The 53,085-nt window shown below is 66.4% G+C and carries 65 protein-coding genes (2 of these 65 running past the window's edge); 32 read left to right on the top strand and 33 right to left on the bottom strand.

The genetic code is table 11. The features are described from left to right. From ACWPM1_RS12675 to ACWPM1_RS12660, 4 genes are all read left to right on the top strand, one after another. On the top strand, positions 1 to 1,414 hold the 3' portion of the coding sequence (locus tag ACWPM1_RS12675; protein ID WP_455695319.1) for a lipopolysaccharide biosynthesis protein. It extends 80 nt beyond the left edge of the window; 1,414 of the gene's 1,494 nt are visible here — the last part of the coding sequence; its start codon lies beyond the left edge, outside the window; it ends in the stop codon at positions 1,412 to 1,414. 54 nt (positions 1,415 to 1,468) lie between these two features. Next, the gene (locus ACWPM1_RS12670; RefSeq protein WP_455695272.1) at positions 1,469 to 2,440 is read left to right on the top strand and encodes a retropepsin-like aspartic protease; all 972 of its coding nucleotides are present in this window, start codon (positions 1,469 to 1,471) and stop codon (positions 2,438 to 2,440) included. Positions 2,441 to 2,481: 41 nt separating this feature from the next. Beyond that, positions 2,482 to 4,302 carry an ABCB family ABC transporter ATP-binding protein/permease gene (locus tag ACWPM1_RS12665; protein ID WP_455695271.1) on the top strand — a complete coding sequence of 607 codons (1,821 nt, stop codon included), beginning with the start codon at positions 2,482 to 2,484 and terminating at the stop codon, positions 4,300 to 4,302. 85 nt (positions 4,303 to 4,387) lie between these two features. After that, positions 4,388 to 6,331: a prolyl oligopeptidase family serine peptidase gene (locus ACWPM1_RS12660; protein ID WP_455695270.1), complete on the top strand. Its 1,944-nt coding sequence runs from the start codon at positions 4,388 to 4,390 to the stop codon at positions 6,329 to 6,331. 19 nt (positions 6,332 to 6,350) lie between these two features. Here ACWPM1_RS12660 and ACWPM1_RS12655 read toward each other — a convergent pair whose 3' ends face one another. The 5 genes from ACWPM1_RS12655 to ACWPM1_RS12635 all read right to left on the bottom strand — a co-directional run bounded on the left by ACWPM1_RS12655 (position 6,351) and on the right by ACWPM1_RS12635 (position 10,300). Continuing rightward, positions 6,351 to 6,749 carry a GFA family protein gene (locus ACWPM1_RS12655; RefSeq protein WP_455695269.1) on the bottom strand — a complete coding sequence of 133 codons (399 nt, stop codon included), beginning with the start codon at positions 6,747 to 6,749 and terminating at the stop codon, positions 6,351 to 6,353. 63 nt (positions 6,750 to 6,812) lie between these two features. Then, a complete protein-coding gene (hslU, locus tag ACWPM1_RS12650) occupies positions 6,813 to 8,123 on the bottom strand; it encodes an ATP-dependent protease ATPase subunit HslU (protein WP_455695268.1) in 1,311 nt (436 codons plus the stop codon). Positions 8,124 to 8,153: 30 nt separating this feature from the next. Beyond that, positions 8,154 to 9,188: an acyltransferase family protein gene (locus ACWPM1_RS12645; RefSeq protein ID WP_455695267.1), complete on the bottom strand. Its 1,035-nt coding sequence runs from the start codon at positions 9,186 to 9,188 to the stop codon at positions 8,154 to 8,156. A gap of 44 nt (positions 9,189 to 9,232) precedes the next feature. Then, positions 9,233 to 9,793, bottom strand: a complete 561-nt coding sequence (gene hslV, locus ACWPM1_RS12640; RefSeq protein ID WP_455695266.1) for an ATP-dependent protease subunit HslV — start codon at positions 9,791 to 9,793, stop codon at positions 9,233 to 9,235. A 36-nt stretch (positions 9,794 to 9,829) separates the two neighbouring features. Next, the gene (locus tag ACWPM1_RS12635) at positions 9,830 to 10,300 is read right to left on the bottom strand and encodes an outer membrane protein assembly factor BamE (protein ID WP_455695265.1); all 471 of its coding nucleotides are present in this window, start codon (positions 10,298 to 10,300) and stop codon (positions 9,830 to 9,832) included. A gap of 136 nt (positions 10,301 to 10,436) precedes the next feature. Here ACWPM1_RS12635 and ACWPM1_RS12630 point away from each other — a divergent pair, with 136 nt between their 5' ends. Together ACWPM1_RS12630 and ACWPM1_RS12625 are read left to right on the top strand one after the other, a co-directional pair. Then, complete coding sequence (locus ACWPM1_RS12630) at positions 10,437 to 10,952, top strand: ubiquinol-cytochrome C chaperone family protein (protein ID WP_455695264.1); 516 nt, start codon at positions 10,437 to 10,439, stop codon at positions 10,950 to 10,952. Beyond that, positions 10,949 to 11,467, top strand: coding sequence for a YceD family protein (locus tag ACWPM1_RS12625; protein ID WP_455695263.1), 519 nt, complete (start codon positions 10,949 to 10,951; stop codon positions 11,465 to 11,467). Before ACWPM1_RS12630 ends, ACWPM1_RS12625 begins: the two co-directional genes overlap by 4 nt. 11 nt (positions 11,468 to 11,478) lie before the next feature. Here ACWPM1_RS12625 and ssb read toward each other — a convergent pair whose 3' ends face one another. The 5 genes from ssb to ACWPM1_RS12600 all read right to left on the bottom strand — a co-directional run bounded on the left by ssb (position 11,479) and on the right by ACWPM1_RS12600 (position 15,506). Then, positions 11,479 to 11,994, bottom strand: a complete 516-nt coding sequence (gene ssb, locus ACWPM1_RS12620; protein ID WP_455695262.1) for a single-stranded DNA-binding protein — start codon at positions 11,992 to 11,994, stop codon at positions 11,479 to 11,481. 87 nt (positions 11,995 to 12,081) lie between these two features. Next, on the bottom strand, positions 12,082 to 13,932 hold the full coding sequence (feoB, locus tag ACWPM1_RS12615) for a ferrous iron transporter B (RefSeq protein WP_455695261.1): 1,851 nt from the start codon (positions 13,930 to 13,932) through the stop codon (positions 12,082 to 12,084). After that, positions 13,929 to 14,168: a FeoA family protein gene (locus tag ACWPM1_RS12610; protein ID WP_455695260.1), complete on the bottom strand. Its 240-nt coding sequence runs from the start codon at positions 14,166 to 14,168 to the stop codon at positions 13,929 to 13,931. Before ACWPM1_RS12610 ends, feoB begins: the two co-directional genes overlap by 4 nt. A 52-nt stretch (positions 14,169 to 14,220) precedes the next feature. Further along, a complete protein-coding gene (locus ACWPM1_RS12605; RefSeq protein ID WP_455695259.1) occupies positions 14,221 to 14,883 on the bottom strand; it encodes a COQ9 family protein in 663 nt (220 codons plus the stop codon). Between the two features lie 2 nt (positions 14,884 to 14,885). Continuing rightward, the gene (locus ACWPM1_RS12600) at positions 14,886 to 15,506 is read right to left on the bottom strand and encodes an ankyrin repeat domain-containing protein (protein ID WP_455695258.1); all 621 of its coding nucleotides are present in this window, start codon (positions 15,504 to 15,506) and stop codon (positions 14,886 to 14,888) included. 73 nt (positions 15,507 to 15,579) lie between these two features. Here ACWPM1_RS12600 and ACWPM1_RS12595 point away from each other — a divergent pair, with 73 nt between their 5' ends. From ACWPM1_RS12595 to ACWPM1_RS12570, 6 genes are read left to right on the top strand one after another with little or no spacing between them, the layout of a single operon-like run. Next, entirely contained in the window at positions 15,580 to 16,179 is a 600-nt protein-coding gene (locus ACWPM1_RS12595) for an SCO family protein (protein WP_455695257.1), read from the top strand. Next, positions 16,167 to 16,625 (top strand): YcgN family cysteine cluster protein, encoded by a 459-nt coding sequence (locus tag ACWPM1_RS12590; RefSeq protein ID WP_455695256.1) that lies wholly within the window; start codon positions 16,167 to 16,169, stop codon positions 16,623 to 16,625. The genes ACWPM1_RS12595 and ACWPM1_RS12590 overlap by 13 nt, the downstream gene beginning before the upstream one ends. Next, a complete protein-coding gene (locus ACWPM1_RS12585) occupies positions 16,622 to 17,344 on the top strand; it encodes a M48 family metallopeptidase (RefSeq protein WP_455695255.1) in 723 nt (240 codons plus the stop codon). Before ACWPM1_RS12590 ends, ACWPM1_RS12585 begins: the two co-directional genes overlap by 4 nt. Positions 17,345 to 17,376: 32 nt before the next feature. Continuing rightward, a complete protein-coding gene (locus ACWPM1_RS12580; RefSeq protein WP_455695254.1) occupies positions 17,377 to 17,937 on the top strand; it encodes a hypothetical protein in 561 nt (186 codons plus the stop codon). Further along, the gene (ribD, locus tag ACWPM1_RS12575; RefSeq protein ID WP_455695253.1) at positions 17,927 to 18,889 is read left to right on the top strand and encodes a bifunctional diaminohydroxyphosphoribosylaminopyrimidine deaminase/5-amino-6-(5-phosphoribosylamino)uracil reductase RibD; all 963 of its coding nucleotides are present in this window, start codon (positions 17,927 to 17,929) and stop codon (positions 18,887 to 18,889) included. Before ACWPM1_RS12580 ends, ribD begins: the two co-directional genes overlap by 11 nt. 12 nt (positions 18,890 to 18,901) lie before the next feature. Next, positions 18,902 to 19,519: a riboflavin synthase gene (locus ACWPM1_RS12570; protein ID WP_455695252.1), complete on the top strand. Its 618-nt coding sequence runs from the start codon at positions 18,902 to 18,904 to the stop codon at positions 19,517 to 19,519. Here ACWPM1_RS12570 and dut read toward each other — a convergent pair. Further along, positions 19,516 to 19,977 carry a dUTP diphosphatase gene (gene dut, locus ACWPM1_RS12565; RefSeq protein ID WP_455695251.1) on the bottom strand — a complete coding sequence of 154 codons (462 nt, stop codon included), beginning with the start codon at positions 19,975 to 19,977 and terminating at the stop codon, positions 19,516 to 19,518. The two genes, ACWPM1_RS12570 and dut, sit on opposite strands and share 4 nt — an antisense overlap. Beyond that, positions 19,970 to 21,583 (bottom strand): bifunctional phosphopantothenoylcysteine decarboxylase/phosphopantothenate synthase, encoded by a 1,614-nt coding sequence (locus ACWPM1_RS12560; RefSeq protein ID WP_455695250.1) that lies wholly within the window; start codon positions 21,581 to 21,583, stop codon positions 19,970 to 19,972. Before ACWPM1_RS12560 ends, dut begins: the two co-directional genes overlap by 8 nt. A 140-nt stretch (positions 21,584 to 21,723) precedes the next feature. On the opposite strand from ACWPM1_RS12560, the gene ACWPM1_RS12555 reads away from it, so the two are divergent. Beyond that, positions 21,724 to 22,107: a DUF4345 family protein gene (locus ACWPM1_RS12555; RefSeq protein WP_455695249.1), complete on the top strand. Its 384-nt coding sequence runs from the start codon at positions 21,724 to 21,726 to the stop codon at positions 22,105 to 22,107. Here the strand turns inward: ACWPM1_RS12555 and ubiB are convergent. Both ubiB and ACWPM1_RS12545 read right to left on the bottom strand, forming a co-directional pair. Next, positions 22,104 to 23,654, bottom strand: a complete 1,551-nt coding sequence (gene ubiB, locus ACWPM1_RS12550; RefSeq protein WP_455695248.1) for a 2-polyprenylphenol 6-hydroxylase — start codon at positions 23,652 to 23,654, stop codon at positions 22,104 to 22,106. The two genes, ACWPM1_RS12555 and ubiB, sit on opposite strands and share 4 nt — an antisense overlap. Before the next feature lies 1 nt (position 23,655). Beyond that, positions 23,656 to 24,387 carry a class I SAM-dependent methyltransferase gene (locus ACWPM1_RS12545; protein WP_455695247.1) on the bottom strand — a complete coding sequence of 244 codons (732 nt, stop codon included), beginning with the start codon at positions 24,385 to 24,387 and terminating at the stop codon, positions 23,656 to 23,658. A 57-nt stretch (positions 24,388 to 24,444) separates the two neighbouring features. Here ACWPM1_RS12545 and mutM point away from each other — a divergent pair, with 57 nt between their 5' ends. From mutM to ACWPM1_RS12520, 5 genes are all read left to right on the top strand, one after another. Further along, entirely contained in the window at positions 24,445 to 25,260 is an 816-nt protein-coding gene (gene mutM / locus ACWPM1_RS12540) for a bifunctional DNA-formamidopyrimidine glycosylase/DNA-(apurinic or apyrimidinic site) lyase (RefSeq protein WP_455695246.1), read from the top strand. Positions 25,261 to 25,385: 125 nt separating this feature from the next. Beyond that, positions 25,386 to 25,646 (top strand): 30S ribosomal protein S20, encoded by a 261-nt coding sequence (rpsT, locus tag ACWPM1_RS12535; RefSeq protein ID WP_455695245.1) that lies wholly within the window; start codon positions 25,386 to 25,388, stop codon positions 25,644 to 25,646. 430 nt (positions 25,647 to 26,076) lie between these two features. Continuing rightward, entirely contained in the window at positions 26,077 to 27,543 is a 1,467-nt protein-coding gene (gene dnaA / locus ACWPM1_RS12530) for a chromosomal replication initiator protein DnaA (RefSeq protein ID WP_455695244.1), read from the top strand. Between the two features lie 134 nt (positions 27,544 to 27,677). Next, positions 27,678 to 28,454, top strand: coding sequence for a HesA/MoeB/ThiF family protein (locus ACWPM1_RS12525; protein WP_455695243.1), 777 nt, complete (start codon positions 27,678 to 27,680; stop codon positions 28,452 to 28,454). A gap of 102 nt (positions 28,455 to 28,556) precedes the next feature. Continuing rightward, positions 28,557 to 28,703 carry a hypothetical protein gene (locus ACWPM1_RS12520; RefSeq protein ID WP_455695242.1) on the top strand — a complete coding sequence of 49 codons (147 nt, stop codon included), beginning with the start codon at positions 28,557 to 28,559 and terminating at the stop codon, positions 28,701 to 28,703. Here ACWPM1_RS12520 and ACWPM1_RS12515 read toward each other — a convergent pair. After that, positions 28,700 to 29,404: an NAD-dependent deacylase gene (locus ACWPM1_RS12515; RefSeq protein WP_455695241.1), complete on the bottom strand. Its 705-nt coding sequence runs from the start codon at positions 29,402 to 29,404 to the stop codon at positions 28,700 to 28,702. The two genes, ACWPM1_RS12520 and ACWPM1_RS12515, sit on opposite strands and share 4 nt — an antisense overlap. A 35-nt stretch (positions 29,405 to 29,439) precedes the next feature. On the opposite strand from ACWPM1_RS12515, the gene dapB reads away from it, so the two are divergent. Then, the gene (dapB, locus tag ACWPM1_RS12510; RefSeq protein WP_455695240.1) at positions 29,440 to 30,168 is read left to right on the top strand and encodes a 4-hydroxy-tetrahydrodipicolinate reductase; all 729 of its coding nucleotides are present in this window, start codon (positions 29,440 to 29,442) and stop codon (positions 30,166 to 30,168) included. Beyond that, on the top strand, positions 30,165 to 30,815 hold the full coding sequence (gene nth, locus ACWPM1_RS12505; RefSeq protein ID WP_455695239.1) for an endonuclease III: 651 nt from the start codon (positions 30,165 to 30,167) through the stop codon (positions 30,813 to 30,815). The genes dapB and nth overlap by 4 nt, the downstream gene beginning before the upstream one ends. A 3-nt stretch (positions 30,816 to 30,818) precedes the next feature. Here the strand turns inward: nth and ACWPM1_RS12500 are convergent, their stop codons facing one another. Both ACWPM1_RS12500 and dapE read right to left on the bottom strand, forming a co-directional pair. Further along, the gene (locus tag ACWPM1_RS12500) at positions 30,819 to 32,144 is read right to left on the bottom strand and encodes a dicarboxylate/amino acid:cation symporter (protein WP_455695238.1); all 1,326 of its coding nucleotides are present in this window, start codon (positions 32,142 to 32,144) and stop codon (positions 30,819 to 30,821) included. 60 nt (positions 32,145 to 32,204) lie between these two features. Beyond that, complete coding sequence (gene dapE / locus ACWPM1_RS12495) at positions 32,205 to 33,353, bottom strand: succinyl-diaminopimelate desuccinylase (protein ID WP_455695237.1); 1,149 nt, start codon at positions 33,351 to 33,353, stop codon at positions 32,205 to 32,207. A gap of 23 nt (positions 33,354 to 33,376) precedes the next feature. Between dapE and ACWPM1_RS12490 the strand changes: the two genes are divergently transcribed. Then, positions 33,377 to 33,826, top strand: coding sequence for a cupin domain-containing protein (locus tag ACWPM1_RS12490; RefSeq protein WP_455695236.1), 450 nt, complete (start codon positions 33,377 to 33,379; stop codon positions 33,824 to 33,826). 2 nt (positions 33,827 to 33,828) lie between these two features. On the opposite strand, the gene ACWPM1_RS12485 is transcribed toward ACWPM1_RS12490, so the two are convergent. Then, positions 33,829 to 34,497 carry a glutathione S-transferase family protein gene (locus tag ACWPM1_RS12485; RefSeq protein WP_455695235.1) on the bottom strand — a complete coding sequence of 223 codons (669 nt, stop codon included), beginning with the start codon at positions 34,495 to 34,497 and terminating at the stop codon, positions 33,829 to 33,831. 231 nt (positions 34,498 to 34,728) lie between these two features. Between ACWPM1_RS12485 and ACWPM1_RS12480 the strand changes: the two genes are divergently transcribed. The 3 genes from ACWPM1_RS12480 (at position 34,729) to ACWPM1_RS12470 (ending at position 35,971) form a co-directional block, all read left to right on the top strand. Continuing rightward, positions 34,729 to 35,148: a VOC family protein gene (locus ACWPM1_RS12480; RefSeq protein WP_455695234.1), complete on the top strand. Its 420-nt coding sequence runs from the start codon at positions 34,729 to 34,731 to the stop codon at positions 35,146 to 35,148. Positions 35,149 to 35,255: 107 nt separating this feature from the next. After that, a complete protein-coding gene (locus ACWPM1_RS12475) occupies positions 35,256 to 35,639 on the top strand; it encodes a PilZ domain-containing protein (protein ID WP_455695233.1) in 384 nt (127 codons plus the stop codon). 71 nt (positions 35,640 to 35,710) lie between these two features. Next, on the top strand, positions 35,711 to 35,971 hold the full coding sequence (locus ACWPM1_RS12470) for a hypothetical protein (protein ID WP_455695232.1): 261 nt from the start codon (positions 35,711 to 35,713) through the stop codon (positions 35,969 to 35,971). Here the strand turns inward: ACWPM1_RS12470 and ACWPM1_RS12465 are convergent. The 7 genes from ACWPM1_RS12465 to rpmH all read right to left on the bottom strand — a co-directional run bounded on the left by ACWPM1_RS12465 (position 35,968) and on the right by rpmH (position 40,433). Beyond that, positions 35,968 to 36,210, bottom strand: a complete 243-nt coding sequence (locus ACWPM1_RS12465; RefSeq protein WP_455695231.1) for a glutaredoxin domain-containing protein — start codon at positions 36,208 to 36,210, stop codon at positions 35,968 to 35,970. The genes ACWPM1_RS12470 and ACWPM1_RS12465 overlap by 4 nt on opposite strands. Positions 36,211 to 36,369: 159 nt before the next feature. Next, the gene (locus ACWPM1_RS12460; protein WP_455695230.1) at positions 36,370 to 36,939 is read right to left on the bottom strand and encodes a hypothetical protein; all 570 of its coding nucleotides are present in this window, start codon (positions 36,937 to 36,939) and stop codon (positions 36,370 to 36,372) included. A gap of 87 nt (positions 36,940 to 37,026) precedes the next feature. Beyond that, positions 37,027 to 37,674: a ribosome biogenesis GTP-binding protein YihA/YsxC gene (yihA, locus tag ACWPM1_RS12455; RefSeq protein WP_455695229.1), complete on the bottom strand. Its 648-nt coding sequence runs from the start codon at positions 37,672 to 37,674 to the stop codon at positions 37,027 to 37,029. 85 nt (positions 37,675 to 37,759) lie between these two features. After that, positions 37,760 to 39,541: a membrane protein insertase YidC gene (yidC, locus tag ACWPM1_RS12450; RefSeq protein WP_455695228.1), complete on the bottom strand. Its 1,782-nt coding sequence runs from the start codon at positions 39,539 to 39,541 to the stop codon at positions 37,760 to 37,762. Between the two features lie 25 nt (positions 39,542 to 39,566). Beyond that, a complete protein-coding gene (yidD, locus tag ACWPM1_RS12445) occupies positions 39,567 to 39,776 on the bottom strand; it encodes a membrane protein insertion efficiency factor YidD (RefSeq protein WP_455695227.1) in 210 nt (69 codons plus the stop codon). Then, positions 39,773 to 40,135, bottom strand: coding sequence for a ribonuclease P protein component (rnpA, locus tag ACWPM1_RS12440; protein ID WP_455695226.1), 363 nt, complete (start codon positions 40,133 to 40,135; stop codon positions 39,773 to 39,775). The genes yidD and rnpA overlap by 4 nt, the downstream gene beginning before the upstream one ends. A 163-nt stretch (positions 40,136 to 40,298) precedes the next feature. Beyond that, on the bottom strand, positions 40,299 to 40,433 hold the full coding sequence (gene rpmH / locus ACWPM1_RS12435) for a 50S ribosomal protein L34 (RefSeq protein WP_455695225.1): 135 nt from the start codon (positions 40,431 to 40,433) through the stop codon (positions 40,299 to 40,301). A 207-nt stretch (positions 40,434 to 40,640) separates the two neighbouring features. Here rpmH and ACWPM1_RS12430 point away from each other — a divergent pair, with 207 nt between their 5' ends. Further along, positions 40,641 to 42,149 (top strand): YifB family Mg chelatase-like AAA ATPase, encoded by a 1,509-nt coding sequence (locus tag ACWPM1_RS12430; protein WP_455695224.1) that lies wholly within the window; start codon positions 40,641 to 40,643, stop codon positions 42,147 to 42,149. A gap of 118 nt (positions 42,150 to 42,267) precedes the next feature. Then, complete coding sequence (locus ACWPM1_RS12425) at positions 42,268 to 43,038, top strand: hypothetical protein (RefSeq protein WP_455695223.1); 771 nt, start codon at positions 42,268 to 42,270, stop codon at positions 43,036 to 43,038. Between the two features lie 300 nt (positions 43,039 to 43,338). On the opposite strand, the gene ACWPM1_RS12420 is transcribed toward ACWPM1_RS12425, so the two are convergent. Then, positions 43,339 to 43,890, bottom strand: a complete 552-nt coding sequence (locus tag ACWPM1_RS12420) for a winged helix-turn-helix transcriptional regulator (RefSeq protein WP_455695222.1) — start codon at positions 43,888 to 43,890, stop codon at positions 43,339 to 43,341. Between the two features lie 162 nt (positions 43,891 to 44,052). On the opposite strand from ACWPM1_RS12420, the gene ACWPM1_RS12415 reads away from it, so the two are divergent. Next, a complete protein-coding gene (locus ACWPM1_RS12415) occupies positions 44,053 to 44,397 on the top strand; it encodes a CC_3452 family protein (protein WP_455695221.1) in 345 nt (114 codons plus the stop codon). Between the two features lie 161 nt (positions 44,398 to 44,558). On the opposite strand, the gene ykgO is transcribed toward ACWPM1_RS12415, so the two are convergent. Further along, positions 44,559 to 44,684, bottom strand: coding sequence for a type B 50S ribosomal protein L36 (ykgO, locus tag ACWPM1_RS12410; RefSeq protein WP_003046794.1), 126 nt, complete (start codon positions 44,682 to 44,684; stop codon positions 44,559 to 44,561). A gap of 68 nt (positions 44,685 to 44,752) precedes the next feature. Further along, complete coding sequence (gene galE, locus ACWPM1_RS12405; protein ID WP_455695318.1) at positions 44,753 to 45,820, bottom strand: UDP-glucose 4-epimerase GalE; 1,068 nt, start codon at positions 45,818 to 45,820, stop codon at positions 44,753 to 44,755. Between the two features lie 131 nt (positions 45,821 to 45,951). Here galE and ACWPM1_RS12400 point away from each other — a divergent pair, with 131 nt between their 5' ends. Together ACWPM1_RS12400 and ACWPM1_RS12395 are read left to right on the top strand one after the other, a co-directional pair. Next, complete coding sequence (locus tag ACWPM1_RS12400; RefSeq protein ID WP_455695220.1) at positions 45,952 to 46,566, top strand: DUF4136 domain-containing protein; 615 nt, start codon at positions 45,952 to 45,954, stop codon at positions 46,564 to 46,566. Continuing rightward, positions 46,563 to 47,720 carry a M14 family metallopeptidase gene (locus ACWPM1_RS12395; protein ID WP_455695219.1) on the top strand — a complete coding sequence of 386 codons (1,158 nt, stop codon included), beginning with the start codon at positions 46,563 to 46,565 and terminating at the stop codon, positions 47,718 to 47,720. The genes ACWPM1_RS12400 and ACWPM1_RS12395 overlap by 4 nt, the downstream gene beginning before the upstream one ends. A 7-nt stretch (positions 47,721 to 47,727) precedes the next feature. Here ACWPM1_RS12395 and ACWPM1_RS12390 read toward each other — a convergent pair whose 3' ends face one another. The 4 genes from ACWPM1_RS12390 to ACWPM1_RS12375 all read right to left on the bottom strand — a co-directional run bounded on the left by ACWPM1_RS12390 (position 47,728) and on the right by ACWPM1_RS12375 (position 49,602). Continuing rightward, on the bottom strand, positions 47,728 to 47,901 hold the full coding sequence (locus ACWPM1_RS12390) for a hypothetical protein (RefSeq protein WP_455695218.1): 174 nt from the start codon (positions 47,899 to 47,901) through the stop codon (positions 47,728 to 47,730). A 72-nt stretch (positions 47,902 to 47,973) separates the two neighbouring features. After that, positions 47,974 to 48,378, bottom strand: coding sequence for a cytidine deaminase (locus tag ACWPM1_RS12385; protein ID WP_455695217.1), 405 nt, complete (start codon positions 48,376 to 48,378; stop codon positions 47,974 to 47,976). A 23-nt stretch (positions 48,379 to 48,401) separates the two neighbouring features. Further along, entirely contained in the window at positions 48,402 to 49,100 is a 699-nt protein-coding gene (locus tag ACWPM1_RS12380) for a glycoside hydrolase family 25 protein (protein ID WP_455695216.1), read from the bottom strand. A 19-nt stretch (positions 49,101 to 49,119) separates the two neighbouring features. Continuing rightward, positions 49,120 to 49,602, bottom strand: coding sequence for a UPF0262 family protein (locus tag ACWPM1_RS12375; RefSeq protein ID WP_455695215.1), 483 nt, complete (start codon positions 49,600 to 49,602; stop codon positions 49,120 to 49,122). Between the two features lie 117 nt (positions 49,603 to 49,719). Here ACWPM1_RS12375 and ACWPM1_RS12370 point away from each other — a divergent pair, with 117 nt between their 5' ends. Next, complete coding sequence (locus tag ACWPM1_RS12370) at positions 49,720 to 51,234, top strand: replicative DNA helicase (RefSeq protein ID WP_455695214.1); 1,515 nt, start codon at positions 49,720 to 49,722, stop codon at positions 51,232 to 51,234. Here the strand turns inward: ACWPM1_RS12370 and ACWPM1_RS12365 are convergent. After that, complete coding sequence (locus ACWPM1_RS12365) at positions 51,231 to 52,382, bottom strand: phospholipase D-like domain-containing protein (RefSeq protein WP_455695213.1); 1,152 nt, start codon at positions 52,380 to 52,382, stop codon at positions 51,231 to 51,233. The genes ACWPM1_RS12370 and ACWPM1_RS12365 overlap by 4 nt on opposite strands. Positions 52,383 to 52,474: 92 nt before the next feature. On the opposite strand from ACWPM1_RS12365, the gene rpoZ reads away from it, so the two are divergent. Both rpoZ and ACWPM1_RS12355 read left to right on the top strand, forming a co-directional pair. Next, a complete protein-coding gene (gene rpoZ, locus ACWPM1_RS12360; protein WP_455695212.1) occupies positions 52,475 to 52,819 on the top strand; it encodes a DNA-directed RNA polymerase subunit omega in 345 nt (114 codons plus the stop codon). Positions 52,820 to 52,906: 87 nt separating this feature from the next. Further along, a protein-coding gene (locus ACWPM1_RS12355) for a DUF3667 domain-containing protein (protein ID WP_455695211.1) crosses the window boundary here: on the top strand, positions 52,907 to 53,085 show its 5' portion. The gene runs 889 nt beyond the window's last position; 179 of the gene's 1,068 nt are visible here — the first part of the coding sequence; it begins with the start codon at positions 52,907 to 52,909; the stop codon falls past the right edge of the window.

Genomic DNA, 53,085 nt, shown 5'->3' with positions numbered 1-53,085 from the left:
CTGGCGCTGGGGTACTCAGGCGCTGGCGCAAGTCATCACGTGGACCTCGACGATCGTGGTCGTCCGCCTGCTGGAGCCAAGCGATTACGGCCTCTATGCCATGACGCAGGCGGTGGTTACCGCGCTCGCCTTCCTCAACGGCCAAGGGTTCGCGACCTCGCTGGTCCAGGCCGATCGACTCGACGACCGGCGGATCGGGCAGGTGTTCGGTCTGCTCCTCCTGCTCAACGGCTTGCTAGCGGCCGCACAGTTCAGCCTGGCTCCCTTCGCGGCCCGCTATTACGGAGAGCCGCTGGTTGCCGACATGTTGCGGGTCCAGGCGCTGCTGTTCCTGACGATCCCCTTCTCGGCGCTGCCGCAGGAGCTGCTCGCGCGCCGGATCGAGTTTCGCAAGCAAGGGCTCGTCAACCTCGTCACGGCGTTGGTCGGCGCCTCCACCGCGCTCCTGCTTGCATGGCGCGGGTTCGGAGTCTGGGCCCTGGTCTACGCACCCATCGCCATGTTTGGCACCCGGGCGATCGGGCTGACGCTGGCCGCGCGCGTGCTGGTGAAGCCCGTCTTCGACTTCCGCGGCGCCGGCGACCTGGCCGCTTTCGGCGGCGCGCTCACCTTGTGTCAGCTCCTGTGGATCGTGCAGAGCCAGAGCGACATCGTCATCGCCGGCCGGAGTTTCGACACCCACGACCTCGGTCTCTATTCGGAGGCGCTCTTTCTCACGCTGATTGTCACAGCGCGGTTCCTCCCGCCGGTGAACGAGGTCGCGTTCCCCGCTTATGCCGAACTCTACAAGAGCGGCCGTCCGCTCGGCCCGCTGTTCCTCAAGGTGCAGCGGATGGTCGCGCTCGTCGTCGGCCCGGTCTACGTCGGGCTCGCGTTGGTCTCAGGACCTGCGGTACTTACGCTGTTCGGCGAGAAGTGGGCCGCGATGGGCCCGATCGTCGCGGGGCTCGCCTTGGCGATGCCCGCCTTCGCGCTCCAGATCGTCTGTAGCCCGGCAACCAACGGCATGGGGCGCCCGCGGACCTACATGATGTCGAACGGTGCGGGCGCGGTACTCTTTCCCCTGCTGTTCGTCGCATGCGTCGGCGCCGGCCCGGCCGGGCTGGTGGCGGCGTGGTGGATTGGAGCGCCGACCCTGCTAGCGCTGACCTACTTTCTTACGTTGCCGCAGATCGGCGTCCGTTGGCGCGAGCTCGTCGAGGCGCTCGCGCCCGCGGCGGTGGCAACAACCGCGATGGCGGCCGCCGTGCTGGCGGTGCGCGCGATGCTGCCACCCCTGCCCCCGCCTGCGGAGGTCGCGATCCTCGCCGGCACCGGGCTCGCCAGTTACGCCGGCGCCCTCCTGCTGTTCGCGAGGGAGATGCTGCGGGAGATCTACGCCTTCGTGGTGAGGCGCGAAATCGCCCCGGCCTGACCGTTGTTCTAACCGGTCGCAGCGTGTTACTCTCCACCCCTGAGGAGTCTCGCCATGGCCAAGCAGGCCGCAATCGGGGTCGCCGCCGTTCTTCTGATAGCTGCCGGGCAGCCGAGCGAGCTGGATCCGGCTTTTACGCTGGCCGAGCCGGGCGCGCTCAGCGCGATGACGGGCGAGGTGGTTGTCAGCGAGGCGGACCGCTACAGCCGGATGACCATCCCGGTGACGATCGAGGGCCAGGGCCCTTTCCGTTTCATGATCGACACCGGATCGCAGGCCACCGCGGTCAGCCGGACGCTGCGCGACCGGCTCAATTTGCCGACCATGGGCCAGGCGACCGTGGTGGGAATGGCCTCGCGCAAGCAGGTCGACCTCGTCCGCCTCGACGGTCTGGAGTTTGCCTCGCGGGTGTTCGACGCGCTGCAGGCCCCGCTCCTCGAAGCGCAGCACATGGGGGCCGATGGCATCCTCGGCCTCGATAGCTTGCAGGACCTGCGGGTAATGATCGACTTTCGCCGCCAGACGATCTCGGTCGACGACGCGCAGGCGTTGGGCGGCAACCGCGGATATGAGATCGTGGTCCGCGCCCGTAACAAGCGCGGCCGACTGATCATAACCGATGCCGAGGTCAATGGCGTGAGGACGGCCGTCGTGCTCGACACCGGCTCGCAAGGCTCACTGGGCAATCTGGCGCTCCAGCAGAAGTTGCGGACACGCAAGGGTAACGAAGTCACCGCGACCGACGTGACCGGCTCCACCATCACCGGACGCCTCGACGGGGGCCGCACGTTGCGGATGGGCGGGCGCGGCGGCTCCGGCTCGTTGCAGCTCGAAGGGCTATCGATGATCTATTCCGACGCTCCCGCCTTCGCCGCGCTGGACCTGGCGGACAAGCCCGCGATGGTGCTGGGGATCGAAGACCTGCGCATGTTCGACCGGGTGGCGATCGACTTCGCGGAACGGACCGTGCTCTTCGACCTTCCCCGCGGTACCCGCCCGCCGGCCTGGGACGGCATGCGGATGTAGCGCCATTGCCTAACCTGCCGGTGCCGCCCACATGGACGCGGATGCCGCCGCAGGACGATCCCGAAACGCCGCTGGCCGACTACGACGGCTGGGCGACACTCAAGCGCTTCTTCGCTTACCTCTGGCCGGCCGGCCGGCCGGACCTGCGCGCGCGCATAGTCGGCGCGATGATCCTCGTCCTGCTGGCGAAAGGGGTGGCGTTGGCGACCCCGCTGGCGATGAAGAACCTCGTCGACACGATGGCCGCGACCGGCGATCCGCTGATGTGGGTCGCGCTTAGCTTCGTCATCGCGTTCGTGGCCGCGCGCCTACTCGGCACCCTGTTCGACAACGTGCGCAACATCGTGTTCGAGCGGGTCGGGCAGGAAGCGACCCAGAACCTCGCGGAAGACACCTTCGCCCGGCTGCACCAGCTATCGCTGCGCTTCCACCTCGGGCGCCGAACCGGCGAGGTGACCAAAACCATCGAGCGCGGGACCAAGAGCATCGACTCGATGCTCTATTTCATCCTCTTCAACATCGCGCCGACCATCCTCGAACTGATCGCGGTGGCGATCATTTTCTACACCCTGTTCGGGGGCGAACTGGTGGTCGCCACCGCCATCACGGTTGCCGTCTACATCGCCGCGACCCGCTGGATCACCGAATGGCGCACCGAGCTCCGGCGGCGCATGAACGACCTCGACGGCACCGCTCTTGCCCGCGCGGTGGATTCGCTGCTCAACTACGAGACGGTGAAGTTCTTCGGCGCGGAGGCGCGCGAGCGCGAGCGCTACGGCCGGGCCGCCAAAGCCTATGCCGAAGCGGCCATCAAGTCAGAAAACTCGCTCGGGCTGCTCAATATCACCCAGGCGGTGATCATGAACGCGCTGATGCTGTTCGCGCTGGGCTTCACCGTCTGGAAGTGGAGCAAGGGCGAGCTCTCCGTGGGCGATCTCGTGGCGGTGCAGACCTACCTCACCCAACTGTTCCGGCCACTCGACATGCTCGGGATGGTCTATCGCACCATCCGCCAGGGCCTGATCGACATGGCGGCGATGTTCAAGCTGATCGACACACCCGTGGAGGTAGCCGACGCACCCGGCGCCCCCGCGTTGGTCGTGCGGCGGCCAGTGGTCGCGTTCGAGAACGTGGTGTTCGGCTACGAACCCGACCGCACCATCCTTCACGGCCTGTCATTCGAAGTACCGGCCGGCGGCCACTACGCGATCGTCGGCCCCTCGGGCGCAGGCAAGAGCACGATCGCGCGGCTCTTGTTCCGCTTCTACGACCCATGGTCCGGGCGGGTGACGATCGACGGGCAGGACATCGCCCAGGTGACCCAGGAGTCCTTGCGCGCGTCGATCGGGATCGTCCCACAAGACAGCGTGCTGTTCAACGATACGATCGGCTACAACATCGCCTACGGACGCGACGGTGCAACGCATGATGATATCGATCGAGCGGTTCAAGGGGCCGCAATCAAGCGCTTCATTGACATGCTACCGCAGGGTTTCGAGACCGAGGTGGGCGAACGCGGGCTCAAGTTATCGGGCGGGGAGAAGCAGCGCGTCGCGATCGCCCGTACCTTGGTGAAGGACCCGCCGATCCTCCTTCTCGACGAGGCCACCAGCGCGCTCGACAGTCGAACCGAGGAAGAAATCCTCGCGACGCTGCACCATGTCAGCGCCAACCGTACCAGCCTGTCGATCGCGCACCGCCTGTCGACCGTCGCCGATGCGGACCGCATCCTGGTCCTCGAGCACGGCAGGCTCGCCGAGAGCGGCCGCCATTCGGAGCTCCTGCGCAAGGGCGGGCTCTACGCGGAAATGTGGGCGCGGCAGCAGGCCGAGCGGGAGGAACTTGGCGAAGCGGCGGAGTAGGCGATTGTCTCCCGCATAGCGCTACGCTAGCGCTAGGTCATTGGAACCGCTCGATAAGAGCGGCGATACCTTGGGGAAGATTGTCATGAAGAGGGTTAACTTATTCGCCGCCGCCTTGCTGGCCGGGTCCGCCCCCATCCCCGCTCTCGCGCAAGCAGCGCCCGTGGAACCCGCGGTGCCGGTTCCTCCGGCCATTACTGCCGAAGGAGTGCCATCGCTACCCTTATCGCTCGTCGACCGCGTACGCCCACACCTCGAGTCGCGCGCGGCGAGCTTTTCCGGCTGGGACCCCAAGACGCGCGCGGTGCTTATCAACACGCGTTTCGCGAATACGTCGCAAATCCACCGCGTCGAAACCCCCATGGGGGCACGGACCCAGATGAGCTTCGAGGCCGAGCCTGTGGGCGGTAGCTATGCACCAGCGCGCGGGGACGTGCTGGTGGCTTCCAAGGATCGAGGAGGCGGTGAGTATTATCAGCTCTACACGTTGGCGAATGGCCGCCTGGCTCTCCTCACCGACGGCAAGAGCCGCAACAACTTTGGCGCCTGGAGCAGCGACGGGTCGCTCGTCGGCTTCTCGTCCTCGCGTCGCAACGGGGCCGACACCGACCTTTACGTCATGGACCCGCGCGACCCGTCGTCATCGCGCATGGTCGTGGAGGTGAAGGGAGGCGGCTGGCAGATCGCCGGTTTCTCGCGCGACAATCGCACGGCTTACGTCTTCAACGGGCAGTCGGTCCAGAACACCGACGCCTACCGGCTCGACCTCGCAACCGGAAAGCTGGCGCCGATCGGCAAAACGGCCGCCGAGATCGCTTATGGCGGGCTGGAGGTTGCGCCCGACGGCACGCTTTGGGTTATCAGCGACGAAGGCTCGGACTTCGCTCGGCTGGGAAAGCTCGATCCTGTAACCGGCCGGTTCGCCGCGGTGTCGAACGAGAAGTGGGATGTCGACAGCTTCGACCTGAGCGAAGATGGCCGCACGATCGTCTATATCGTCAACGAAGCCGGGGCGCACCGGATGCGCATCCTGGATGTGGGCTCTGGATCGATCAGACCGGTGGATGCACTGCCCGCCAGTGTGATCGGCGGGCTCGAAATCGCGCCGTGGGGGGAGATCGGATTCTCGCTGAGTTCGGCCACCAGCCCAAGCGACGTGTGGTCGCTCGATCCCACAACCATGGAACTCACCCGCTGGACTCGCAGCGAAACCGGGGGGCTCGATCCCGCGGCCAACGTCACACCGTCGATCGTGAAGGCCAAGAGCTTCGACGGGCTTGAGGTTTCGGGACTGCTCTACCTCCCCGATCCGGCCAAGTTCCCGGGTAGGCGCCCGTTGATTTTCGACGTGCACGGCGGGCCCGAAGGACAAAGCACCGCGGGCTTCCGAGGGCGTGCCAACTACTACCCCAATGAGCTCGGCATCGGCCTGTTCTATCCCAATGTCCGGGGCTCAACCGGTTATGGCAAGCGCTTCGTCAGCCTCGACAACGGCCCGTTCAAGCGCGAGGACTCGGTCAAGGACATGGCCGCCCTGCTCGACATCATTCGCACCAATCCAGCGGTCGATGCCGAGCGCGTCGGGCTGACAGGCGGATCGTACGGCGGCTACATGTGCTACGCGGCGGCCGTCCAGCTCAAGGACAAGCTCCGTGCTACGCAGTGCACGGTCGCGATAAGCAATTTCGTGAGCTTCCTCGAAAACACAAATCCCTACCGTCGCGACCTCCGACGGGTCGAGTACGGCGACGAACGCAATCCCGCGCAGCGCGCGAAGCTCACCGCCATCTCGCCGCTCACCCGCGTGAACGAGATGGAGAAGCCGATGTTCGTCATCACCGGGGCGAACGATCCACGCGTGCCCAAGTCCGAAGCGGACCAGATGGTGGCCGCGATCCGGGCCAATGGTGGCGAGGCATGGCACGTCGTCGCCGCCGACGAGGGGCACGGCTTCGCGAAGAAGGCGAATTCCGACTACGCATTCCTCGCGCAGTTGGCATTCTGGGAAAAGTACCTGCTGGGACGCTGAAGCCCGCGGGGCAGTGTTCTCATTGACCGGGGTAGCGCTCGAACCGGGGCAGTCCGTCCAGCGTTTCTTCCCACGGGAGGCTGTCAGCCGTCTGGATGTGCGCCTGTGGCGGCCATGCCTCGGCCTCGTCGAACGTGACGGATTGCACGTCAACGATGCCGGGCAGCATCTGCTCGTTGTAGTAAAACAGGCCGGTGCCGCACTTGGGACAGAAGTGACGCTCGCCATGCTCGGACGAGCGATAGATCGCCGGCGTACCGCGTTCGAGCGTCAGCGCCGCCATGTCGAACGCGACCCACGGCACCATCAGGGCGCCCGAGGATCGCCGGCAATCCGCGCAATGACAAACTGCGTGGTGATGCATATCCCCGTCGAGAACATAGCGCACGTCCCCGCAGTGACATCCTCCGCTCGGCATCGTCATACCCCCCTCGGCAAGTAAGGTCAGCCTAGCGGGGGCCCAACCGGGAGCAAGCGAAGACTAGAGGATATACTTGGAAAGGTCGGCGTCGCCTGCCAGGCCCTCGAGCCGCGCGCGCACGTAGGCGGCGTCGATGGTGACGGTCTCGCCCTTCCGGTCTTCGGCTTCGAAACTCAGCTCCTCGAGCAGCTTTTCCATCACCGTCTGCAAGCGGCGGGCACCGATGTTCTCGACGCTCTCGTTCACCTGCGCGGCAATGCGTGCGACTTCGGCGATCGCATCGTTGCCGAGTTCGAGCGTCACGTCCTCGGTGCCGAGGAGCGCCTTGTACTGGGTGACCAGGTTGGCGCGCGTTTCGCTGAGGATGCGAACGAAATCCGCCTCGCTCAGCGCGGTAAGCTCCACGCGGATCGGAAGCCGGCCCTGGAGCTCGGGGAGCATGTCGGATGGCTTGGCTACATGAAAAGCGCCCGAGGCAATGAATAGCACGTGATCCGTCTTCATCGGTCCGTATTTCGTGGAGACGGTCGTGCCCTCGATCAGCGGCAACAGGTCGCGCTGGACCCCTTCTCTGCTCACCGAACCGCCGCGCACGTCGCTGACCGCGATCTTGTCGATCTCATCGAGAAAGACGATGCCGTTGGTCTCCGCATTCGCGAGCGCTACGCGGGCCACGTCGTCCTGGTCCATGCGCTTCTCGGCTTCCTCGTCGACCAGCTTGTCCCACGCATCGGGGACTTTGAGCTTGCGCCGTTTCAGGGGCGACTTGCCCATCGCCTTTTGCATCATGTCGGACAGGTTGATCATCCCGACGTTGCCGCCCATCCCGCCGAGATCGAAGGGCATCGCCGGCGCTTCCTCGATCTCGATCTCGACCTCGATGTCGTTCATTGCGTTCTGAGTGATGCGCTGCTTGAAGCTCTCGCGGGTGGCCTCGCTGGCGTTTTCGCCGACGAGCGCCTTGAGCAGGCGGTCCATCGCCGCCTTGCTCGCCGCCTCGCGCACAGCCTCGCGGCGGCGGTCCTTTTCGAGCCGGATCGCCTCCTCCACGAGATCGCGAGCGATCTGTTCGACATCGCGGCCGACGTAGCCCACTTCGGTGAACTTGGTCGCTTCGACCTTCACGAACGGCGCTTCGGCCAGCTTTGCCAGCCGGCGGCTGATCTCGGTCTTACCGCAGCCGGTCGGCCCGATCATCAGTATGTTCTTCGGCGTTACCTCGTCGCGCAGCTCGGGCGAAAGGCGCTGGCGGCGCCAGCGATTGCGCAGCGCCACCGCGACTGCTCGCTTGGCGTCTTGCTGTCCGATGATGTGCTCGTCGAGGGCAGCGACGATGGCTTTGGGGGTTAGCGCTTCGATGGATCCCGTCATGCCCGGCATGTGGGGCGCGCCGGGCCCGGTTCAAGCCGGACGCGGGTTCAACAAGTGTGCAATGAAGCGCTCGATCCAACGGCGGAACACCCACGATAATAGTAGAACGAGCGGTATCGCTGTCACAATATAGCCGATCGAGCCGCCGGGGTGCGGCAACCAGACGTTGAAGACCTGAATCCAGGCGTGCGCGAAGGGAATGTGCAGCAGGTAGAGCGCGTAGCTGATGTCGCCCAGCCAATGGGACGGCCGAATGAGGCGCCCGGGTATCGGCCCCCCGGCGATGGCGACGGAGAACAGGAACCCTGGGAGGCCCGCGCCGGCGAGCCAGTCCCATCCGAGCGTTTCGGACGGCACTCCGGGCCCCAGCACTAGCAAGGCCGTCCCGCCGAGGCCGGCGAGGACCCGCAGCCAAGCCGGGACGGCAAGGCCGGCGTCGAGGAACAGGCCGGCGCCCAATCCAGCCACGAACAACAGCACGATCGGGCGGGCGAACGCGGCGGCCAGGTATGTCTCGGGGGGCCAGATCGCCGCACTTGCCACCGCCGCTACCAGGATCGCCGAGGTATAGCCGATCGCCTTGGCCCGGCCAGCGAACACGAAGGCTCCGAATATCGCGTAGAAGACGAGCTCGTAGAACAGCGTCCACCCCGGCCACAGGAAGGGCAGGAAGGGCACTTGCCGCGAACCCTCGGCGGGAATGAAAAGCAGGGAGCGGGCGACGTGGCCTCCATCGACCGGCAGCGCCAGCCAAAGGGCGATCACCGCGAACACCAGAGTCGCGATCCAGTAAGGCGGAAAGACGCGGATCGCGCGGCGCTGCCAGAACACGATCGTGCCGCGCGGGCTGCCGAACAGCCGGCGCGACGAGATCACCATCACCGCGCCGGAGACGACGAAGAACGAAGCGACGGCGGTCTGGGAAACCGTTATCGACCAGGGCGGCGCGCCGGCGCGGCTGTCGACGTAACTGGCGAAGCCGAACCACAGGTGCACACTCGCCACCGCCAGGGCGGCCAGGCCGCGCAGCAGCTGGATCGAGGGTATTTTGCTGTCGGCCTCCACGCGAGACGGGCGCTAGGTCAGCGCCGCCCGGTTGGCAAACCGGGCTAGACGGTTTCCAGCGTCACACGGTCGTTGGTGAACACGCACACCTCGGCCGCGACCTGCATGGCGCGCCGCGCGATCTTTTCGGGATCGTCCTCGTAATCGGCGAGCGCGCGGGCGGCCGCCAGCGCGTAGTTGCCGCCCGAACCGATGGCGGCGATCCCGCCTTCCGGCTCGAGTACGTCCCCATTGCCGGTGAGCACCAGCAGCACGTCCTTGTCGGCGACGATCATCAACGCCTCGAGGTTGCGCAGATACTTGTCGGTCCGCCAGTCCTTCGCCAGCTCCACCGCGGAGCGCATCAGCTGGTTGGAATGTTGCTCCAGCTTCTTTTCGAGCCGCTCGAACAGCGTGAAGGCATCGGCAGTGGCCCCAGCGAACCCGGCGACCACGGTTCCGTCCTTGCCGATTCGGCGCACCTTGCGCGCGTTCGGCTTCATCACCGTATTGCCCATTGAGACCTGGCCATCGCCCGCGACGACGGTCCTGTCTCCGCGCTTGACACCGATGATCGTGGTGCCGTGCCACGGGGTCAGCCCGTGCGAATTCCTGCTCTCGTCCATGCCCGCCGATATGGGGCGTTGGAGGGGCGCTTCAAGCTAGCCGTTCGGGCCGCCCGGCTGAGCGGCACCCGGCGCGCCGACCGCCCCGATATTGCCGAACAGGTCTTCGAAGAAGCTGCGCTCGCGGCCCAAGGTCGGGGTCTCGTCGCCGTCCGGCGAGATATAGACCACTTTGTCGAGCCCGCTGCGCTCGACCGAGGCGACGTTGCCGGCGGCGTCGAACTTCACCGCCAGCACTGAGTGCTCTGCGATGCGGGGGCGACCGAAGGGCACCCGCTCGGTGATGCTGGAAACATAGTACCAGGTCGGATCGCCGAATTCGCTCTGGAAGCTGGGCTGGCCGAGGGTCGCCTGGACCGACTGCTTGTTATCCACTCCCGCGGCGATCGACTGCGTAAGCGTGGGATCGGCGATAAAGCCGCGGCTTTCCCGGATCGACGAGCAACCGCCGGCAGCCAGCGCCGCCGCGGCCAGCACGCTCGCGCCCATGAACCGGAGTGCCGTCATCGAATTCCCTCTTCGTATCGTCTTGGCGCCAAGGCCTCGCTCGCGCCTTAGGCAAGCGCGCGCCCGCTGGCAATCGCGTGGCGCCTGCTGTGCGCGCCCGCTTGAATTGCCGCTGAATGCACGCGACATGGCGGCGATGAGCTTTCTCCAGCGTCTGTTCGCCCCCAAACCCGATCCGCGCGACGAGTTGCGCCCCCTGTGGAGCGCGGTTGTCGCCGAGGCGCGGCGCCCGGACTGGTACGCCGATGGCGGCGTGGCCGACACGGTGCCCGGCCGCTTCGACATGGTGAGCGCGGTTCTCGCCGTGGTGCTGCTCTGGATGGAGGGCCGCGAGGCACTCGCCGCGCCTTCGGTGTACCTGACCGAACTGTTCGTGCACGACATGGACGGCCAGCTCCGAGAGTTCGGCATCGGCGACGTTGTCGTAGGAAAGCACGTCGGCAAGCTGGTCGGAGCCATGGGCGGGCGGATCGACGCCTACCGCGCTGGGCTGGTCGGAGACGACGCTGCCTTGGTCGACGCGGTCTCGCGAAACGTCACTTTTGGCGAAGGCGGGAAGCCCGAATTGGTGGCCTCGGAGCTCCGGGCGCTCGCAGCGCGTCTTTACCGAACGGAGGACAGGGCCTTGCTCACCGGGGACATCGCGCCGTGAACGAACCCGAGTTCAGCCGGGTGGTGCGCGCGCGTCCGCAACCGCCCGAGCATCTTTCGATATCAGCCGAAGAAAGCGAGCGCACAGGCCTTGCCGCGCGCTTCGGGGTGGTCGCGATCGATGCGCTCGAAGCCGAACTGCGCTTCGAACCGAGTGGCGACGCGGTGGTGGCCAAGGGGCGGCTGACCGCCGACCTCGTCCAGAATTGCGCGGTCTCTCGGGAGGATTTTCCCACGCGGGTCGATGAGTCGCTCGACCTGCGGTTCGTGCCCGCCGGGTCGATCGAGACCACGGAAGAGGAGATCGAGCTCGCTTCCGACGAACCCGACGTCATCGAGTTTGAGGGCGACAGCTTCGATCTCGGCGAAGCGGTGGCGCAGAGCCTGGGCCTGGCTATCGATCCATACGCCGAAGGGCCCGCCGCCGATGAAGCCCGGCGCCGGGCGGGCATCGTCGACGACGCGGCGCCCCGTGGTCCGCTGGGGGAAGCTCTGGCGAAACTGACGAAAAGCTGACCCTAAGCCGGTCAGAACGGGATATCGTCGTCCAGGTCGTCGTAGTTCGAGGCGCCGGCCGGAGCGCCGCCGCCCTGGTTCCAGCCGCCACCCTGCGCGCCCGCCGAGGTACCGCCCGAACCGCGGTTCCAGTCGCCGCCGCCGCCGCCGCCGCGCTGGCCCCCGCCGGCGCCGGGTGCACCGTCGAGCATGGTCATCACGGAACCGGGGCCCTGCAGCACGATCTCGGTCGAGTAGCGGTCGTTGCCCGACTGGTCCTGCCACTTGCGTGTCTGCAGCTTGCCTTCGATGTAGACCTTGCTGCCCTTGCGCAGGTACTGTTCCGCCACGCCGACGAGCCCTTCACTGAAGATCGCGACGGTGTGCCACTCGGTCTTTTCCTTGCGCTCGCCGCTCTGGCGGTCCTTCCAGGTTTCCGAGGTGGCGATGCGCAAGTTGCACACCTTGCCGCCGTTCTGGAAGCTGCGCACCTCGGGATCGGCCCCCAGGTTACCGATGATCATTACTTTGTTGAGTGACCCGGCCATGGAATCGGTTTCCTCTCTTGATTGGAGAGGCGCTTAACCAAGCAGGGCGCGAGTGGCAAACCCGGCGGGAAAAGTTGTCGCCATGGTCTAAAGACCGAGTGCGACAGCGCTCCAGTAAGTCAGGCCGGCGAAGATATAGGCGAGCGCGAACAGGTAGCCGAGCATGAACAGCGGCCATTTCCATCCATTGGTCTCCCGCCGGGTGACGGCGATGGTCGACAGGCACTGCGGCGCGAACACGAACCAGGCGAGAAACGCGAGCGCTGTCGGCAGGCTCCAACGGCTCGAAAGCTGACTCGCGAGCCCTTCCGCCGCAGCCTCCTCGTCGGGCGCATCGACGGCGTAGGTCGTGGCCAGGCTGGCGACTGCCACCTCGCGCGCGGCCATCGCCGGGATGAGCGCGAGGGCGATTTCGCGGTTGAAGCCGATTGGCTCCACCACGACGGCAAGGCCCTTGCTGATCTGCCCTGCGGCCGAAGCCTCGACCTGGCTCTCGCCAGGTTCGGCTTGCGGGAAAGTCAGCAGCAGCCACAGGACGATCGTGACCGTGAAGATGATCGTGCCGGCGCGGCGCAGGAAGACCCAAACGCGCTGCCAGAGCCCGATCAGGAGGTCCTTTGGATGGGGCATCTGGTAGCGCGGGAGTTCCATGATGAAGCCGCTCGCCCCGCCCTTCGCCACCGAATGCCGCAGCACCAGCGCGGCCGCCATCGCGCCGACGATGCCCGCAACGTAAAGCCCGAACAGGACCAGCCCCTGTAAGCCGATGCCCGGCCCGACCGTAGTCGCCGGAATGAACGCGGCGATGATCACCGCATAAACGGGCAGCCGCGCCGAGCAGGTCATCAGCGGCGCGATCAGGATAGTGGTCAGCCGGTCCTTCGGATCGGCGATGCTACGGGTCGCCATGATCCCAGGGATCGCGCAGGCGAAGCTCGACAACAGCGGGATGAAGCTGCGGCCCGAGAGGCCGACGCCCTGCATCATCCGGTCCATCAGGTAGGCGGCGCGCGCCATGTAGCCGCTCGCCTCCATCGCCAGGATGAAGGCGAACAGGATGACGATCTGGGGCAGGAACACCACGACGGAGCCGACCCCGGCGATGACGCCCTCGGTCAAGAGGTCGCGCAGGAAGCCGCGCGGCATGTTGTCGCTGATGGCCGTCGACATCATTCCGGCCAGCCCTTCGAGCGCATCGGCGAACGGGGTTGCCCAAGCGAACACCGCCTGGAACACCACGAACAGCAGCGCGAACAGGATCACCGGGCCGAGCCACGGGTGGAGCAATACCCGGTCGAGCCCGGCGTGCAGCCGGTGCTGCCGGGTCTCCGAGAGAATGGCGCCGCGCGCGATGTTGGCCGCGGCAAGGCGCCGCTCGGGCAATGTCAGATGCGCCCGCGATTGCCCAAGGTCATTCCGCGCTCTCGGTTGCGCCGCCTCGATGGCCGCGGAGAGTTCGCTCAGCCCGCGCCGCCGCACCGCGACGGTTGGGATCACCGGAACGCCGAGCTCGCGCGAGAGCGCTTCCGGGTCGAGGATCAGGCCGTCCCTTTCGGCGAGGTCCACCATGTTGAGCGCCACCACCGTCGGGCGGCCGAGCGCGATCACTTCCTGTGCGAAGACCAGGTGCTGCTCGAGGTTGGCCGCGTCGAGCACGACGATCAGCACCTGCGGGGTCGCCTCGCCGACAAACTCGCCGTGGACGACCTTGCGGGTCACCTCCTCATCGGGGCTCGAAGGATCGAACGAATAAGCGCCCGGCAGGTCGATGAGCTCGATCGGCGCGCCGCTCGGCAAGGTCAGCCGGCCTGCTTTCCGCTCGACCGTGACGCCGGGGTAATTGGCGATCTTCTGCCGTGCGCCCGTGAGGGCGTTGAACAGCGCGCTCTTGCCGGCGTTGGGATTGCCGACGAGCGCCGCGATATAAGGGGCGTTCACAGCGGTTCGATCTCCATCGCCGCCGCGTGGACCCGTCGCACCGCCACGGTCATCCGGCCGATCGTAACCGCCAGCGGATCGCGCCCGCCGAACACGCCACGATGCGCGATGCTGACCTTGGCGCCCGCGTCGAGCCCAAGTGCGCGCAGGCGGGTGCCGTCCTCGAGCACCAACCGGTCCCAGTCGACGGACAGGATCCGGGCACTTTCCCCTTGCTGGAGACTCTCGAGCGTCATCGCGATGGGATAGGAGAGCGCTGCGCTTCTTGCAACTGATTATCAATAACCGTCAGCGAGACGGATAGCGAAGGCGCCCCAGGAAGCGGGACACGCTGAAACGTTCGGCGTCGGGCCGCAAGATTTGCGCCTTTGCCTTCTCGAACTGCATCACGTTCTCGATCCGGCGATCGAGGAACGCGTGCGCGTCGGCCTTTCCCTCGCTCTCATCGTCGACGTAGACCGCCAGGGTCGCGGCGTAGAGCGAAGCGAGGATCGCGCGCTTGGTGTAGTGATTGTAGTCCGTTGCCGTGTCACCCGCAGCGCGCCACATCCTGTCCGCGCTGGCCCAACCCAGCCTGGCGGTGCGGGCGAGATTCTGCGGCATCGCCATGATGGCGAGCGCGCGGCGCAGCGCTTCGTCGCGCCCCGCAATGGCGAACAAGCGGGCCTGGACCAGCGCGGTGATCCGCTCGCGCACCTTCATTACCGCCAGCGCTTCGCGCGAGAGAGCTTGCTCCATCGCGGCGTCTATCGAGGCGATCCAGGCCGCGATCATGTCCATGGCGCCGCCCGGGAAGGCCAATCGCGCGACGTCCGCGTCGACGCCTTCGAGCCGGCTGGCCGATACCAGCGCGTCGTCGCTCCAGCCGTCGAACACCGCGGCGTCGGCAATCGCCGGCGCAAGCGCGAGCCGCAATTCGTCGAGAGTGAGGTCGGCGGCCGCGATCGCCACGGTCAGGCGCCGGGCCCGTAACTGCCCTTGGCTTCGCCGGAGACCTTGCGGTCCTCTTCGGCTCGTTCGAGTTCCGCCAGAACGCCCGAGGAGGGGCCCATCAAGGTCGCGTAGTCGCGCGCCGAGCGGCCGGAGTTGTCCGTCCGGTCCGCATTCGCGCCGGCCTTCAACAGCAGCCGAATGATAGCCGTGTCGCGGCGATGGACCGCGGAGATAAGCGGCGTTTCGCCCGAGGAATTGGGCACGTCGAGCCGGGCCCCTGCCTTGACCAGACGCTCCACCCCTTCGACGAACCCAAGGCTGGCAGCGATGGTGAGCGGCGTGGCCCCGTTGCGGTCCGCTGCATTTGGGTTGGCACCGCGGTCGAGTAGGAACTTGGTCCACAAGTCGTCGCGCCGCTGAACGACGATGTGCAGCGCGGTCTCGTTGGTCGTGCGATCGCGCGCGTGGACGACGGTCGTGCCGGGCTCGTTGAGGAACTTGGTCGCCTCCGTCCCGTCGCGGTCGCGCACGGCCTTGAGGAACTGGTAGCCTTCCGAAAATTGCGCCATGGCGGGCGCGGCAAGGCAGCCCATGACCAAAGCCAGCACCAGGCCGGTTTTGCGGATAACGCCCCCTCGCATCTTTCTCGACCTCCGTACGAACCCTATCTTGGTGCGCGATGCCACGCCCTTGCTCCCCGCCGGTTAGCAGACCATGAACCGCCGCGCCATGCTCAGACTAGCCGCCCTGCCCGCTCTGCTCGCTCTCGCGGCATGCGGATTCCAGTCCGCTCCGGAGGAGACGCCGCCGCTCGCGGGCGCCTCGATCGGCGGCGATTTCACGCTGGTCGACCAGGCTGACAAACCGCGCAAATGGGCGGATTTCCGAGGCAAGTACGCCACGGTGTACTTCGGCTACACCTATTGCCCCGACGTATGCCCGACGGACATGCAGCGCACCGCGCAGGGCCTGCGCCAGTTCGCAGAGGCCGAACCCGAGCTTGCGGCCAAGGTGCAGCAGATATTCATCAGCGTCGACCCGACGCGCGATACGCCCGAGGTCATCGGCGAGTTCGCCTCGGCCTTCGGCAAGGACATTGTCGCCCTGACCGGCACGCCAGAGCAGGTCGAGGCCGCCGCCAAGACATTCAAGGTGTTTCACTCGAAGGGCAACGTCGAGGACAACGGCGCCTATCTCGTCGACCACTCTAACGTGACGTATCTCTTCGACCCTCAGGGCAAGCCGCTGGCGACGCTGCCGGCGGACCAGGGTGCTGGCGCGGTGGCGCAGGAACTGGCCAAGTGGGTGCGCTGAGGGACCGGTTCTGGGAACTTCCCATCGGCGACCTCACGCGCGACGAGTGGGAGGCGCTGTGCGACGGCTGCGGTCGCTGCTGCCTGCACAAGCTCGAAGACGAGGACACTGGCGAAATCGCCCACACCAACGTGGCCTGCAAGCTGCTGGACTGCGGGACGGCGCGTTGCCGCGACTACCGTCATCGCAAGGCCTTCGTTCCCGATTGCCTGCGGCTGACCCCCCGCCTGGTCGACCAGGTGACCTGGCTGCCAGACAGCTGCGCCTACCGCCTCCGTGCATCGGGTAGACCGCTCCCCGAGTGGCACTACCTGGAAAGCGGAGATCGCTCGGCCGTGCACCGGCGGGGTCCCGGCGTGGCGGGCCGGGTCGTTAGCGAGATCGACGCAGGTCCGCTGGAGCACCACATCGTCGACTGGGTCGAGGACGAAGAGGCTCCCGCATGATCGACTGGCTACGGCGAGAGATGCTGGCGCCCGAAGTCGAACTCGCTGGCCGTGCCGTTCCCGTCGCGATCCGGCGAAACGCGCGCGCCCGGCGGCTGACCTTGCGACTGGCGCCCGACGGCAGCGAAGTGAGGGTGACGTTGCCGAAATGGTGCGCGACGCGCGAGGCGCTCGCCTTCGTCCATGCACGCAAGGACTGGCTGGCCGAGCAACTCGATAAGGTGCCGCTCGCATCGCCCCCTGCGGTTGGCGGCACGCTGCTGTATCGCGGGATCGAGCTTTCGATCGATTGGCGCGAGACAGGCCGCCGGGCGCCCGCAATCGTCGAGGGCGCACTGACGGTGGGCGGGCCGCAGCACAACCTCGCTCCGCGGCTGCGCAGATGGCTCGAACGAGAGGCGCTGCGGCTTATGACGGACGACGTTTTGGATTTTGCCGCGCGCGCTGGAATCGCCTCGCCGCAACTCCGGCTTACGCGCGCGCAACGGCGCTGGGGAAGCTGCTCGACCAGCGGAACGGTGCGAATAAATTGGCGCCTGGTGCAGGCCCCCGATCTGGTCCGCCGTTCGGTGGTGGCGCACGAGATTGCGCACTGCCTGCACTTCGATCATAGCCCCGCCTTCCACGCCGCGCTCGCAAGCATCTTCGACGGCGAAATCGGCGCGGCGGACAAGTGGCTGAAGGCCCACGGCCGAAGCCTTTACGCCGCATTCGGCTAGCGCAGGACCCCGCGCCGCCCTATCTGTCCGGCATGCGCCGCCTGCAACGCCTCAATCCGGGTCCCGGACTCGCCGATTTCTGGACCGAGTTCAGACGCCCCAACCCCTATCGCTGGCCGATCCTGGCCGCGTCGGCGGTGTTGACCGGATCACTGTTGTTCCTGCTCACTGACCATGCGGTGAGCCTCAACTGGCTGGTCGGCGCGGTCCTCGCGCTGATCGGCGGCGTGGCTCTCGCCGCGATGCTCGCGAGCCGGGTGCGTATCAACTTGTGGGTCCTGCTCGCCTCGGCCGTGATCCCGGCGGCGATCTTTTGGCAATTCGGACAAGAGCGCTGGCGCATCCCGCCGGCGCCGCCGCAGGTCACCTACATTTCCACCTTCGACGAAGGCCGCAGCGACTCCGAGATCATGGAATCCAATCGCGCCAACCAGGCGGCCCAGAACCGCCTGCGCGCCGAGCAACGCCAGCGCGAGGAAGAAGCAAAGGACGCCTATCGCGCCCTCGGCCGCGCTTCGGGCCTCGACGTGGAAGCGATGGAGCGGCAAATCGCGCTCGAAGAGGCGCAAGCGGAAGACCGGGTTGCCGACTGACGCCGACTGGCTGGCAGTCACTGCACGTCTGGCGCAGCGCGGACGTCCATTGAGCCGCCCGAACCCGGCGGTTGGATGCGTCGTGGTGAAGGATAACCGGGTGGTAGGCCGCGGTTGGACGCGCGCCGGTGGGCGCCCCCACGCCGAGGCCACCGCTCTCCAGGAAGCGGGCACAGCCGCCCGCGGTGCGAACATCTACGTCTCGCTCGAACCTTGCGCGCACGTATCGGAGCGAGGGCCGGCGTGCGCCGATCTGCTCGCCGAAGCGCGACCGGCCCGGGTCATCGTGGGTGTCGAGGACCCCGACCCGCGAACAGCGGGCCTCGGCATTGCCCGCTTGCGCGATGTCGGTATCGATGCCGAATTGCTGCCGTCACCCGCGGCCGAGGACAGCCTGGCTGGATATCTCGCGCGGCACCGGCTCGGACGCCCCCACATCACGCTCAAACTGGCGATGTCGCTCGATGGCTGCATCGCCCTTGCCGATGGAAGCAGCCGTTGGATCACGGGGAGCGAGGCCCGTGCACACGTCCATGCGCGCCGGGCACAGGCCGATGCCATTCTCGTCGGCGGCGGGACGTGGCGCGCGGATGCGCCGGCGCTCGACGTTCGCCTACCCGGTCTCGAAGGCCGCGCACCTGAACGATGGGTGCTCACCCGCGCTTCGCTCGACAATGTGCGCACTCTCACGGGCCCTGCCGAGGTCGCTCGGATGAAGGACGTATCCTACATGTACGTCGAAGGAGGCGCACAGACTGCTGCTGCCTTCCTCGCCGCCGACCTCGTCGATAGGCTGGAGATATACCGGGCCCCTATCGTCCTGGGTGACGGGCTCCGGGCTGTTGGCTCGCTCGGAATCGGCGAACTTGCCGGGGTGCATGGCTGCTGGGTGGTGTCGGAAGAGGCGTATCTTGGCAGCGACCACTTCGCCGCCTATCGCCGCACCCGATAGGGAGTTTCGCGAATGTTTACCGGCATCGTCACCGCGATCGGCACTATAGACAGCGTCGAGCAACGCGGCGACCTGCACGTGCGCATCGCCTGCCAGTGGGACCCGGCGAGGATCGCGATCGGCGCTTCGATTGCATGTGCCGGGGTCTGTCTGACGGTCGTCGAGCGCGGCGGGGAGGAAGGCGCCTCTTGGTTCGCGGTCGACGTATCCGCTGAAACGGTCAGCCGAACCGCCAAGGGTATGTGGACCGAGGGCTCCCGCATCAATCTGGAACCGTCGCTAAGGGTGGGCGACGAACTGGGCGGGCATATCGTCTCGGGGCATGTCGATGCCGTTGGCCGGGTTGCCGATTGGGAGCCGGAAGGCGACTCGATGCGGGTGGTGATCGTCGCTCCGAAAGAGCTGGCGCCTTTCATCGCCACGAAAGGCTCAATTACCGTCGATGGCGTGTCGCTCACCGTCAACTCGGTGAAGGACTACCCCGACGGCAGCGTCCATTTTGGGCTGAACATCATTCCTCACACGGCGGAAGTGACGACCCTCGGCGAACTGGCCCAGGGTTCCGAGGTCAACCTCGAAATCGATACCGTCGCCCGCTATCTTCAGCGGCTGGAGACGCTTCGCGCCTAGCTCAACCGCGCATGCCCGCCGGTCGAGCCGAACCCGGCCACTCCGCGGGTAGTTTCGCTGAGCTCAGGGACTTCCTCCCAAGAGGCCAGTACGACAGGCGCCAGCACCAGCTGGGCCACCCGGTCCCCGCGCGCGATCGCGAAAGGCTCGGCGCCGTGGTTGATGAGAATGACTTTGAGCTCGCCGCGATAGTCGGAGTCGATAGTGCCGGGCGTGTTGGGCACGCTGATGCCGTGCTTGAGGGCAAGACCCGAGCGGGGGCGGACCTGAATTTCGTATCCCGCCGGGATCGCCAGCGCGAGACCTGTCGCGACTGCATGGCGCCCACCCGGCGCGATCGTGACATCTTCCGCTGACACGACATCCATCCCGGCCGCGCCCTCCGTAGCGTAAGCGGGAAGCGCGAGGCCGTCGCCATGCGGCAGGCGTTTGACCTGCACGCCGACAGCTTCACTCATCGCGCGGATCGACCTTGTCGAGCGCCACTGCCATCCGCTCGACCAGCTCCATTGCTACCTGCTCCTTCGGCATCTCCGGAAGGTCCTCGATCCCGTCGCCCGTGACTATATGGACGGCGTTGGCATCGCCACCCATCACTTCGCCCGAAACGTCGTTCGCCACGATCCAGTCGGCTGCCTTGCGCTTGCGCTTGATCTTTGCGTTCTCGACGACGTCCTCGGTTTCCGCGGCGAAGCCGATGAGCAGCTTGGGGCGCTGTTTGCCGGATGCAACTTGGGCGAGGATGTCGGGATTTTCGGTGAGCAGTAGCGCCGGGGGAGCCGAGCCGCGCTTCTTCATTTTCTCGGCCGCGTAGTCCTTGCTGCGCCAGTCGGCGACCGCCGCAACCATTACCGCGGCGTCGGCCGGCAGCGCCTTCTTCACCGCATCCGCCATCTCGCGAGCGGATTCGACGTCGATCCGGTCGACTCCGTGCGGAGTGGGCAACTGGACCGGGCCGGCGACTAACGTGACCCGCGCGCCAAGCCGGGCGGCGGCCGCGGCAATCGCGAAGCCCTGCTTCCCGCTCGAGCGGTTGGCGATGTAGCGCACTGGATCGATCGGTTCGAGTGTAGGGCCGGCCGTTACCAATACATGGCGGCCGAAAAGGGGGCGATGTTCGGGATCGACGTCGAATTCCGGCTGATACGCAAGAGGATCGGCCGCCAACGCCTCGGGCAGTTGCTCACCCGCCCCAGTAATGACGGTGTGGTTGAGCGCGTCAGGATCGGTTGGCGGCGCGGCCTTGGCGGCGCCCTTCTTGGCCATGATGGGCGCGGAGAGATCGGGCTCGGGGAGCACTTCCTCGGGCTCGAGGTCGGCCACGTCCGGTTCGAGCGATGGCTCTTCCGCTTCGGCTTCGTGCCGCGGCGTCTTGCGTGGGATGAGCGAGGACAGCAGGCTGCCGAGCCGCCCACCGCTCTCCACTTCGGCTTCCGGCTCCAGCGCCTCCATCAGGTCGCCGCCCTCGCAATCCGCTGCGATGCCGAAGCGCGCGGCGATCTCGGCCCACACGATCTCGGGGTCGGGCAACCGGCCCGGGCCGAATTCGCCGCAGGCCATCGGTCCTTCGTCGGGCTCCATCACCTCGACCCCGGCTTCGCGGAGCCAGGCGACATTGCGGCGCGTGGCATCGTGCAGCCACATCTTCACGTTCATCGCCGGCACAGCCATCACCGGCTTGTCGGTCGCGAGAATGAGGGTCGTGGCAAGGTCGTCGGCGATCCCCGCCGCCATCTTCGCGAGCAGATCCGCGGTCGCCGGGCAGACGACGACCAGATCGGCTTGGCGCGACAGCTGGATGTGCCCCATCTCGACTTCATCCTTGAGGTCGAAGAGGTTGGTGTAGACCTTGTTCTCGGACAGCGCCGCGAGCGCCATGGGAGTGACGAACTGGCTCCCGCCCTCCGTCAGCACGCAGGTCACTTCGCCCCCGCCCCGGCGGATCAGGCGCACGAGTTCGCACGATTTGTAAGCGGCAATTCCTCCGCCGACGACGAGCAAGACCTTCGGCCCGCTCAAGCGGCGCGCCCCATTTTGCGGTCGCTTGCCGACCGGCTGGTCCATGAAAGCCCTCGCACCACCATTACGCCCAGCCTAGCGAGGCTGCGCAAATCCCGCCAGCCCTAGGGCGGTGGTGGTTAAGATTGCGCTAGCGCCGGCCAATCAATTGCGTCAGCATCCGGTCCGACAGGGGACGGTTCATCATGCGCTTAATTCTCACGGCACTCATCTTCGTCCAGGGATTGTTCTTTCTGCTGATGGGAGTGAACTTCCTGCTCATGCCGGAAAGCGCCGGTGCAAGCTTCTCTCTGCACCCGGACGGGGCCGCCGGCCTCGCCGTACTGCGGGCGGATTTTCCGGCGCTGTTCTTCGTCGGCGGCGGAGCGATGATCTGGGGCGCCTGGAAGCGAAACGGAGAACTATTGCTAGTGCCTGTCGCCATTTTCGGGATCGCCCTGTTGGGGCGGTTCGTCAGCGTCTTGGCCGACGGCACGGCATCGGGCTTCTGGTTTCCGATGCTCGTCGAAGCGACGGCGGTGGTGCTTTCCCTGGTCGCCAGCCGCGTCCTTCCCCACCAGGTCGTCTAGAGCAGCCCGCTCAGCGCCGCGGCGGCCACTACCGCTCCGCCCAGGAGAGCCGCGATCAGATATCCCGGCCACCGCGACCCTGGGCCGCGCCGCTCCCACATCAGCACCACGTCGGGCAGTGGCGGCGGCTCCGGTGCGCCGCCGCGCGCCGGGTAGCGCTCTTCGATGCGCCGGATAAGCTCGGGCAGCCGCAATAGAGTGGTCACATCGTCTCTGACGCGGTCGGCGAGGGCCGCTTCCGGCCCCAGTTCGTCGCGGATCCAGGCGCGCACGAACGGGGCCGAGACGTCCCACATGTTGATGGAGGGATCGAGGCTCGTCGCCAGCCCCTCGACCATGACCATCGTCTTCTGCAGCAGCAGTAGATGCGGCTGGGTCGCCATGTCGAAATCGCGAGTGATCGCGAACAGCCCGTCCAGCATCTGCCCGACGGACAACTCGCTCACCGGCTTGCCCCGCATCGGCTCGCCCACGGCGCGCAAGGCGGTCGCGAACTCGTCCACCGAGTGGTAGCTCGGTACATACTGCGCTTCGAAGTGAATCTCGGCGACCCGCCGATAATTGCCGGTGATGAGCCCGTAGAGGATCTCGGCGAGCCACTGCCTGGCCCGGCGGTCGATGCGGCCCATGATGCCGAAGTCGATCGCCACGATCGTCCCGTCGGCCCGCACGAACAGGTTCCCCTGGTGCATATCGGCGTGGAAGAAGCCCGCGCTGATGGCCTGCGTCAGGAACGCGAGGACAAGACGGCGGGCCAGCCCGGGCAGATCGTGGCCGGCGGCGATCAGCGCCTCGCGGTCGGAAATCTTGATCCCGTCGATCCACTCGATCGTCATCACCCGGCCGTTGGTGCGATCCCAGTCGACCGACGGGACGCAGTACCCTTCGTAGCCCCGCATCGCATCGGCGAGTTCGCTCGAGCTGGCTGCCTCGCGCCGCAGGTCGAGCTCACGATTGGTCCAGCGCTTGAAGTTGGCGATGGTCAGCCGCGGGCGCAGGCGCGACGCCTCCCCGCCCATGGCCTCGAGGTGCGCTGCGGCCCACTCGTACGTCGCGATGTCATTGGCGAGCTTTTCGCGGATGCCCGGACGCAGCACTTTGATGGCGACATCCCGGCCTTCGGTGGTCACCGCGCGGTGGACTTGGGCAATCGAGGCCGAACCGACGGGTACCGGGTCGATCGAAGCATAGAGTGCGGAGATCGGCGCGTCGAAGCTACGGGCGATCTCGGCCTCGATCTCGGCAAAAGCGACCGGGGGCAGGTCATCCTGCAGGCTCAGGAGATTGTGCGCCGCTACTTCGCCCACGAGGTCTGGCCGGGTGGCGAGCGACTGGCCGAGCTTGATCGCCGCCGGACCGATCTCCTGAAACGCGGCCGCGTAGTCGGGGATGCGTGGCTGCACGGTGCCGAGGCGCGCCAGCCGGGCCAGCCGGGTGACCTGGGTGGGGGTGTTGGGATCGTTTTCGATCCCGCGCAAGGCACCATGCCGCGCGAGGCTGCGCCCCCATTTGAGCAATCGGAAAATATGCGTGGCGGGGCGAGTCACGCTAGGCTTTCCACCCCGAATGGATCGCCACGAGGCCGCCCATGATTGGTTCGACCTTGGTGCGGGTGAAGCCAGCCGTTCGTATCATGCGCTCGAATTCGGGCATCGGCGGAAACCGACGGATCGATTCGATAAGGTAGCGATAACTGTCGGCGTCGCCGGCGATTGCCCCGCCGAGCTTGGGTACGATCTTGTGGGAATAGACGTCGTACGCCTGCTTGAAGCCAGGCCATTCGGTGGTCGAGAATTCGAGGCAGAAAAAGCGACCGCCATACTTCAGCACGCGATACGCCTCTGAAAGCGCCCGGTCGATCCGCGTCACGTTGCGGATGCCGAAGGCGATCGCATAGGCGTCGAAGCTCTTGGCCGGATAGGCAAGCTCTTCGGCGTTCTGCCGGCTCCACACGAGCCCGTCGATCCCGCGCTCGAGCGCTCGCTCGACGCCGACATCGAGCATTTCCTGGTTGATGTCGGCCACCGTCACGCTCGCGCCGCGTTCGGCCAGGCGGAAGGCGATGTCCCCGGTGCCGCCGGCCATATCGAGGATCGCCTCGCCTGGGCGCGGCTTCACCCGGCGTACGAACTGGTCCTTCCACAGCCGGTGCAGTCCGGCCGACATGGCGTCGTTCATGACGTCGTACTTGGCTGCGACGCCGGAGAAGACCGCGCCCACGCGCCGGGTCTTCTCTTCCGGAGCGACCTCTTCGTAACCGAAAGATACCGTCTCGTTCATAGCGGCGGGCCTTAGGGGGAATTGCCCCGAGGGCAAAGAGTGTTACAGCGCCGCGCGATGCCCGAGCTTCCCGAGGTCGAAACCACCGTGCGCGGGCTCGCGGCGTTCCTTGATGGAGAACGGATCGAGCGGGTTGCGGTAAACCGGCCCGACATGCGGCGCCCCTTCCCGCCCGGCCTCGTCCAATCGCTCACCGGCGCGCGGGTAACCGGGCTCGGTCGCCGCGCGAAATATGGCCTCATCCACACCGACCGCGACACAACGCTCGTGTTCCATCTGGGGATGAGCGGCCGCTGGCGCATCGACCCCGAAGCAATCGAGAAGCACGATCACCTGGTGCTCGAAACCGCCGAGCACCGGTTCGCACTCAACGACTCGAGGCGGTTCGGCTCGGTCGACCTGGTCGACAGCGAAAGCCTGGAAGAGTGGCCGGCATTTGCCGCCCTTGGCCCTGAACCGCTGGGGCCGGAGCTTACTCCCGATCATCTCAAGCGGGCTCTCGCGGGGCGCAAGCAGGCGATCAAGCTCCTGCTGCTCGACCAGGGGATCGTCGCCGGGCTCGGCAACATATACGTCTGCGAAGCATTGTGGCGGTCGGGAATCGATCCGCGCAAGGCCGCGGGCAAGATCACCCTGCCACGGCTCAAGCGCCTCGTGCCAGACATCCGGGCGGTGCTCGAACAATCGATCGGCGATGGCGGCTCGACCCTGCGCGACTACGCCCGGCCGGACGGCACACTCGGCTATTTCGCCACCCGCTTTGCGGTCTATGGCCGCGAAGAGGCGGCCTGCCTGCGCGAGGACGGCGGCACGATCCGACGGATCACTCAGGGCGGGCGCAGTACTTGGTTCTGCCCGCGCTGCCAGAAGTAGGCGTTTCTCTTGACGGAGTCGGGCAGCGTCGCTAGGGGCGCGCCTTTCCCGGCGGGTCCGCTCGCCGCGAACATCCACGCGATAGACGATTTCAGGCCGCGCGACGCGGCTCACCGAGGACGAACATGGCCAATACGCCGCAAGCGAAGAAGCGCATCCGCCGCAACAACACCCGGGCGGAGATCAACACCAGCCGAATGAGCCGCATCCGCAACTTCCTCAAGAAGGTGGAGACGGCGATCGCCGGCGGCGACAAGACCGCGGCATCCGAAGCGCTCAAGGCTGCCCAGCCTGAGCTCGCTCGCGGCGTGGCGCGCGGCGTGCTGCATAAGAACACTGCCAGCCGCAAGATGAGCCGCTTGTCGAAGCGAGTCGGCGCGCTCTGATTCGCGGGTCTCGAGTCGCCCGTTGGGCGGCCTGAATCGGGACACCCTTCAGGAACAAAACATGACGACGCCGGTGCCATTTGGTGCCGGCGTTTTTGCATCCGCGCAGCATCCTCTCGCAAATCAACGGAATTCCCGCGATTCGCATAGGCTTCCCATGTATTTTGCTTTAGTTTGAAGTACTTGAACGCAGGGCCGTCGTTTTTGACGAGTCAACATTCATTATTTCACTTTTTTTGCACTGCCGCCCTTGCCAGCGCGGCGAGGCTGATGAAAAAGAGCGCTCTCCCGGGGCTTGGACGGCTCGGGATTACAGACTGGAACGGCCACTTGGACCCGAATCGAGCAGAGTTCGGGCTGGGGAAGGTTGTGTCCATTCGAGGGGCGATACGGGAGCTTTTGGGCTCCCCTGGGATGGGGTTCACAAGTCATGAATGCGACCATAGGTGGCATCGGTGCTGCGCAGCGTAGGGGCGGTGAGGAAAGCATGGAAGATCTGGAAGCGGTGAACCTGGCGGCCGACTGGTCGGACATCAGCCAGGGTCTCCGCAAGGATCTCGGCCATCAACTCCACAGCCAGTGGATCAAGCCGATCCAGGTCGGCGGCTTTTGTGAAGATACCGGTTCGCTCGAGCTTTTCCTGCCGACCGACTTCAGCGCCAACTGGGTGAAGGATCGCTTCCACGACCGGCTGAGCCTGGCCTGGAAGATCGCCCGGAGCGAAGTCCGCAACGTCGAGATCAAAGTTCACCCGGGCCGCCGTAAGCTGCCCGAGCTTTCGTTCGGCGACAGCCGCCGCCCCGCGAACGACGGCAACGACACCAGCATGATCGCGGTTGCAGCCGGAACGATCGGCGACCGCGGATTCACGTCGTCGGTCGGACTCGACCCCTCGCTCACGTTCGCAGCCTTCGTAACGGGCGAGGCCAACGTGCTCGCCTGCAACGCCGCGCAACGCATGTCGGCGACTGAGAGCCCCCAGTTCTCCCCCCTCTACCTCAAGGCGGCGACGGGCCAGGGCAAGACCCACCTCCTGCACGCCATCGGGCACTCCTATCTCGGCAGTCATCCCCGCGCGCGCATCTTCTACTGCAGCGCAGAACGGTTCATGGTCGAGTTCGTCCAGGCCCTGAAGTCGAACCAGACGATCGAGTTCAAGGCCCGTCTGCGCTCTTTCGACTTGCTGCTGGTCGACGATATCCAGTTCATCATCGGCAAGGCGAGCGCGCAGGAAGAACTGCTCTACACGATCGACGCACTCTTGGCCGAGGGCAAGCGTCTGGTGTTCGCCGCCGACCGCGCGCCGCAGGCGCTGGACGGGGTCGAGCCGCGCCTGCTCAGCCGCCTGAGCATGGGTCTCGTTGCCGATATCCAGGCGGCCGATATCGAGTTGCGCCGTTCGATCCTCGAATCGAAGCTCACTCGCTTCGCGCCGCTCAACGTGCCGGCCGATGTCGTCGATTTCCTCGCCCGCACGATCACCCGCAACATCCGCGAGCTCGTGGGCGGGCTCAACAAGCTGATCGCCTACGCCCAGCTCACAGGGCAGGAAGTCTCGCTTCAGCTCGCCGAGGAGCAGCTGACCGACATCCTATCCGCCAACCGCCGGCGGATCACGATCGACGAGATCCAGCGCACGGTGTGCCAGTTCTACCGCATCGACCGCTCCGAAATGGCGAGCAAGCGGCGGGCCCGTGCCGTCGTCCGCCCGCGGCAGGTGGCAATGTATCTGTCGAAGGTCCTGACACCGCGCAGCTATCCCGAAATCGGCCGCAAGTTCGGCGGCCGCGACCATTCGACGGTGATCCATGCGGTGCGCCTGATTGAAGATCTGCGGCAGCGCGATGCCGATATGGACGGCGACGTGCGCAGCCTGTTGCGCCAGCTCGAGAGTTAGGACCCGGATAAGCAAAGGAGCCACTTCGGGAACGCGCTCCAGAACAGACGGGCCGCAAAGGGAAGCACAGCCTGTCGACAGCCCTTCAACGGGGTGGTCGACAGGCCCTTTTTTTGCCTTCAATAGCCTTCGCGATGGCACTGGCCCCCGAACGCCTTGACCGCTTCGCGCGGCATATCGTGCTGCCGCAAGTCGGGGGTGCGGGGCAGATGGCGTTGGCCAACGCCCATGTCGCACTCGTCGGCCTCGGCGGGATCGGCTCCCCTGCGCTGCAGTATCTGGCCGGCGCCGGTATCGGCCGTGTCACGCTGATCGACGATGGCAAGGTCGAACTGTCGAACCTCCAGCGCCAGACGATCTACTCGGAGCGCGACATCGGCCATGGCAAGGCGGTCGCCGCGCGGCGCTGGCTGGCGAACTTCGACGGCAAGGTCGAGGCGGTCCTGAGCGATGCCCGGCTCGGACCGCACAATGTCGATGAAGCGCTCGATCGGGCCGATTTGGTGCTCGATGGGACCGATAATTTCGCCACTAGGCTTACAGTGTCCGATGCATGCGTCGGATTGGGCGTCCCGCTGCTCAGCGCCGCGGTGGGCCGCTTCCACGGTCAGGTCGGCGCGTTCGCCGGGCATCTGCAGCCATCGCCCTGCTACCGCTGTTTCGTCGGCGACGCGTTCGATGCCGAAGACTGCGATTCTTGTGCTGACGAGGGCATGCTCGGCGCGATGGCCGGCTGGGTCGGCACCTTCGCGGCGCTACAGGCGGTGCGGGTGCTGCTCGCCCCGACAGGCGGCCTCGGCGAGCCGCAATGGGGGAAGCTGCATTTGCTTGATGGACTGGCAACTTCGATGCGAACGATAACGATCAGCAAGGACCCAGGCTGCAACATATGTGGTGCGATTGCGGGCTAGCGGTCTCTGCAGTCACTAGGGTATCCGATAAACCGGCGGACGGGACGGCGAGCCAGCCGATTGGACGGGGATTTCCGAGTGAGGCATTATCGGATCAATAAAGTGACCGCCCCCGGTGGGCGCACGCTCAAGAAGCGTGACGTGCTGGCCGCAAGCGACAAGGAGGCTGTCGATCGTGCGGAGGACAGCCCCGATTGTCCGGTCTGCGAAGTGCTGCGCGATGGCAACGTCATCGGCGTGATCAACTAGGGTCCGACCAGCATTTCGGCGACCCACGCCGGCACCACTTCGCTAGCGGGGCCGAGGCGCGTCTCGTCGAACCAACTCGAACCCTGGCTGCGCTCGAGGTTGAGCTCGAGCGTCGCAGCGCCCAGTTCGCGGGCATCACGAACGAAACCCGCGGCCGGATAGACCGCCCCCGAAGTGCCGATCGAGACGAACAAGTCGGCTCCTCGCAAGGCAGCGTATATCTCGTCCATCCGGTACGGCATTTCCCCGAACCAGACGACATCGGGTCGCAGCGCGCGCCCGCCGCATGCCGGACAAGGCGGCCGATCGATCAGCGGATCCTGCCATCGGGTGCGCGTGCCGCAAGAAGTGCACCAGGCATTCAGATGTTCGCCATGCATATGCAGCACCCTTTGCGCCCCGGCGCGCTCGTGCAGATCGTCGACGTTTTGCGTGACGATCAGCAGCTCGCCCGGCCACTCGGTATCCAGCCGGGCGAGCGCGAAGTGCGCCGCGTTGGGTTCCTTCGTCTGGATCGCCTCGCGGCGCATGTCATAAAACCGCAGCACGAGTTCCGGGTCGCGCGCGAATGCCTCAGGCGTTGCGACGTCCTCGACCCGATGCTGCTCCCACAGCCCTCCCCCGCCGCGAAACGTATCTATGCCGCTCTCTGCGCTGACGCCGGCGCCGGTCAGGATCACGATGTTGCGGATGCCGCTCATGTCGCGCATGAAGCACGGGGTCCGGGGGAATGACAATGGCGCGCATCGGCATCATCGGCAGCGAAGGTCGCATGGGCCACGCGCTCGCCCGCGCGATCGAGCACGCGGGGCACGAGTTGGCCGGCGGCGTGGACCAGGGCGGCAACACCGCCGCGCTCGCCGAAGCCAGCGACGTGCTGATAGACTTCACCGCGCCTGCCGCTCTGGAGACCAACCTGCACGCCGCGATCGGCGCGGGCATCCCCATCCTCGTCGGCACGACCGGGCTCGAGGAACGCCACCACGCCGCGATCGACTCTGCCGCGGGCGCAATCCCCGTACTGCAGACCGGCAATACCTCGCTCGGAGTCACCCTGCTGGCCCATCTGGTGTGTGAGGCGGCGAAGAAGCTCGGGCCGGAATGGGACGTCGAGGTGCTCGAGATGCACCACCGGATGAAACTCGATGCACCTAGCGGCACCGCGCTGCTGCTCGGGGAAGCGGCGGCTTTAGGGAGGGGCATCGCGCTGGCCGACCATTCAGAGCGCGGCCGCGATGGGATTACCGGTTCCCGTGCGGAAGGCGCGATCGGGTTCGCCAGCCTGCGCGGCGGCACCGTCGCCGGCGAGCACACGGTCATACTGGCCGGGGAGCAGGAGCGCCTGAGCCTCACGCACGTCGCCGAAGACCGCAGCATCTTCGCGCGTGGAGCAATCACGGGGGCGGCTTGGCTAATCGGCAAGGATGCGGGCCGCTACACGATGGCGCAGGTGCTGGGGATTTGAAGAAAGAGGCGATTTTCGAGTTCTTCCGCCGCCTCGCCGAAGACAACCCCTCCCCCGAAACCGAGCTCGAATACGGCAATGCCTACCAACTCGTGGTAGCGGTGGCGCTTTCGGCGCAGGCGACGGACGTCGGGGTCAACAAGGCGACGCGCCGGCTGTTCGCCGAGGTGAAGACCCCCGCGCAGATGCTCGCGCTCGGCGAGGAGGGCCTCAAGGAACACATCAAGACGATCGGGCTGTTCAACACCAAGGCCAAGAACGTCATCGCTCTGTCGCAGCTGCTGGTCGACGAATTCGGCGGCGAAGTGCCGGCGACCCGCGACGAACTCGTGCGGCTCCCCGGTGTCGGCCGCAAGACCGCCAACGTCGTGCTCAACTGCTGGTTCGGGCAGGAGACCTTCGCGGTCGACACGCACATCTTCCGCGTCGGCAACCGCACGGGGCTCGCCAAGAGCAAGACACCCGACGATGTCGAAGCCCGGCTCGAGAAGCGGGTGCCCGCCCCCTTCCGGCTGGGCGCGCACCACTGGCTGATCCTCCACGGCCGCTACACCTGCAAGGCGCGGCTGCCGGAGTGCTGGCGATGCCCGGTGGTCGACCTGTGCGAGTACCGTCACAAGGTGCTGGAGAAGCCCGCCCGCAAGTAGGCGTCAGCGCTTGTCGAAATTCTCCGGATCGAGCTCGAGCCCCGCGCGGCCGGCAGCCGCGGTGTGAGCCGGGGCGTGGGGGTGCTCGACGAACTCGGGCTCCTCGACTTCGAGCATGCCTTCCCACTTCGTCAGCACCGAGGTGGCGACCGCATTGCCGACGACGTTGGTCGCGGTGCGGCCCATGTCGAGGAACTGGTCGATGGCGAGGATGATAGCCACACCTTCGACCGGCAGGCCGAACATCGCCAGCGTGCCGGTGATCACCACCAGGCTCGCCCGCGGGACCGCCGCGATGCCCTTCGAGCTGATCATCAGCGTCAGCAGGATCATGATCTGCGTGCCGATCGAGAGGTCGATGCCATAGGCCTGCGCGATGAATATCGTCGCGAAACTCATGTACATCATGCTGCCGTCAAGGTTGAACGAGTAGCCGAGCGGCAGCACGAAGCCCGAGATGCGCCGGGGGACGCCGAAGCGGTCGAGTTGCTCGAACAGCTTGGGCAGCGCGGCTTCCGAGCTCGCGGTCGAGAACGCGATGAGGATCGGCTGGCGGATGTAGCGGATCAGCGTCCAGATCCGCTGCCGCAGGAAGATGGCGCCGATCGTCAGCAGGATGATCCACAGCAACACCAGGCTGAAGTAGAACTCGAGCACCAGCTCGACGTAGGTCCCGAGAATGTCGAGCCCGCTCGCCGCGACGACGTTGGCGAGCGCACCGAACACCGCGATCGGGGCGTAACGCATCACGTAGCCGGTGATCTGGAGCATCATTTCGGCCAGCGCGTCGGCGCCGCGCACCAGCGGCGCGCCACGCTCGCCGAGCGCCGACAGCGCCACCCCGGCGAAGATCGAGAACACCAGGATCTGCAGGATGTTGTTGGTCGCCATCGCCTCGACCGCGTTCTTGGGAAAAATCGACAGCAGGAACTCGGTCGCCTTCAGCTCCTTGACCTCGCCCACCGCGGCGGCGGCCGCGGCGGCGTCGGGGATCGGCGCGCCGACGCCGGGCTGGAACAGGTTGACCATTAGCAAGCCGAGCCCGATCGAAATCAGGCTCGCGGTGATGAACCAGGCTAAGCTGCGCACCCCGATCCGGCCCAGCGCGGCGCCGTCGCCCATGTGGGCGATGCCGACGACGATGGTCGACAGGACCAGCGGCGCAACGAGCATCTTGATGAGGCTGAGAAAGATATCCGACAGCAGCTTGAACCAGGGCGCGATGTCGGCCTTGATCGTCTCCGGATCGACGCTGGCGTGAAGCACCTGCCCCACGATCACGCCGAGGATCATGCCGGCGAGAATCCAGAGCGTCAGCTTGCGGTCCATTGCGATCCTACTCCCAAGTCTTTGCGCGGGCGGCGTAACAGCCGCCAACGCGAACGGCAATCAACCAGCCAGCGCCGCCAATGCAATGCGGGCATAGATGCGCGCGAGCGCGTCGAGATCCGCCAGGGCAACCGCTTCGTCGGTCTTGTGCATCGTTGCATTGACGAGACCGAACTCGATCACCGGGGCGAGATCTTTGAGGAAGCGCGCGTCGGACGTGCCGCCCGTGGTGGACAGCTCGGGCTCGAGCCCTGTTTCGGCCTTCACCGCCTCGGCGACCATCGTGGAGAACTCGCCGGGGGGCGTAAGGAACGCCTCGCCGCTGATCATTGCCCGCACGCTGCCGCCATGCTTCTCAGCGATCTCGGTCATGCGCGCGACCAGCTCGGCGCCGGTATGCAGCGCGTTGAAGCGGATCGACAGCCGGGCCTTCGCGCGGGCGGGAATGACGTTGGTCGCAGGGTTGCCGACCTCGAGGTCGGTCACCTCGAGGTTGGAGGCCTGAAACCACTCGGTGCCGTCGTCGAGCGGCATCGCCTTCAACTCGGCGAGCATCGCCACCAGCCGGGTGATCGGGTTGTCAGCGAGGTGCGGGTACGCGACGTGGCCCTGAACGCCCGCGACCTCGAGCCACACGTTGACCGAGCCGCGCCGGCCGATCTTGATCGTGTCGCCGAACCGCTGCGAAGAAGTCGGTTCACCCACGAGGATCAGATCGGGGGTTTCCTCGCGGGCCCGCATCCGCTCGATCAGCGCGCGGGTGCCGTGGATCGCCGGGCCTTCCTCGTCGCCGGTGATGACGAAACTGATCGTGCCGGCCGTGGCCGGGACCTCGGCGACGGCCGCCACCATCGCGGCGATCGCGCCCTTCATGTCGACCGCCCCGCGGCCAAAGAGCAGCTCACCCCCGGGGGCATCGCGCCGTTCGGGCGCGAAAGGCGCGACCGACCAGCCCTCGCCGGGCGGCACGACGTCGAGATGGCCGGCGAACGCGAAGTGACGGCTGCCCGGCGGCCCCCGGCGGATGGCGAGCAGGTTCTCGACCGGGCCGCCCTCTTCCTTCGGCGAGCCCTCGCCCGCCATGAAACGCTCCACCTCGAAGCCGAGGGGCGCGAGCATCGCTTCGAGCGCCTCGAACACCAGGCCGGAGGCGGGGGTGACGCTGGGGCAGGCGATCAGCTTCTCGGCGAGTTCGGCTATCCCGGTCATGCAGCCCGCGCTATGCTTGCAATATGCCCAAGCTCGACCTCGCCACCATCCCGCAGACCAATGCCACCGGCTACCCGCCGATCTACGCCGACAAGGTTCACGGCCGCTGGTACCGCCGCCTCTCTCCCGCGGCTGGCCTGACCGACTTTGGCGCCAGCCACGTGGTGCTCGAGCCCGGCGCGTGGTCTTCCCAGCGCCACTGGCACGAAGGGGAAGACGAGCTGCTGGTGATGATCGAAGGGGAGGCGGTGCTGGTCGACGACCTCGGCGAGCACCCGCTGGCACCTGGCGACGTGTGCGCCTTTCCCAAGAACGACGGCAACGGCCATGTCGTGCAGAACCGCAGCGACCGGACCTGCACCTTCGTCGTCGTCGGCAATCCGTCGATCACCGACTGCCACTACCCCGACATCGACATGCACCTGTCGACCGCGACGGGCGAACAGCGGCGCAAGGACGGGTCGGCGTTCTGACCTCATACCGCGGGCACTTGGTCCCACTGCTCGATCACCCATTGCTCGTCCTCGGCGGCGCGGACCCATGCCTGCATCCAGTCGTGCTCCCACATCGCTTCCATGTAGGCCTGGGCGAAGCCGGGGACGCCGATGCCGTAGGTCATGAAGCGGCTGACCACGGGCGCATAAAAGACGTCGGCCGCGCCGAAGGTGCCGAACAGGAACGGCCCCCCTCTGCCGTAGCGTGAGCGCGCTTCCGCCCACAGGGTTAGCACGCGGACTATATCGGCCTTGGTGGCGTCGCTCAGTTCAACCCCGTCGTGCCGCATGCGCACGTTCATCGGGCACTGCCGCCTCAGATTGAGGAAGCTCGAATGCATCTCCGCGACCATCGCGCGGGCCATGCCGCGCGGCGCATCGTCCTTGGGCCAGAAGCGCTCGCGCCCGACCTTGTCGGCGAGGTATTCGAGGATCGCCAGGCTATCCCAGATTACCGTTTCGCCGTCCCACAGGACGGGGACCTTGCCGTGCGAGGGCTGCACCTCCCCCATCGCGCGCTTGGCGGCTTCCCACTCCTCGCCGGCGATGTTGACGGTCAGCTCCTCGAACGCGAGGCCCGACTGCTTGCAGGCCAGCCAGCCGCGCAGCGACCAGCTCGAATAGTTGCGGTTGCCGACGATCAGCTTCACGATGCCACCCTGATTCCCACCTTCGCGGCGCCGTAAGCGTTCATCGCCAAGGTGTCGAGGCTGAACGGTGGCACGGTTAGCACACTGTTCCAGCCTTCTTTTTTCTTCTTCCGCGAGCGCCATCTCCTTGAAGGCAGCCAGGACGCGGTGGGCTTCGGCGGGATCCATTGGCGGGGGCTGGCAAATCAGTCGCGTGTAGGAAAATGGATTCTGATTGGCTAAGGCGTCCCGATGAGCCTGCGCCCGTTCCACCTCGCCATGCCCGTACGCGACATCGAGGAGGCGCGCGCGTTCTATGGCGGCGTGCTCGGGCTGGCCGAGGGGCGAAGCGCGGAGACGTGGATCGATTTCGACTTCTTCGGCCACCAGTTCGTCGTGCACTGGGCGCCGGGCGACAGCAGCGACGCCGCGGTCAATCCGGTCGACGGCCATGGGGTGCCCGTGCCGCACTTCGGGGTCGTCCTGACACCTGAAGATTTCGAAGTGATGGCTACACGGATGGAGGCGGCAGGGGTCCGTTTCGAGATCGAGCCGTACACCCGCTTCAAAGGCGAGCCGGGCGAGCAATCGACGATGTTCTTCCGCGATCCCAGCGGCAACGCGATCGAGATGAAAGCGTTCGCCAGCCTCGACAGCCTGTTTGCCACCTGAGCGCACCGGCTTCATTTACCTGAAATAAACCAGTAATCTCTGTGTCTTAGCGGAACCTTCCGGAGGGCCATTGGTAGTGCGGGCAGGGATTATTGAGGTCGCACTCAATGGACTGCGCAACGGCGTGCCATGTTGAAGAATTGATCGGCCGGCGCGAGAGCACGCGCCACCGGGTCGACCTGTCGGCCCGATTCGTGAGCTCGCAGGTGAGCCTGCGGGTGCAGCTCGAGGATATATCCACCACCGGCGCCTGCATCCGGCTGAAGTGCCCGCGCAAGCTCGAAGCCGGACGGCTGTTCTGGCTCAACTCGAAGGCTTTCGGCCGCATCATCTGGCAGAACGACTTGCGCTGTGGCGTCGCTTTCGACGAGCCGTTGCGCGACGATGTGGTCGAGCAGGCGCTCCAGTTCGCCGAGCTCATGGCGAACGATACAACCGAGAAGTTCGGCAAGCTTGCCTCAGCCTGGGTCCACGGCCCGGGCGACTGGTAGTCGGCGCAGGGATACCGAAGCCTCCCCGATCATTTACCGTGTGCGGCCACCGGCCGGCGAAGGAGATAGCGATGAGACGGGCAGTTCTTCCAGCGGCGCTACTGCTGTTGGCAGGTTGCGGGATCGACAGCGATCCTGCGAACGACAAGGTCACCGTCACCTACGACGAGGACCGGATCGAAAAGGCTGGCCGCGCGGCGAAACAGGTCGCCACGGGCGCCGCGAATGTAGCCGGAACCACGGGGCGCGCGATCAAGAAGGAAGTCGGCGATATCGATGTCGACGTGCGCGTCAGCCGCACCAAGGGCGAAGAGACACCAACGGAGCGCTAGCCCAGGTAGGCCTCGAGTTCCTCGCTGCCGCCGATCCGCTCGTCACCGATGAATACCTGCGGGGTGGTGGGCACGTCTTGCTCCTCCTTGAAGGCGTCCACTTCGGCGCGCGAGCTCAGCACGCGGTCGTCGACCTCGTAACCGTTGGACTCGAGCATTTCCTTGGCGCGCACGCCGAAGGGGCAGGTGTGGTCGGGCAAGACCATCCGGTAGAGGACAGCTTCGCGCTCATTCGCCATTCGATTCGCTCCACAAAACTGGGTGCGAAGCGCGCCAGCGCCGGGTTGGTTCCAAGCCTGCGGCGCGTAAGGTACGCCCGAAACCTATCACTAAGTATCTGTCAATCTGACTTAATTCGATCCTCCTCACTGTCTGTTTTACTCAGGCTAACGATTTGACTAACGGGGACCATAACGGGGCGCACCAGTGACAACAGCGGTGCGGGGCACAACAGTGAAGAAATTTCTGCGAAGCGAAGCGGGCGCCTCGGCGGCCGAATATGCGCTCATCCTGGCGCTGGTCGGGGTCGGCCTCGGCGCGGCCGCGCTCGTCCTCGGACAGAACGTTTCGAACGCGCTGGGTAGCGCGGCGAACGACATCACCGGGTTCAGCTCGTCGACGAGCAGTTCCGGAAGTAGCGGCAGCACGGGCGGCACTACCTCGGGCAGCACCAGCTCGGGCGGTACGACCAGCGGATCGACCGGCAGCAGCACTACCACTTCGGGCGGGACCAGCAGCAACGGCTCCACCAGCGGTGGCACCACCTCGGGCGATACCAGCACGACTTCCGGCGCGACCAGCACGACCAGCAGCAGCACAAGCTCCGGGGGAACCACCACGTCGGGAGGCACCACGACTTCCGGCGGGACCACCACGACGAGCGGCAGCACGACTTCGGGTGGCACCACGACCGGCGGCACGTCGGGCGGTGGCACGACGACCACGACAAGCACCAGTTCCGGCGGCACAAGCGGTAATCAGAAGCCGAAGTGCAACAAAAACGGCCTGCCCGAGGGCTGCATACCGTAAGCGATCGGCTTGGTGCGAGTTAGCTTCTAGCTCTCCGAGTCCGCCAGCACCGCCGCGCGCAGCTCGGCGATGCCCATTCCTTTTTCCGCGCTGGTCGCGTGGACCACCGGGAAGGCCGCGGTGCGCTTGCGCGCTTCGGCCTCGGTTGCTGCCTGCACGGCGGCGAGGTCGCTGGCCTTGATCTTGTCCGCCTTGGTCAGCACGAGGCGGTAGCCGACCGCTGCCTCGTCGAGCATCTTCATCATCTCGCGATCGACTTCCTTCACCCCGTGACGGCTATCGATCAGCACCAGCGCGCGCTTGAGCACCTGCCGGCCGCGCAGAAAGTCTCGCACCAGCATTTTCCAGCGCTCGACCACCTTGAGCGGCGCCTTGGCAAACCCGTAGCCCGGCATGTCGACCAGCCGCAGCGCGAGCGGCTCGCCGACGTCGAAGAAGTTGAGCTCCTGGGTCCGGCCGGGCGTGACGGAGGCACGGGCGAGGCTTTTGCGGCCGGTGAGTGCGTTGAGGAGCGAGCTTTTGCCGACATTGGAACGGCCGGCAAAGGCAATCTCCGGCGCCTCAGGCTCGGGCAGAAACTTGAGCTGCGGCGCCGAAAGCAAGAACTCGACGCGCCCGGTCAGCAATTTGCGCGCGCGCTCCTCGAGCTCCTGTTGGTCCAGATCATCCGTCATCGCGAGGAGCCGAAGGCTGCGCGGCAATCCAACTCCGTGAGTTGGATCGCGTCGCTGCGCTCGCAATTACGAGGGAAAGAGGTGTTCACCCCTTGGCCTTCGCGTCGCGCGCCGCGGCACGCTCGCGGTCGGTCTTGTCCTTTTCCGCCTGGGCGCGCAGCTGCGGGTGCTTGGAATAGAGATAAGTCTGCTGCGCCAGCGTGAGCAGGTTGTTGGTGATCCAGTAGATCAGCAGCCCGGCGGCGAACGGTGCCATCGCGAACATCAGGATCCACGGCATTATCTTGAACATCTGCGCCTGGATCGGGTCGGCAGCGGGCGGGTTGAGGCGGAACGTTGCCCACATCGAGATCCCGAGGAGGATCGCCAGCGGTCCGATCGCCAGGAAACTCGGCGGGGTGAACGGCAGCAGCCCGAACAGGTTCAGGATGTGCGCCGGGTCCGGCGCCGACAGGTCCTGGATCCACAGCGCGAACGGCTTGTGGCGCATCTCGATGCCGACCATCAGCACTTTGTAGAGCCCGTAGAAGATCGGGATCTGCAGCAGGATCGGCAGGCACCCGGTGAGCGGGTTCACGCCCTCGCTCTTGTAGAGCGCCATGATCTCCTGCTGCTGCTTCTGCTTGTCGTCCTTGAAGCGCTCCTGGACCGCCTTCATCTTCGGCTGGATCGCGCGCATCGCGGCCATGCTGGCGAACTGCTTCTGCGCGATCGGGAACATCACCAGGCGCACGATTAAAGTGAGCAGGATGATCGCGACGCCAAAGTTGCCGGCAAGGCTATAGAGCTGGCGCAGAAGCCACAGGATCGGCTTCTCGATAACGCCGAACCAGCCCCAATCGATCGCGTTCTCGAACTGCGGCACGCCCGCCGCTTGATAGGCGTTAAGGGCCGTGCTCTCCTTCGCCCCGGCGAATAGCTGCGTGGTACGCGAAATCTGCCGTCCCGAGGGCACGGTCACCGGCGAATAGATCACGTCCGCGCGATAGAGGTCGCCCCCGAGCGAGCGGATGTCGGCCTCGGTATCGGCGTTCGACTGCGGGATCAGCGCCGACATCCAGTAGATGTCGGTGAAACCCACCCAGTCGGCCTTGCCCTTGGGCGCGACACGGCGCGCGGGCGACTCGGCGATGTCGTCGTAGTCCCAGTCGAAATCGACCGCGTTGTCGAACGAACCGATGGGGCCGGAGTGAAGCTGCCACGAGCTCGAACTAGCGGTCGCGCTGGTGCGGCTGACGGTCGCGAACGGCCTCAGCACGATCGGCCCACCTGCGCCATTCCCAACGGTCTGTTTGGCGGTGATCATGAACTTGTCGTCGATCGACAGTTCGATCTTGAATACCTGGCCTTGGCCATTGGGCCATGTGAGCGTGACGGGCCTGTCGGGCGCCAGCGGACCGCCTTCGGCCGTCCAGACCGACTTCGCGTCAGGAACCTTCACGCCTTCTCCCACCCAGCCGAACTGGGCGAAGTGCTGCGCCGGGGTGCCGGCGGGGCTGAACAGGCGGACGGGATCGGAATCCTCGATCGTCTCGGTGTGAGTCTTGAGCGTGAGATCGTCGATCCGCGCGCCGACGAGGTCGATCGAGCCGGAAACCTCGGGTGCGGCGATGCGCACGCGCTGAGGCGACTGCAGCGCAGAGGCGAGGTCGCGCCGCTCCAGCGCAATCGCCGCCGGGTCGGTCAGCCCGCCCTCGCGGGTCGGCGTGGCCGCGGCGGTTTCGCCGGGTGCCGCGGCCGACGCGGTCGCCTGGGCGCGAACGGCTTCTGGCGGTTGTGGGTAGAGGTACTTCATCCCCGCATCCCAGCCGAACAGCAGCAGGCCGCAAAGCACCACGGCGAGGAGAAGGTTGCGCTGGTTTTCCAAGAGAGGCTTTTCCCGTGTTCTGTTTTCAGGGCACCGGGTCGTAACCGTGCCCGCCCCAGGGGTGGCAGCGCATTAGACGCTTCGCCGCGATCCATCCACCCTTCAATGCGCCGTGCCTGTCGAGAGCTTCGATGGCGTATTGCGAGCAGCTCGGCGCGTAGCGGCAAGTCGGCGGAAGCACCCGGCTGGGCCCCCACTGCCATGCGCGGGCGACGAGAATGAGCAGCCGCTTCATGGCGTCCGCCGACGGCGAGGGGGATCGCCCTTGCCGGCCGCCACCCGCGCGAGCGCGTGGGCGAGCTCGGCGCGCAGGGCGGCGAAGTCGCGCTCGACGCCGCCTTCGCGGCCGATCAGCACATGATCGTGATCGTCTAGACCCTCGCCCGGCAGCGCGGCGCGAAGGAGGTCGCGGAAGCGACGTTTCATTCGGTTGCGGACGACGGCGTTACCGATCTTCTTGGTGACCGTCACCCCGAAGCGCTTGCCCTGCCCGCCGTTGGGCCGCGCCAGCAGCACGAAGCCGGGCCGTGCGACCCGCACCCCGCGGTTCGCGGCCAGGAAATCTGCGCGCTTGCGGATGGTGGCGAGGGTCATGTCAGGCGATATAGGTGACTAATACACCGAATCAAAGCCACGAACGACAACGGGCTCCCGACCAGGGAGCCCGCAAGCCCGAACGGGCACCCACAGCTGCTCCGAGGCTATGCCGAGGAAACGGCAGCGAGGACGAGCGCGCGGAGACGCGCTCGAAAAGCTGTTACGCGCACAGAACCTTGCGGCCACGGGCACGACGCGCGCGCAGGACCTTGCGGCCGCCGGGAGTCGCCTTGCGGGCGAAGAAGCCGTGGCGACGGGCGCGCACGAGATTGCTGGGCTGAAAAGTCCGCTTCATCGGATCCTCGGTATGTCTCAAACGAAAAAGGGCGGCCGCACGTGCGGGTCGCCCGTCAAGCGCGCGCCACTATGGGAAGCGCAGGCCCAAGTCAAGGCGCGAGGGGACGAGCGGATCGCCGCGCCCCGCCTGTTGCCCCCGGCCAAACGGAGCGCTCGACTTGACCCGCAATAATCGCCACAAGCCGCTCAATTCGCAGGGGGTTTCGTGGTCGCACTGGTCCGTACGGTGGCCTATCTCGGGCTGGAGGCGCGCGCCGTCGAGGTGCAATGCCAGGTCGCTGCGGGGATGCCGCGCTTCAATCTCGTCGGCCTGCCCGACAAGGCGGTCGGAGAGAGCCGCGAACGGGTCCAGGCCGCACTCGCGGCGATGGGCCTGTCGCTGCCGCCCAAGCGGATCACCATCAACCTCTCGCCGGCAGACCTGCCCAAGGAAGGCAGCCACTACGACCTTCCGATCGCCCTCGCGCTGCTCGCCGCGATGGGCGTTACCGATGCCGAGCAGCTCGGCGACTGGATCGCGGTCGGGGAGCTGGCGCTCGACGGCCGGGTCGCGCCCTCGCCCGGCGTTCTCCTCGCCGCGATCCACGCCAGCGAGGCCGAAGCGGGACTGATCTGTCCCGCGAGCCAGGGGAGCGAGGCGCGCTGGGCGAGCGGCGTCCCTGTGATCGCCGCGCCCGACCTGGTGAGCCTGCTCAATCACCTCAAGGGAACGCAACGCCTGCCCGACCCGCCGCCCGGCGAAGTCGAGGAACCCGGCTTCGGCCCCGACCTGCGGCAAGTGAAGGGACAGGAAACCGCCAAGCGCGCGCTCGAGATCGCCGCGGCCGGGGGGCACAACCTGTTGATGATCGGGCCGCCCGGAGCGGGCAAGAGCCTGATGGCGAGCTGCCTGCCGGGCATTCTCCCGCCCCTCACCCCCCCCGAGGCGCTCGAGACCAGCATGGTCGCATCGGTCGCGGGAACTCTCGAAGCCGGGCGCATCAGCCGCGTTCGCCCGTTCCGCGCGCCGCACCATTCGGCCAGCATGGCGGCACTCACCGGTGGCGGTCTGCGGGTCCGGCCCGGCGAAGTCAGCCTGGCCCATCTCGGCGTGCTGTTTCTTGACGAGTTGCCCGAGTTCCAGCGCGCGGTGCTCGATTCGCTGCGCCAGCCGCTCGAGACCGGCAAGGTCGACGTCGCGCGCGCCAATGCGCACGTCTCGTTCCCGGCACGAGTCCAGCTGGTCGCCGCGATGAACCCGTGCCGCTGTGGCCACCTCGGCGACCCGGCGCTGGCCTGCAGCCGCGCGCCGCGCTGTGCTGCCGATTATCAGGGCAAAGTGTCCGGCCCGATGCTCGACCGCATCGACCTGCATGTCGAGGTGGATCCGGTGAGCGCTGCGGACCTCGCCTTGCCGCCCCCCGCCGAAGGGAGCGCCGAGGTAGCTGCCCGCGTCGCGGCCGCCCGCGCCGTCCAGACCGCTCGCGCCAGCGAGACCGGCGCCCGGACCAACGCCGAGCTCGAAGGGGACGGTCTGGAAAGGTACGCCTCGCCCGACGAGCCCGGCCGGAAGCTGCTAATCCAGGCGGCTGAAGCGATGCGCCTGTCGGCGCGCGGTTACACCCGGATGCTGCGCGTCGCGCGGACCATTGCCGATTTGGCCGGCACCGAAATTGTCGGCCGCATCCACGTGGCGGAAGCGCTCAGCTACCGGCGGGTGGCGCCGCGCGCCTAACCGCAAGAGCAATTGGCGGTTGGGCTCCGGCGCGCTAGACGGGGGCCGACGCCGCGCTCGTGGCCACACCCGGGGTCCCATGCCTTTCGCGACGCGCGCGTCCATTCAACTGCCCGAAATGCAAGCCCGCCCTGCCCGGTGGTTGGCGTCGCTCGAAGCACGCTGGCCGGGATGGCGGCGCCGGGCGTTCGGACTCGCGCTGGCAGTGGTGCTCGAGGTGGGGCTATTCCTGCTCCTGCTCACGCTCGGCACCAATTTTGTCGGCGTGCGCGAGGCGGCCGAAAGCCTGACCACGGTTGATTTCGCCCCCGAACCCCAGCCGTCCGAGGCGCCCCGGAAAGAGACGGACGAGCAGCCCACGGCCCTGCCGCGAACGAATGCCGCGCCCCGGCCCGACCAACCCGTGCCGCCCCAACCGATGCCGAGCCCCGCCGCCGTCCTCCCCGTGGCTCCGCCGAGCCAAGCGGCGGACCCGGCGCCCCCCAGCACCCCGAAAATCCGCGCCGTGGTCCGCTCGGCAGACGGGGGCCCGGTGGGCCCCGCCAATCGGGCAACGACCAGCGATTCGCAGCGCGTCGGAACCGCGAGTAATGGCGAGCCGCTCTACGCCGCGCGTTGGTACCGCGAGCCGACCGACCAGGAACTGCGCGGTTATCTGTCGACTGCCAGCGGCCCCGGCTACGCGTTGATCAACTGCCGCACGGCGCCCGATTTCCGGGTCGAGGATTGCGAGCTCATCGACGAGTACCCATCCGGCGCCCAGATCGGCCGCGCGGTGATGGCGGCGGCGTGGCAGTTCAAGGTAAGGCCGCCCCGGCTCGGCGGGCGTTCCCTGGTGGGCGCGTGGGTGCGGATCCGCATCACCTACCAGATGGTTCGCGGGAACTGAGTGCCGACCACCAGTCGGCGTAGGGAGTATTCCTCACCATCCGCCGATTGAGATCGGGCGCTCCATCGGTCCACCAGACCGGTCCCCGCTCGCCAAGCCGAACCTTGGCCGCGTCAACCTGCGCGCGCGCGATGCCCAACGCTTCGGTATCGCCTGCCGCCGCGCGCACCGCGCGCCGGGCGGACATCAGTTCCCCAACGAGGCGTTCACGCTCGGAAGGGGGGAGATGGGGATTGCTTGCGCGCCATAGCCGGCCGCGGACCACGATGTAGCGCCCGTCGGGTGTGCGCGGGGGTTCCTTCAGCGGACCGCCGCGAGCGGGGGCCGCGCGAGACCGTCGCCCTGTGCGCGGTCGAAACCGCCGGCCGCCTGAGCGCGGCTGCCGTCTTCGCGGATGCCAAGATCGTCGCGCTGTACGAATCGCAGATCGCCTGGGCCAAGAACGCGGCCGTCGTGTGACAGTATCGACGTCGGGCCGATCGGCAGACGGTCGAACTCATCAACCAGCACCGGATCCTCCATGAAGCCGTTACCGTACTTCTGGCCCCACTGGCGCAGCGCGACCATCGCCGGGAGCAAGTCGAAGCCCTTGGCGGTGAGCCGGTATTCGATTCGGCGGCGATCGTCCGCGCAGGGCTGGCGGTCGAGGATGCCATGCTCGACAAGCTTGGCGAGCCGGTTCGAGAGAATGTTGCGGGCGATGCCGAGCTCGCTCAGGAACTCTTCGAAGTGGTGCAAGCCGTTGAAGCTGGCGCGCAGGATCATGAAGCTCCACCGCTCGCCCATCACTTCAAGCGCTTCGGGCAGACCGCAGGCCGTCAGCTCGTTCAGCGGTTCACGCAGTTTGCCCATCGTCATCCTCTCTCTTCCCGGTCGCCTTGTAACCGGTTTGCCTTAGACCGCCACCTACCAAAAATAAGTTTCCTCTTGCAACCTACATTCGACTCGACTAGGTGGTGATTCGCAACTGGTATCGAATCGAAACCCAGTTGACCAGATGAAAAGGATGCGATCATGACCCTCTCCCTCCCCACCTCCGCCAAGCCGATCGCCGCTCTTGTTGCGCTCGCCTGGACCGCAATCACCATCGGCACCGCGATCGCGCCTGCTCCGGCGTATGCCGCCGAGAGCCGCGGATACTACACCGTCGAACTGGCCGCTCCGGTCGCCAGCGTGAAGACGATCGTCAGCGGCACCGTGTTCAACTGCGACGGCACGGGCTGCGCGGGCCGCAAGGCGACCAGCCGCCCCGCCATCGTTTGTGCCCGTCTCGTCAAGGAAGTCGGCCCGGTGGCCAAGTTCACCGCCAACGGCAAGGAACTGGCTGCTGAAGACCTGGCCCGCTGCAACGGCCAGTAAGCGTTCCCGATACCACCCGGTCCTCTCCAACCCCAGGTGGAACTCTACGGGCTCCCGGCTTGAAGTCGGGGGCCCTTTTTCCGTCGGCACCTCACGCAAAAAGCCCCCGCTTGCGCGAGGGCTCCATTACCCCGTCCGCGGCTAGCCGCGGCGGCGCCGAATCAGCCCTGGCGGGCCTTGAAGCGGCGGTTGGTCTTGTTGATCACATAAGTGCGGCCGCGACGACGGATGACGCGGTTATCGCGGTGGCGGTCCTTGAGGGACTTGAGGCTGTTGCGGATTTTCATCGGTCTGACCTGAAAAAGTTCGGCACCGAAGCGGGAAGCCTCGATGCCCCAAAAATCAAGCCGCGCCCCTAGTCGGACGGGCCCCCTCCGTCAAGCGATGATCGGGTGCCGGCTGCGGACTCGCCGCGAATCTCGCTCAGCTTTTCCTCCCATGCCAATGCGTGCCGCACGATCGTCGGGAGGTCGGCATATTGCGGACGCCATGGCAGGGTGGCCATGATGCGGGCATTGTCGGACACCAGGCACGCGGGGTCGCCCGCGCGGCGCGGCTCGAGCCGGCGTTCGATGGGCCGGTTCGTCACCCGGTCGACCGCGTCGAGCACCTCGAGCACCGAAAAGCCGCGCCCATATCCGCAGTTCATCTGCAGCGACCGCCGCGGCTCAGCAATCAAGGCTTCGAGGGCATGCACGTGGGCCGCGGCGAGGTCCGAGACGTGGATGTAGTCCCGCACCCCGGTACCATCCGGCGTGTCGTAATCCGTGCCGAAGACCGAGACGTAGGGCCGCTTGCCCAGCACCGCCTCCACCGCGACCTTGATCAAGTGCGTGGCGCCGGCCGTCGACTGGCCGCTGCGGCCTTGCGGGTCCGCGCCCGCGACGTTGAAATAGCGCAGCGCGCAGTAATTAAGGGAGTGCGCAAAGCTCGTGTCGGCCAGCATGCGCTCGGTCATTAGTTTCGACCAGCCGTAAGGATTGATCGGCGACTGCGGGCTGTCCTCCGAAACTCGCTCGGTCTCTGGCATGCCGTAGGTCGCCGCGGTGCTCGAGAAGATAAAATGCGGCACGCCTGCCGCAACCGCCGCCTCGATCAGGGCGCGGCTCTTCACCGTGTTGTTGTGATAGTACTTGAGCGGGTTTTCGACCGACTCGGGCACTACGATCGAGCCCGCGAAATGCATGACCGCCGCCGTGCCCTGCTCGGCGAATATGCGCGCCAGCAGCGCTTGGTCATCGATATCGCCTTCGTAGAAGGGCACGCGCTCCGGCACCGCGAAGCGAAAGCCCGTCGTCAGGTTGTCGATCACCGCGACGTCATAGCCGGCATCGGACAGCGCCAGCACCGCATGGCTGCCGATGTAGCCGGCGCCTCCGGTGACGAGGACGGAACAAGCTGAAGGGTCGTTCGAGGCTGGCATGGCGGCGCGATAGGCGAGCATTGCGCCGTGCGCCATATCCCATGTCAGCAGCGGCGGCGTTCATCGCCAATCCATGCCTCATGCGCTATCTCCCACACATTCCGGGGAATTTTCTGCAGAAAGCGCGCTTCATGACCAAGGCCTTCCTCCCGCTTGCCGTCCTCTCGGCGCTATCGCTTGCTGCGCCGGCCGCAGCAGCGGAAGTCTCGGTAACGCGCTTCCACACAGCCGAATCGCTTGGTGCCGCAGCGCCGGGGCCGATCGCGGTGCGCGCGGGTGCGGGCCTCGAGCCGGGCAGCCTCGAGACGCAGATCTGGCTCGATGCGGTCGCCACCGCGCTGACCCGCCAGGGTTTCACGGTCGTGCCCGATGCGGCGCGGGTGGCCGAGGTGAGCCTCGATCAGCAGATGATCGATAGCGGCCGCGATCGCTCCAACACCGGCGTCAGCGTGGGGGTCGGCGTCGGCAGCGGCGGCGGTTGGGGTTATCGTCGGCGCAGCGGCGTCGATCTTGGCGTCGGCGTAGGCTTCAACTTGGGTGGCGGTCGCTCGGCCGAAGCGCTCGATACGCGGCTCTCGGTTTCGATCGAGAACGCGGGCGGGGTCCATGCGTGGGAAGGGCGGGCGGAAGCCGCGCCTCGGACCCGCTCCAAGGATGCTCAGACCCGCGCCCTCGCTAAGGAAATGGCCGACCGCCTGTTCTCGGGCTTCCCAGGCGAATCCGGAGCGACTATCGGCGCGCGATGATTGCACGCGAAACCGGTTCCGCCATCCGTATCGACAGCCAGTTCGACAGCGGAAACATCGAAGTCTTGAGTGTCGAAGGCGCCAGCGCGCGCCTCGCCATACCGGCCGACTACATGAGCGAGTTTCGCCAGTGGTTCCATTTCCGCTTGGCCGGCGCCGCGGGCCGAGCGGTGGAGCTTAAGATCGTCGATCTCTCCACCTCGGCATACCCCGAAGGCTGGCCCGGCTACCGAGCTTGCGTGTCGGAAGATCGCGTGTTCTGGGGCCGCGCTGAGACCAGCTACGACAAGGATGCCGACCGCGGAACGCTGACGATTCGCTACACGCCTGCGAGCGACATCGCCTGGTTCGCTTATTTCGCCCCCTATTCGATGGAGCGCCATCACGACCTCGTGGCGGAAGCCGCCGCGAGCGACGGGGTCACATTCCGTCACCTCGGGCAGACGCTCGACGGGCAGCCGATCGATTGCCTCGAAATGGGCGATGGCGAAACGCAGGTGTGGCTCTACGCCCGCCAGCATCCCGGCGAGTCGATGGCCGAATGGTGGATGGAGGGCGCGCTCGAGTGCCTGACCGACCCCGCCGATCCGGTGGCCCGCGCGCTGCGGCAGAAATGCCGCTTTCATGTCGTGCCCAACTGCAATCCCGACGGCAGCCGCCGGGGGCACCTGCGCACCAACGCGGTCGGCACCAACCTAAATCGCGAATGGCACGAGCCGACGCCAGAGAAATCGCCCGAAGTGCTCGCCATCCGTAACGCGATGGACGAAACCGGCGTCGATTTCGCGATGGACGTCCACGGCGACGAGGCGATTGCCGCGGTGTTCCTCGCGGGATTCGAGGGTATCCCGAGTTGGACTGATGCGCTGGGCGAGAAGTTCTACCGCTACCAGCGCATTCTCGCGCGGCGCACGCCGGACTTCCAGACCGCCAAGGGCTACGCCGTGTCGAAGCCCGGTACCGCCAATCTCTCGATGAGCACCAACCAGCTCGCCGAGCGTTTCGGGGCCTGCGCGATGACGCTCGAGATGCCGTTCAAGGACAACGACGACCTGCCCGACGCCGTGCAGGGCTGGAGCCCCGAGCGCAGCAAGATGCTGGCGCGCGACTGCCTCGCCAGCCTGCTCGAGTGGCTGGAAGACGAACGGCGCTGACGGACGGTTAGTCGCCGGTGATCTGGGCCGCGACCTCGTCGATGCTTCCGGACACCAGCAGCGGACTGCTGCCGACGATACCCACCAGGGTCTGGCCGTTCTCCCCGGTGCGCAGCCAGGCGATGTTGCTGGCAACGACGAGGTAATCGCCCCCGCGTGACTTCAACGGTATGAATTTCATGACAGGCGACTCCTTGAGCTGCCTCGTAGGCTCTCAACGTCTCGATAAGATGAAGAGACCTGCCGGAAAACGCTAACCCAGGCTCGCGGGGCCGAACGCGTGCGGCAGCAGCGCGCTAAGGGGCATCGTCCGCACTTCGGCCGGACCGACGCAAAGTATTTCGGGATCGGTCCCGCCGAGTTGGGCCAGCTCGTTGAGCACCTGACGACAACGGCCGCACGGGGTGAGTGGATCGGTTCCGGTTCCGGTCACTGCTACCCGCACGAGACCACCGCGCAGGCCCTCGGCCATCGCCTTGGCAACGGCTACCGTCTCGGCACAGAGGCCGAGTCCGTAGCTTGCGTTCTCGATGTTGGTCCCGGTCGTTACACTGCCGTCGGCGAACAGCAGCGCCGCCCCGACGGGAAAGTTCGAGTACGGCGAATAGGACCGCCCGGCGGCTTCCCGGGCGGCGGCGATTAGATCGGCGTCGGTCATTCCCAGCCCCTAGCGCGAAACGATCAGCGGCGCATCACAACCCAGCGCAAAGGTTGGTCAGCCGCCTCGGTGCTCAGCGCTTCGTTGGCGGTCCACATCAGCCAGGGGCGCTTGGCATAGGTCGGCTCCCGCCAGGTGCCGACAACCCACAGATTGCGCTCCATGCGCCCGGCAAGATTGTAGCGCTCCTCGAACCGCTCGGAGACCTGGAGGATGACCGGCTTGCCCGAATGCGCCTCGACCTGGTTGACCAGCGTCATCAGCTCGCTCTCCACTTCCGCCTCGCCAACCGGGGAGGAGCATTCGTCGGCCGTCTCGTCGAGCGCGATCGCCGGCGGCAGCAGGCCACCCCCGCGAGGGACCAGCACGACGAAGTTGGCGGACTGACGATCGGCCATCGCGCAAGGATCGAACCGGTGCACCGCGCCCACTTGCAACCCGGCCTCGCGCGCGGCCGACAGGTTGGCGGCGAAAGCGGGATCGCGTCGCGCGCCGTCGCTGGCGTCGAGGTAAACGAACCTCGCCCCCAGCGCCTTGAGCGTGGTGAACGCCACGGTCCCGTCGAGCGCGGACACTTCGGCACCCTGGTCGGGATACTCGGTGTCGGCAGGGGCCCAATGATGTATGCGCCACCACGCCCAGCCGCCACCAAGCAGCGCGGCAAGCAAGAGTGCGCCGAGCGCACGCGCGCGCCAGCTGATGCCCTTCCGCTTCCTGCCCACGAATCGCGACCCCTGCTTGCTAGCCCTTGATATGAAGCACGCAGATGAGCGTGAACAAGCGCCGTGCGGTGGGATGATCGGTTTCGACCTTCCCCTCAAGCCGCTCGAGCAGGAGATCGGCCGCATCGTTGTGGATCGCACGGCGCGCCATGTCGATCGTCTCGATCTCGGCGGGCGTGGCCTTGCGGATGGCCTGATAATAGCTGTCGCAAATGGCGAAGTAATCGCGGATCGGGCGGCGGAACCGGGCGAGGCCCAGGACCAACGTCTCCAGGGGTGTGCCGTCGTGGTCGCCGATGGTCAGAGCCAGCCGTCCATCCTGCACCGCCAGCTTGAGGTCGTACGGACCGTGATGGCCCGCTTGTGCCGCCCGCAGAGGCTTGAAAACGTTGTCCTCGATAAGGTCGTAGATCGCGACGCGCCGTTCCTGCTCGACGTCGGCGTTGCGCCAGAGGATCGTATCCTCGTCGAGCGCAATCTTCGCGATCCGGTATTCGGCCATGACGCGGACGCTTTCGCAGATGCGGGAGGGATGCGGCAAGGGTTTCCCACAAGCCTGTCCGGAACCGCGTTTTCCAAGCCGCTTCCCCTGACTCACGGCATCGCCCATTAGGATGGAATGGCCGTCACCGAACTCCTCCGTCCCGATACGCAGACCGATTCGCCCGTCATCCGCGCGTTGCCCGCCAATATCGAAGCGGAGGCCGCTTTCCTCGGCGCAGTGCTGATCGACAATCGCGTGCTCGAGGAATTGCCAACCCCGCTGCGGCCGCAGCACTTCTTCGAGCCGGTGCATCAGCGCGTCTACGAGCGGGTACTGACCCTACTCGACCGCAACGCCGTGGTGACTCCGGTCACGCTCAAACCCTATTTCGAAGCGGACGAGGCCCTGAAGGAACTCGGCGGGATTACTTACCTCGCGCGACTGACCGCGGACGGCCAGGGCCTGCTCGCCCCGCGAGAGCTAGCCGAGCAGATCTACGACCTCGCCCTCCTGCGCGAGCTGGTCAGCGTCGGCCGCAACCTCGTCGAAGGCGCGCTCGACACCAGCGAATCGGTTGCCCCGATGCAGCAGATCGAAGCGGCCGAGGCCGCGCTGTTCGAAGTCGCCGAGGGGGCGGCAAGCAACTCCGAAGCCTCGACCTTCGGCATGGCGACCAACAAGGCGCTGCGACAGATCGAGAAGGCGATCGGCTCGGGCGGGCACATCGCGGGTACGACTACGGGGTTCACCTCAATCAACGACAAGATCGGCGGTCTGCACGATTCCGACCTCATCATCCTTGCCGGGCGCCCGGGCATGGGCAAGACCTCGCTCGCGACCAACATCGCATTCAACTGCGCCGAGCGGCTGCTCCGCGACCGACGCGACGCCATTGACGACAAGGCGAGTGTTGGCGCGGGGGTCGCCTTTTTCAGTCTCGAAATGAGTGCCGACCAGCTTGCCACGCGCATCTTGGCCGAGACGGCCGGCATATCTTCCGAAGCCTTGAGGATGGGGAAGCTTTCGCGGGACGAGTTCCAGAGCCTGTCGTACGCGAGCCAGAAGCTCGCCGAGCTGCCCCTTTACATCGACGACACCCCGGCGCTCTCCATCGCTGCCCTGCGCACGCGCGCCAGGCGCCTGAAGCGCAAGCACGACATCGGCCTGATCGTGGTCGATTACCTCCAGCTGCTCCAGGGCACCGGGCGCGCGAACGACAACCGGGTGAACGAGATTTCCGAGATCAGCCGCGGCCTCAAGACGCTCGCCAAGGAACTCGAACTTCCAGTAATCGCGCTGTCGCAGCTCTCCCGCGCCGTCGAGCAGCGCGAGGACAAGCGACCAATGCTCTCGGACCTGCGCGAATCGGGCTCGATCGAGCAGGACGCCGACATGGTCTGGTTCGTCTACCGCGAGGATTATTACGTCGCGGCCCGCGAGCCCAAGGTTCCGCAGGGTGACGACGACAACAAGACGCACGAGGCGCATAGCGCCTGGGCCGCCGAGATGGAGCGCGTGCACGGTCTGGCGGAACTGATCATCGCCAAACAGCGCCACGGCGCCACCGGCAAAGTGCGGCTCAAGTTCGAGCCGAAGATCACCCGTTTCTCCGACCTCGCCGACGACGGCCGCAGCTACAACTACGACTAGAGTCCGAGGTTGAGCCTCCGGCTCACGGTGTAGTCGACCACCGCAACGAGGAACCACGAAAAGTTCCAGCGAACGCGGTTGAATAAACCGGCGCGCGACTTGTGCAGGCCAGGGGTGATTTCCGTTGATGCCGTAAGGTGGTGCTCGACGTACCGGGACAGTCGCTTGGCTAGCGCGTAATCCTCGATCCTGAACATGACTTCGAGGTTCAGATAGAGGCTGCGCATGTCGAAATTGGCACTGCCGAAATAGCACTTGTCGTCGACCACGATCAGCTTGGTGTGCAGCTTGGTCGCTTCGAACTCCCAGATCTGCGTCTGCCGCCGGAGCATGTAGCTGTAGAGCGACCGCGTCGCGCCGATGGTGGCGCCGTTGTCGCTCTTGGCCGCGAAAACCAGTCGCGCCCCGTCGCGCCGGGCGACTTTGCCGATCGCGCGCATCGTCCGGTTGGACGGCGAGAAATAGGCCATCACCATGTCGAGCCGCCTCGCCCCGGTGATGTCTGCCCGCACGCATTTGGCCCAACTCGAAAGGCCGCGTGTCGGCCCGCCGATGAGCACGCGCACCGGGCCATCGCCCGGCTGCCATTCACGGACCATCCTGCGGATCGCCCGCCAGGTCGCCTTGGGATTGCGGGCCCAATGGTCGAGTTGATCGAACCACCGCGTCAGATCGGCGACCGCCGAGCCTTCGACGGCCACCGCAAGGTCGCTCCACCCGCCGGCTTTGGGCGGTGCGAAGTAACCGTTTTCGACGTTGAACCCGCCGACCATGGCGATCGCCTCGTCGGCAATCACGATCTTCTGGTGGTTGCGGATGAGGTAGCGCTGGCTCCACCGCGGCGAGAAAGTGCAGAACGTGCCGCCGGCCTTCTCCAACGGCGCGAAAAACGCCTTGCGGGCATCCGCGCCAAAGCCATCGATGATCAGGTTCACCTTCACGCCACGCGCCGCGGCCGCGGCGAGCGCGTCGCGCACCTGCACGCCGCTCGCATCCTCGGCGAATATGTAGAACGACATCCGCAAGCTGGTGCGCGCCCCGTCGATCAAGGCCAGCAACCCCGCGAGGCGATCTTTCCCCGCAGCGTAGAACGTCAGCTTCTGCTCCTGGGCTTCGACAGTGAACGGGGCCGGATCGCGGTATTCCATCGCCGCGCGACTAAAGGCATTTTCTTGACTTGGCGACCGCGCCGCACTAGTTGGCGCGCTTTCCCGACACCCCCGATTGACCGGAGTGCCCGATGGCGCGCGTTACCGTCGAAGATTGCGTCGACAAGATCCCTAACCGTTTCGACCTCGTGTTGCTCGCTGCGCAGCGTGCGCGCGAGATTTCGGGCGGCGCGGAGCTGACCATCGATCGCGACCGCGACAAGAACCCGGTGGTGGCGCTGCGCGAGATCGCCGACGAGACGGTGCGTCCCAAGGAATTGCACGAATCGGTCGTGGTTGGCCTGCAGAAGATCCTGCCCGACGACGAGGACGAGGCAGACGAGATCGGCAGCCTCAGCCAGTCGGCCGAAGCATTGCGCATCACGGCCGCCGCTCCCGCTCGCCAGACCAACGTCGGCGGCGATTACGACGGCTGAGCCACCCCGGCTCCGCAAAAGTTAAAGGCCGCCCGCGGAGGCGGCCTTTTCTTTGTCCGGCGACCTAGCTGGTCTATAGCCATGGCCATGTCGGGGGAATTGAGTGACGTCGCCCAGGGGCCTGGGGATGCAGGCGCGGGCGTGGCCGTGGCGCGGGCGGTCGAGCCGCGCGCGGGCGAAGACGCCGGCCACACGCACGAAGGGGCCTGCCTCAACTGCGGAACCGTGCTGGTGGGGCCGCACTGCCACGCTTGCGGCCAGCGTGC

This window comes from Tsuneonella sp. HG249 (genome assembly GCF_053819205.1).
Note: the sequence above shows the minus strand (reverse complement) of the source record. Positions and strands in the feature narration are given on the sequence as shown.

Coding starts and splice junctions, on each gene's coding strand:
- ACWPM1_RS12635 (WP_455695265.1), bottom strand. CDS start 10,300: ATGACGGCACTCCGGTTCATGGGCGCGAGCGTGCTGGCCGCGGCGGCG.
- ACWPM1_RS12670 (WP_455695272.1), top strand. CDS start 1,469: ATGGCCAAGCAGGCCGCAATCGGGGTCGCCGCCGTTCTTCTGATAGCT.
- ACWPM1_RS12655 (WP_455695269.1), bottom strand. CDS start 6,749: ATGCCGAGCGGAGGATGTCACTGCGGGGACGTGCGCTATGTTCTCGAC.
- dapB (WP_455695240.1), top strand. CDS start 29,440: ATGGCGCGCATCGGCATCATCGGCAGCGAAGGTCGCATGGGCCACGCG.
- ACWPM1_RS12610 (WP_455695260.1), bottom strand. CDS start 14,168: ATGACGCTCGAGAGTCTCCAGCAAGGGGAAAGTGCCCGGATCCTGTCC.
- ACWPM1_RS12395 (WP_455695219.1), top strand. CDS start 46,563: ATGATTGCACGCGAAACCGGTTCCGCCATCCGTATCGACAGCCAGTTC.
- ACWPM1_RS12665 (WP_455695271.1), top strand. CDS start 2,482: ATGCCGCCGCAGGACGATCCCGAAACGCCGCTGGCCGACTACGACGGC.
- ACWPM1_RS12420 (WP_455695222.1), bottom strand. CDS start 43,890: ATGGGCAAACTGCGTGAACCGCTGAACGAGCTGACGGCCTGCGGTCTG.
- rpmH (WP_455695225.1), bottom strand. CDS start 40,433: ATGAAGCGGACTTTTCAGCCCAGCAATCTCGTGCGCGCCCGTCGCCAC.
- ACWPM1_RS12375 (WP_455695215.1), bottom strand. CDS start 49,602: ATGGCCGAATACCGGATCGCGAAGATTGCGCTCGACGAGGATACGATC.
- ACWPM1_RS12525 (WP_455695243.1), top strand. CDS start 27,678: ATGGCACTGGCCCCCGAACGCCTTGACCGCTTCGCGCGGCATATCGTG.
- dapE (WP_455695237.1), bottom strand. CDS start 33,353: ATGACCGGGATAGCCGAACTCGCCGAGAAGCTGATCGCCTGCCCCAGC.
- ACWPM1_RS12500 (WP_455695238.1), bottom strand. CDS start 32,144: ATGGACCGCAAGCTGACGCTCTGGATTCTCGCCGGCATGATCCTCGGC.
- dnaA (WP_455695244.1), top strand. CDS start 26,077: ATGAATGCGACCATAGGTGGCATCGGTGCTGCGCAGCGTAGGGGCGGT.
- ACWPM1_RS12465 (WP_455695231.1), bottom strand. CDS start 36,210: ATGGCGAATGAGCGCGAAGCTGTCCTCTACCGGATGGTCTTGCCCGAC.
- ACWPM1_RS12595 (WP_455695257.1), top strand. CDS start 15,580: ATGAACCGCCGCGCCATGCTCAGACTAGCCGCCCTGCCCGCTCTGCTC.
- rpsT (WP_455695245.1), top strand. CDS start 25,386: ATGGCCAATACGCCGCAAGCGAAGAAGCGCATCCGCCGCAACAACACC.
- hslU (WP_455695268.1), bottom strand. CDS start 8,123: ATGACGGGATCCATCGAAGCGCTAACCCCCAAAGCCATCGTCGCTGCC.
- yidD (WP_455695227.1), bottom strand. CDS start 39,776: ATGAAGCGGCTGCTCATTCTCGTCGCCCGCGCATGGCAGTGGGGGCCC.
- ACWPM1_RS12580 (WP_455695254.1), top strand. CDS start 17,377: ATGCGCCGCCTGCAACGCCTCAATCCGGGTCCCGGACTCGCCGATTTC.
- ssb (WP_455695262.1), bottom strand. CDS start 11,994: ATGGCCGGGTCACTCAACAAAGTAATGATCATCGGTAACCTGGGGGCC.
- rnpA (WP_455695226.1), bottom strand. CDS start 40,135: ATGACCCTCGCCACCATCCGCAAGCGCGCAGATTTCCTGGCCGCGAAC.
- ACWPM1_RS12600 (WP_455695258.1), bottom strand. CDS start 15,506: ATGCGAGGGGGCGTTATCCGCAAAACCGGCCTGGTGCTGGCTTTGGTC.
- ACWPM1_RS12555 (WP_455695249.1), top strand. CDS start 21,724: ATGCGCTTAATTCTCACGGCACTCATCTTCGTCCAGGGATTGTTCTTT.
- ACWPM1_RS12560 (WP_455695250.1), bottom strand. CDS start 21,583: ATGGACCAGCCGGTCGGCAAGCGACCGCAAAATGGGGCGCGCCGCTTG.
- ykgO (WP_003046794.1), bottom strand. CDS start 44,684: ATGAAAATCCGCAACAGCCTCAAGTCCCTCAAGGACCGCCACCGCGAT.
- rpoZ (WP_455695212.1), top strand. CDS start 52,475: ATGGCGCGCGTTACCGTCGAAGATTGCGTCGACAAGATCCCTAACCGT.
- ACWPM1_RS12480 (WP_455695234.1), top strand. CDS start 34,729: ATGAGCCTGCGCCCGTTCCACCTCGCCATGCCCGTACGCGACATCGAG.
- ACWPM1_RS12570 (WP_455695252.1), top strand. CDS start 18,902: ATGTTTACCGGCATCGTCACCGCGATCGGCACTATAGACAGCGTCGAG.
- dut (WP_455695251.1), bottom strand. CDS start 19,977: ATGAGTGAAGCTGTCGGCGTGCAGGTCAAACGCCTGCCGCATGGCGAC.
- ACWPM1_RS12585 (WP_455695255.1), top strand. CDS start 16,622: ATGATCGACTGGCTACGGCGAGAGATGCTGGCGCCCGAAGTCGAACTC.
- galE (WP_455695318.1), bottom strand. CDS start 45,820: ATGCCAGCCTCGAACGACCCTTCAGCTTGTTCCGTCCTCGTCACCGGA.
- ACWPM1_RS12660 (WP_455695270.1), top strand. CDS start 4,388: ATGAAGAGGGTTAACTTATTCGCCGCCGCCTTGCTGGCCGGGTCCGCC.
- ACWPM1_RS12545 (WP_455695247.1), bottom strand. CDS start 24,387: ATGAACGAGACGGTATCTTTCGGTTACGAAGAGGTCGCTCCGGAAGAG.
- ACWPM1_RS12470 (WP_455695232.1), top strand. CDS start 35,711: ATGAGACGGGCAGTTCTTCCAGCGGCGCTACTGCTGTTGGCAGGTTGC.
- hslV (WP_455695266.1), bottom strand. CDS start 9,793: ATGGACGAGAGCAGGAATTCGCACGGGCTGACCCCGTGGCACGGCACC.
- ACWPM1_RS12490 (WP_455695236.1), top strand. CDS start 33,377: ATGCCCAAGCTCGACCTCGCCACCATCCCGCAGACCAATGCCACCGGC.
- ACWPM1_RS12475 (WP_455695233.1), top strand. CDS start 35,256: ATGGACTGCGCAACGGCGTGCCATGTTGAAGAATTGATCGGCCGGCGC.
- yihA (WP_455695229.1), bottom strand. CDS start 37,674: ATGACGGATGATCTGGACCAACAGGAGCTCGAGGAGCGCGCGCGCAAA.
- mutM (WP_455695246.1), top strand. CDS start 24,445: ATGCCCGAGCTTCCCGAGGTCGAAACCACCGTGCGCGGGCTCGCGGCG.
- ACWPM1_RS12370 (WP_455695214.1), top strand. CDS start 49,720: ATGGCCGTCACCGAACTCCTCCGTCCCGATACGCAGACCGATTCGCCC.
- ACWPM1_RS12390 (WP_455695218.1), bottom strand. CDS start 47,901: ATGAAATTCATACCGTTGAAGTCACGCGGGGGCGATTACCTCGTCGTT.
- ACWPM1_RS12515 (WP_455695241.1), bottom strand. CDS start 29,404: ATGAGCGGCATCCGCAACATCGTGATCCTGACCGGCGCCGGCGTCAGC.
- ACWPM1_RS12630 (WP_455695264.1), top strand. CDS start 10,437: ATGAGCTTTCTCCAGCGTCTGTTCGCCCCCAAACCCGATCCGCGCGAC.
- ACWPM1_RS12365 (WP_455695213.1), bottom strand. CDS start 52,382: ATGGAATACCGCGATCCGGCCCCGTTCACTGTCGAAGCCCAGGAGCAG.
- ACWPM1_RS12415 (WP_455695221.1), top strand. CDS start 44,053: ATGACCCTCTCCCTCCCCACCTCCGCCAAGCCGATCGCCGCTCTTGTT.
- ACWPM1_RS12400 (WP_455695220.1), top strand. CDS start 45,952: ATGACCAAGGCCTTCCTCCCGCTTGCCGTCCTCTCGGCGCTATCGCTT.
- ACWPM1_RS12425 (WP_455695223.1), top strand. CDS start 42,268: ATGCAAGCCCGCCCTGCCCGGTGGTTGGCGTCGCTCGAAGCACGCTGG.
- ACWPM1_RS12385 (WP_455695217.1), bottom strand. CDS start 48,378: ATGACCGACGCCGATCTAATCGCCGCCGCCCGGGAAGCCGCCGGGCGG.